Origin of the sequence: Lysinibacillus sp. NPDC086135 (assembly GCF_044746345.1) — a bacterium.
Taxonomy (GTDB): domain Bacteria; phylum Bacillota; class Bacilli; order Bacillales_A; family Planococcaceae; genus Lysinibacillus.
The window spans coordinates 110,348-168,018 of sequence record NZ_JBIVCA010000006.1 but is presented as its reverse complement, the minus strand read 5'-3'; the positions used below and the strand labels follow the sequence as shown (position 1 = coordinate 168,018).

General features: G+C 37.0%; 55 protein-coding genes and 2 pseudogenes (1 of these 57 cut by a window edge). 42 read left to right on the top strand and 15 right to left on the bottom strand.

Annotated features, from left to right (window positions below; translation table 11 throughout):
• The 5 genes from ACIPKN_RS10605 to ACIPKN_RS10585 form a co-directional block, all read right to left on the bottom strand.
• A protein-coding gene (locus ACIPKN_RS10605) for a carbohydrate kinase family protein (RefSeq protein ID WP_400935817.1) crosses the window boundary here: on the bottom strand, positions 1 to 492 show its 5' portion. The gene continues 483 nt to the left of window position 1, outside the view; 492 of the gene's 975 nt are visible here — the first part of the coding sequence; its start codon is at positions 490 to 492; its stop codon lies beyond the left edge, outside the window.
• A 247-nt stretch (positions 493 to 739) separates the two neighbouring features.
• Complete coding sequence (locus ACIPKN_RS10600) at positions 740 to 1,654, bottom strand: DMT family transporter (protein WP_400935815.1); 915 nt, start codon at positions 1,652 to 1,654, stop codon at positions 740 to 742.
• Positions 1,655 to 1,908: 254 nt separating this feature from the next.
• Positions 1,909 to 3,159 (bottom strand): glutamate-5-semialdehyde dehydrogenase, encoded by a 1,251-nt coding sequence (locus ACIPKN_RS10595; RefSeq protein WP_400935813.1) that lies wholly within the window; start codon positions 3,157 to 3,159, stop codon positions 1,909 to 1,911.
• Positions 3,160 to 3,171: 12 nt separating this feature from the next.
• Positions 3,172 to 4,266, bottom strand: a complete 1,095-nt coding sequence (gene proB / locus ACIPKN_RS10590; RefSeq protein WP_400935812.1) for a glutamate 5-kinase — start codon at positions 4,264 to 4,266, stop codon at positions 3,172 to 3,174.
• A 487-nt stretch (positions 4,267 to 4,753) separates the two neighbouring features.
• On the bottom strand, positions 4,754 to 5,137 hold the full coding sequence (locus ACIPKN_RS10585) for a sodium:proton antiporter (RefSeq protein WP_142510834.1): 384 nt from the start codon (positions 5,135 to 5,137) through the stop codon (positions 4,754 to 4,756).
• A 289-nt stretch (positions 5,138 to 5,426) separates the two neighbouring features.
• Here ACIPKN_RS10585 and ACIPKN_RS10580 point away from each other — a divergent pair, with 289 nt between their 5' ends.
• Positions 5,427 to 6,050, top strand: a complete 624-nt coding sequence (locus ACIPKN_RS10580) for a LysE family translocator (RefSeq protein WP_400935810.1) — start codon at positions 5,427 to 5,429, stop codon at positions 6,048 to 6,050.
• Positions 6,051 to 6,064: 14 nt separating this feature from the next.
• Positions 6,065 to 6,862 carry a DUF1835 domain-containing protein gene (locus ACIPKN_RS10575; RefSeq protein WP_400935808.1) on the top strand — a complete coding sequence of 266 codons (798 nt, stop codon included), beginning with the start codon at positions 6,065 to 6,067 and terminating at the stop codon, positions 6,860 to 6,862.
• A 159-nt stretch (positions 6,863 to 7,021) separates the two neighbouring features.
• Here the strand turns inward: ACIPKN_RS10575 and ACIPKN_RS10570 are convergent, their stop codons facing one another.
• The gene (locus tag ACIPKN_RS10570; RefSeq protein WP_142510837.1) at positions 7,022 to 7,903 is read right to left on the bottom strand and encodes a LysR family transcriptional regulator; all 882 of its coding nucleotides are present in this window, start codon (positions 7,901 to 7,903) and stop codon (positions 7,022 to 7,024) included.
• Between the two features lie 440 nt (positions 7,904 to 8,343).
• On the opposite strand from ACIPKN_RS10570, the gene ACIPKN_RS10565 reads away from it, so the two are divergent.
• Positions 8,344 to 9,096 (top strand): alpha/beta hydrolase, encoded by a 753-nt coding sequence (locus ACIPKN_RS10565; protein WP_142510838.1) that lies wholly within the window; start codon positions 8,344 to 8,346, stop codon positions 9,094 to 9,096.
• Between the two features lie 254 nt (positions 9,097 to 9,350).
• A complete protein-coding gene (gene brnQ, locus ACIPKN_RS10560) occupies positions 9,351 to 10,697 on the top strand; it encodes a branched-chain amino acid transport system II carrier protein (RefSeq protein ID WP_400935805.1) in 1,347 nt (448 codons plus the stop codon).
• Between the two features lie 62 nt (positions 10,698 to 10,759).
• Here the strand turns inward: brnQ and ACIPKN_RS10555 are convergent, their stop codons facing one another.
• On the bottom strand, positions 10,760 to 11,518 hold the full coding sequence (locus ACIPKN_RS10555; RefSeq protein ID WP_400935803.1) for an SDR family oxidoreductase: 759 nt from the start codon (positions 11,516 to 11,518) through the stop codon (positions 10,760 to 10,762).
• Between the two features lie 196 nt (positions 11,519 to 11,714).
• Here ACIPKN_RS10555 and ACIPKN_RS10550 point away from each other — a divergent pair, with 196 nt between their 5' ends.
• The 13 genes from ACIPKN_RS10550 (at position 11,715) to ACIPKN_RS10490 (ending at position 24,725) form a co-directional block, all read left to right on the top strand.
• Positions 11,715 to 12,284 (top strand): TetR/AcrR family transcriptional regulator, encoded by a 570-nt coding sequence (locus ACIPKN_RS10550; protein WP_400935801.1) that lies wholly within the window; start codon positions 11,715 to 11,717, stop codon positions 12,282 to 12,284.
• Positions 12,285 to 12,714: 430 nt separating this feature from the next.
• A complete protein-coding gene (locus tag ACIPKN_RS10545) occupies positions 12,715 to 13,038 on the top strand; it encodes a PadR family transcriptional regulator (RefSeq protein WP_142507911.1) in 324 nt (107 codons plus the stop codon).
• Positions 13,031 to 13,567, top strand: coding sequence for a DUF2812 domain-containing protein (locus tag ACIPKN_RS10540; RefSeq protein ID WP_400935798.1), 537 nt, complete (start codon positions 13,031 to 13,033; stop codon positions 13,565 to 13,567). The genes ACIPKN_RS10545 and ACIPKN_RS10540 overlap by 8 nt, the downstream gene beginning before the upstream one ends.
• 196 nt (positions 13,568 to 13,763) lie before the next feature.
• Positions 13,764 to 14,294 carry a DUF2812 domain-containing protein gene (locus ACIPKN_RS10535; RefSeq protein WP_400935796.1) on the top strand — a complete coding sequence of 177 codons (531 nt, stop codon included), beginning with the start codon at positions 13,764 to 13,766 and terminating at the stop codon, positions 14,292 to 14,294.
• Positions 14,295 to 14,305: 11 nt separating this feature from the next.
• Entirely contained in the window at positions 14,306 to 15,211 is a 906-nt protein-coding gene (locus ACIPKN_RS10530) for an ABC transporter ATP-binding protein (RefSeq protein WP_400935794.1), read from the top strand.
• Complete coding sequence (locus tag ACIPKN_RS10525) at positions 15,198 to 16,439, top strand: ABC transporter permease (RefSeq protein ID WP_400935792.1); 1,242 nt, start codon at positions 15,198 to 15,200, stop codon at positions 16,437 to 16,439. The genes ACIPKN_RS10530 and ACIPKN_RS10525 overlap by 14 nt, the downstream gene beginning before the upstream one ends.
• Before the next feature lie 501 nt (positions 16,440 to 16,940).
• Positions 16,941 to 18,113: a toxic anion resistance protein gene (locus tag ACIPKN_RS10520; RefSeq protein ID WP_142507907.1), complete on the top strand. Its 1,173-nt coding sequence runs from the start codon at positions 16,941 to 16,943 to the stop codon at positions 18,111 to 18,113.
• A 177-nt stretch (positions 18,114 to 18,290) separates the two neighbouring features.
• Positions 18,291 to 18,815 (top strand): hypothetical protein, encoded by a 525-nt coding sequence (locus ACIPKN_RS10515; RefSeq protein ID WP_255505026.1) that lies wholly within the window; start codon positions 18,291 to 18,293, stop codon positions 18,813 to 18,815.
• Between the two features lie 132 nt (positions 18,816 to 18,947).
• The gene (gene rarD, locus ACIPKN_RS10510; RefSeq protein WP_142507905.1) at positions 18,948 to 19,853 is read left to right on the top strand and encodes an EamA family transporter RarD; all 906 of its coding nucleotides are present in this window, start codon (positions 18,948 to 18,950) and stop codon (positions 19,851 to 19,853) included.
• 117 nt (positions 19,854 to 19,970) lie between these two features.
• Complete coding sequence (locus ACIPKN_RS10505) at positions 19,971 to 21,185, top strand: ISL3 family transposase (protein ID WP_400935789.1); 1,215 nt, start codon at positions 19,971 to 19,973, stop codon at positions 21,183 to 21,185.
• A gap of 213 nt (positions 21,186 to 21,398) precedes the next feature.
• Positions 21,399 to 21,566: a hypothetical protein gene (locus ACIPKN_RS10500; RefSeq protein WP_400935787.1), complete on the top strand. Its 168-nt coding sequence runs from the start codon at positions 21,399 to 21,401 to the stop codon at positions 21,564 to 21,566.
• Between the two features lie 151 nt (positions 21,567 to 21,717).
• A complete protein-coding gene (locus tag ACIPKN_RS10495) occupies positions 21,718 to 21,975 on the top strand; it encodes a hypothetical protein (RefSeq protein WP_400935785.1) in 258 nt (85 codons plus the stop codon).
• Between the two features lie 845 nt (positions 21,976 to 22,820).
• Positions 22,821 to 24,725: an endonuclease MutS2 gene (locus ACIPKN_RS10490; protein WP_400935783.1), complete on the top strand. Its 1,905-nt coding sequence runs from the start codon at positions 22,821 to 22,823 to the stop codon at positions 24,723 to 24,725.
• Positions 24,726 to 24,774: 49 nt separating this feature from the next.
• Here the strand turns inward: ACIPKN_RS10490 and ACIPKN_RS10485 are convergent, their stop codons facing one another.
• Entirely contained in the window at positions 24,775 to 26,028 is a 1,254-nt protein-coding gene (locus tag ACIPKN_RS10485) for a helix-turn-helix domain-containing protein (protein WP_400935781.1), read from the bottom strand.
• Between the two features lie 137 nt (positions 26,029 to 26,165).
• Between ACIPKN_RS10485 and ACIPKN_RS10480 the strand changes: the two genes are divergently transcribed.
• The gene (locus tag ACIPKN_RS10480; RefSeq protein ID WP_400935779.1) at positions 26,166 to 27,455 is read left to right on the top strand and encodes an MFS transporter; all 1,290 of its coding nucleotides are present in this window, start codon (positions 26,166 to 26,168) and stop codon (positions 27,453 to 27,455) included.
• Between the two features lie 142 nt (positions 27,456 to 27,597).
• Here the strand turns inward: ACIPKN_RS10480 and ACIPKN_RS10475 are convergent, their stop codons facing one another.
• The 4 genes from ACIPKN_RS10475 to ACIPKN_RS10460 all read right to left on the bottom strand — a co-directional run bounded on the left by ACIPKN_RS10475 (position 27,598) and on the right by ACIPKN_RS10460 (position 31,512).
• Positions 27,598 to 28,314 carry a LutC/YkgG family protein gene (locus tag ACIPKN_RS10475; RefSeq protein ID WP_400935777.1) on the bottom strand — a complete coding sequence of 239 codons (717 nt, stop codon included), beginning with the start codon at positions 28,312 to 28,314 and terminating at the stop codon, positions 27,598 to 27,600.
• Entirely contained in the window at positions 28,314 to 29,741 is a 1,428-nt protein-coding gene (locus ACIPKN_RS10470) for a LutB/LldF family L-lactate oxidation iron-sulfur protein (RefSeq protein ID WP_400935775.1), read from the bottom strand. Before ACIPKN_RS10470 ends, ACIPKN_RS10475 begins: the two co-directional genes overlap by 1 nt.
• Before the next feature lie 15 nt (positions 29,742 to 29,756).
• The gene (locus ACIPKN_RS10465; protein ID WP_400935773.1) at positions 29,757 to 30,473 is read right to left on the bottom strand and encodes a (Fe-S)-binding protein; all 717 of its coding nucleotides are present in this window, start codon (positions 30,471 to 30,473) and stop codon (positions 29,757 to 29,759) included.
• A 310-nt stretch (positions 30,474 to 30,783) separates the two neighbouring features.
• Positions 30,784 to 31,512: a FadR/GntR family transcriptional regulator gene (locus tag ACIPKN_RS10460; RefSeq protein WP_400935771.1), complete on the bottom strand. Its 729-nt coding sequence runs from the start codon at positions 31,510 to 31,512 to the stop codon at positions 30,784 to 30,786.
• A gap of 439 nt (positions 31,513 to 31,951) precedes the next feature.
• Between ACIPKN_RS10460 and ACIPKN_RS10455 the strand changes: the two genes are divergently transcribed.
• From ACIPKN_RS10455 to ACIPKN_RS10445, 3 genes are read left to right on the top strand one after another with little or no spacing between them, the layout of a single operon-like run.
• Positions 31,952 to 32,662 carry a cytochrome c biogenesis CcdA family protein gene (locus tag ACIPKN_RS10455; RefSeq protein ID WP_400935769.1) on the top strand — a complete coding sequence of 237 codons (711 nt, stop codon included), beginning with the start codon at positions 31,952 to 31,954 and terminating at the stop codon, positions 32,660 to 32,662.
• A 35-nt stretch (positions 32,663 to 32,697) separates the two neighbouring features.
• The gene (locus ACIPKN_RS10450) at positions 32,698 to 33,084 is read left to right on the top strand and encodes a response regulator (RefSeq protein ID WP_400935767.1); all 387 of its coding nucleotides are present in this window, start codon (positions 32,698 to 32,700) and stop codon (positions 33,082 to 33,084) included.
• Between the two features lie 22 nt (positions 33,085 to 33,106).
• Positions 33,107 to 33,604: a CcdC family protein gene (locus ACIPKN_RS10445; protein ID WP_400935765.1), complete on the top strand. Its 498-nt coding sequence runs from the start codon at positions 33,107 to 33,109 to the stop codon at positions 33,602 to 33,604.
• Between the two features lie 270 nt (positions 33,605 to 33,874).
• On the opposite strand, the gene ACIPKN_RS10440 is transcribed toward ACIPKN_RS10445, so the two are convergent.
• Positions 33,875 to 34,303 carry a DUF2621 domain-containing protein gene (locus ACIPKN_RS10440; protein WP_400935896.1) on the bottom strand — a complete coding sequence of 143 codons (429 nt, stop codon included), beginning with the start codon at positions 34,301 to 34,303 and terminating at the stop codon, positions 33,875 to 33,877.
• A 118-nt stretch (positions 34,304 to 34,421) separates the two neighbouring features.
• On the opposite strand from ACIPKN_RS10440, the gene ACIPKN_RS10435 reads away from it, so the two are divergent.
• The 5 genes from ACIPKN_RS10435 to ACIPKN_RS10415 all read left to right on the top strand — a co-directional run bounded on the left by ACIPKN_RS10435 (position 34,422) and on the right by ACIPKN_RS10415 (position 36,494).
• Complete coding sequence (locus ACIPKN_RS10435) at positions 34,422 to 34,637, top strand: DUF1659 domain-containing protein (RefSeq protein ID WP_400935763.1); 216 nt, start codon at positions 34,422 to 34,424, stop codon at positions 34,635 to 34,637.
• A gap of 13 nt (positions 34,638 to 34,650) precedes the next feature.
• Complete coding sequence (locus ACIPKN_RS10430) at positions 34,651 to 34,875, top strand: DUF2922 domain-containing protein (protein WP_400935761.1); 225 nt, start codon at positions 34,651 to 34,653, stop codon at positions 34,873 to 34,875.
• An 83-nt stretch (positions 34,876 to 34,958) separates the two neighbouring features.
• On the top strand, positions 34,959 to 35,081 hold the full coding sequence (locus ACIPKN_RS10425) for a YvrJ family protein (protein ID WP_082337366.1): 123 nt from the start codon (positions 34,959 to 34,961) through the stop codon (positions 35,079 to 35,081).
• Between the two features lie 104 nt (positions 35,082 to 35,185).
• The gene (locus tag ACIPKN_RS10420) at positions 35,186 to 35,794 is read left to right on the top strand and encodes an SCO family protein (protein WP_400935759.1); all 609 of its coding nucleotides are present in this window, start codon (positions 35,186 to 35,188) and stop codon (positions 35,792 to 35,794) included.
• Positions 35,795 to 35,957: 163 nt separating this feature from the next.
• A complete protein-coding gene (locus ACIPKN_RS10415) occupies positions 35,958 to 36,494 on the top strand; it encodes a DUF1572 family protein (protein WP_400935757.1) in 537 nt (178 codons plus the stop codon).
• Positions 36,495 to 36,541: 47 nt separating this feature from the next.
• On the opposite strand, the pseudogene ACIPKN_RS10410 reads toward ACIPKN_RS10415, so the two are convergent.
• Positions 36,542 to 37,085: pseudogene (locus tag ACIPKN_RS10410) on the bottom strand (delta-aminolevulinic acid dehydratase).
• Between the two features lie 465 nt (positions 37,086 to 37,550).
• On the opposite strand from ACIPKN_RS10410, the gene ACIPKN_RS10405 reads away from it, so the two are divergent.
• Entirely contained in the window at positions 37,551 to 39,230 is a 1,680-nt protein-coding gene (locus ACIPKN_RS10405) for a methyl-accepting chemotaxis protein (RefSeq protein WP_400935755.1), read from the top strand.
• Positions 39,231 to 39,511: 281 nt separating this feature from the next.
• Entirely contained in the window at positions 39,512 to 41,473 is a 1,962-nt protein-coding gene (locus ACIPKN_RS10400) for a methyl-accepting chemotaxis protein (RefSeq protein WP_400935753.1), read from the top strand.
• Between the two features lie 353 nt (positions 41,474 to 41,826).
• Here ACIPKN_RS10400 and ACIPKN_RS10395 read toward each other — a convergent pair whose 3' ends face one another.
• Positions 41,827 to 43,221, bottom strand: coding sequence for an alanine/glycine:cation symporter family protein (locus ACIPKN_RS10395; RefSeq protein ID WP_400935751.1), 1,395 nt, complete (start codon positions 43,219 to 43,221; stop codon positions 41,827 to 41,829).
• Between the two features lie 567 nt (positions 43,222 to 43,788).
• On the opposite strand from ACIPKN_RS10395, the gene ACIPKN_RS10390 reads away from it, so the two are divergent.
• The 14 genes and pseudogenes from ACIPKN_RS10390 to ACIPKN_RS10325 form a co-directional block, all read left to right on the top strand.
• Positions 43,789 to 44,487, top strand: a complete 699-nt coding sequence (locus ACIPKN_RS10390) for an aspartate/glutamate racemase family protein (RefSeq protein ID WP_400935749.1) — start codon at positions 43,789 to 43,791, stop codon at positions 44,485 to 44,487.
• A gap of 1 nt (position 44,488) precedes the next feature.
• Positions 44,489 to 45,529, top strand: coding sequence for a DmpA family aminopeptidase (locus tag ACIPKN_RS10385; protein WP_400935747.1), 1,041 nt, complete (start codon positions 44,489 to 44,491; stop codon positions 45,527 to 45,529).
• A 499-nt stretch (positions 45,530 to 46,028) separates the two neighbouring features.
• Complete coding sequence (locus ACIPKN_RS10380) at positions 46,029 to 46,721, top strand: M15 family metallopeptidase (RefSeq protein ID WP_400935745.1); 693 nt, start codon at positions 46,029 to 46,031, stop codon at positions 46,719 to 46,721.
• A complete protein-coding gene (locus ACIPKN_RS10375; protein ID WP_400935743.1) occupies positions 46,718 to 47,512 on the top strand; it encodes a M55 family metallopeptidase in 795 nt (264 codons plus the stop codon). Before ACIPKN_RS10380 ends, ACIPKN_RS10375 begins: the two co-directional genes overlap by 4 nt.
• Before the next feature lie 23 nt (positions 47,513 to 47,535).
• A complete protein-coding gene (locus tag ACIPKN_RS10370) occupies positions 47,536 to 48,600 on the top strand; it encodes a dipeptide epimerase (RefSeq protein ID WP_400935741.1) in 1,065 nt (354 codons plus the stop codon).
• Positions 48,601 to 48,744: 144 nt separating this feature from the next.
• On the top strand, positions 48,745 to 50,571 hold the full coding sequence (locus ACIPKN_RS10365; RefSeq protein ID WP_400935739.1) for a peptide ABC transporter substrate-binding protein: 1,827 nt from the start codon (positions 48,745 to 48,747) through the stop codon (positions 50,569 to 50,571).
• Between the two features lie 181 nt (positions 50,572 to 50,752).
• Positions 50,753 to 51,700 carry an ABC transporter permease gene (locus tag ACIPKN_RS10360; RefSeq protein WP_400935737.1) on the top strand — a complete coding sequence of 316 codons (948 nt, stop codon included), beginning with the start codon at positions 50,753 to 50,755 and terminating at the stop codon, positions 51,698 to 51,700.
• Complete coding sequence (locus ACIPKN_RS10355; protein WP_400935735.1) at positions 51,700 to 52,674, top strand: ABC transporter permease; 975 nt, start codon at positions 51,700 to 51,702, stop codon at positions 52,672 to 52,674. Before ACIPKN_RS10360 ends, ACIPKN_RS10355 begins: the two co-directional genes overlap by 1 nt.
• A 13-nt stretch (positions 52,675 to 52,687) precedes the next feature.
• Positions 52,688 to 53,743 carry an ABC transporter ATP-binding protein gene (locus ACIPKN_RS10350; RefSeq protein ID WP_400935733.1) on the top strand — a complete coding sequence of 352 codons (1,056 nt, stop codon included), beginning with the start codon at positions 52,688 to 52,690 and terminating at the stop codon, positions 53,741 to 53,743.
• Positions 53,733 to 54,680, top strand: coding sequence for an ATP-binding cassette domain-containing protein (locus ACIPKN_RS10345; RefSeq protein ID WP_400935731.1), 948 nt, complete (start codon positions 53,733 to 53,735; stop codon positions 54,678 to 54,680). Before ACIPKN_RS10350 ends, ACIPKN_RS10345 begins: the two co-directional genes overlap by 11 nt.
• A complete protein-coding gene (locus tag ACIPKN_RS10340; protein ID WP_400935729.1) occupies positions 54,677 to 55,609 on the top strand; it encodes a S66 peptidase family protein in 933 nt (310 codons plus the stop codon). Before ACIPKN_RS10345 ends, ACIPKN_RS10340 begins: the two co-directional genes overlap by 4 nt.
• A 9-nt stretch (positions 55,610 to 55,618) precedes the next feature.
• A pseudogene (locus tag ACIPKN_RS10335) lies at positions 55,619 to 56,391 on the top strand (serine hydrolase).
• A complete protein-coding gene (locus tag ACIPKN_RS10330; RefSeq protein WP_400935727.1) occupies positions 56,388 to 57,203 on the top strand; it encodes a C40 family peptidase in 816 nt (271 codons plus the stop codon). Before ACIPKN_RS10335 ends, ACIPKN_RS10330 begins: the two are co-directional and overlap by 4 nt.
• A 134-nt stretch (positions 57,204 to 57,337) precedes the next feature.
• The coding region (locus ACIPKN_RS10325) for a hypothetical protein (RefSeq protein ID WP_400935725.1) at positions 57,338 to 57,671 on the top strand (334 nt) is incomplete at its 3' end.

Genomic DNA, 57,671 nt, shown 5'->3' with positions numbered 1-57,671 from the left:
ATCAAATGAAACAAGACTACCTACCTGATGGGCCTGTTCAATCAATGCCATATGTGCTTGTTTCATAGGGCTTTCCACTAAATTAACTGAACAAAAATGAACAATATCATGATCTGTTAATAAATTAGGTGGGAGTTGTTCTTTGTTGTAAAGTAAGTCTGCTGCGTGGCGACGATAAAATAAGAAATCACGACCTCCATCACTTGTCAGGGAAACAAAGGCTAGACTTGTTTCACCCTTAACTGTTTGAACAATATAGTTCGTATCGACATCAGCTTTTTTTAACGTTTCTACGAGAAAATCTCCGAAAGCATCCTGACCTACCTGTGTAATGAGGGCAGCTTGTTGCTCGAGTTTTGCACAAACAGCGGCAACATTGGCAGGAGCCCCACCAGCATTTTTAGTAAATTGCTCAACTGTAGCAAGGGAAGCATTTTGTTCAGTAGGTGTAAAATCAATTAATAATTCACCAATTGCATAAAGTTTACTCACGGGGAAAACTCCTTTAAAATAAAATGTTGCTGTCGCTTCGCTTTCGCACAGAAAAATTGCTACAGGACGTGGGCTTTCCGTCGCTCTGGTAGGTTATCCACGACTTTGGCGGCTCAATCCATCACTTTGACTTTTCTATCCGTCGCTCAGCACGACCGTTCCATCAAGTACTTAGACTGAGTTCCTTATTTCAGTAGATGTTTAGATATCACTTGAAAAGGAACTACACCTTTCCATCTTTTCACCTTTAGAGGTGGGTGGGGTCCGTAGCTGACGCTTCGCTTCCGCTACGAGGCACACGCTTTTTTTTCGGTACGTAAATTGTGTAAAAAATGCTACCAAAAATTAATACAATACCAGCTATTTGCATGAAGCTCGGCATAAAATCAAGCAATAGCATATCAAGCAATATAGCCACAACCGGGTCAACAAATACTAATACTGAAACTAGAATGGTAGAAAGGCTACGAATACTATCAAAAAATAAATAGTAAACAAATCCTGTATGAATAAAGCCCGTTCCTAAAATATATAGCCAGTTTGTTGTCGTTAAGCTCTCAAATAATGAAAAATTAACAAATGGCAATAGTATGATAATTCCGACTGCGGTTTGGATATATGTTAAGGCATAGGAGCTAAGCTTTGTGATTGTTTTACTTGTGAGCATCGTAAACGCGTAAAACAATGCAGACAGTAATGCCCAAATAAAACCTGATTTCATAAATTCAGAGAGTGACATAAAATTATTTAAACCAATAATGAGCATACTGCCGATAAAGCAGGTTACTGTTGCTAGCAATGCTTGAATAGTCATCTTTTCTTTTAAAAACAATGCGCCAAATATTAATACGAATATAGGTGCTAAATTATAGATTGAAATGGCAATGGAAATTGACATTTCTTCAAAGGCTTTAAATAAAAATACCCAGTTTAAGACAATAAAGACACCGCATAGAAGTGTACGTAATATTTCTTTTTTATCCCATATCTCTGTTTTATGACCACCTGTGATCAGCCACATTCCTCCTAAAAAGAGGGTGGCGCAAATACATCTAACAAATACTAGCTCGGTAGCAGGTACGCCAGTATGAATGGTAAAAAATCCAATAGAGCCAAAAAGGGCCATTGATACAGTTAGTTTGATAATCGCTGAAATGTTCATCCAAAACCTTCTTTCTATAAATTATTATAATTCTTGTCGCTTGTAAAAGGGGGAAACTTAACGTTTCGCTCCGTTTTCAAAGTTTTTCGCTTAGGTAGAGTTAGTAACTGCTCGGCTAATAGAAGAATCTTCGCAGTTACAGTTTCAAACTGCCTCATCTTGGAGAAGAATTCGCCCCTAGTCCTCTACAAATCTTAAGGAAAGAAGGCCGACAGGTGACATACGCTGTCGACTCTTCATTAATAGTTCTACAATTATTCCCGGATTTGGCCGTTACCGTGAATGAAATACTTTGTTGATGTTAATGCTGGTAAACCCATTGGACCACGAGCGTGTAATTTTTGCGTACTAATACCGATTTCTGCACCGTAGCCAAATTCAAAACCGTCTGTGAAGCGAGTGGAGGCATTGTGATAAACAGCTGCAGCATCCACGCTATTTAAGAACGTATCTGCTACTAACTGATCCTCAGTCATGATGGCTTCAGAGTGGTTCGTGCCGTATTTATTAATGTGTTCGATTGCTTCATAAACGTTTTCCACAATTTTAACGCTGATCTTTAAATCTAAATATTCAGTTGCATAGTCTTCCGCTGTTGCTAGTTGAGCGAATTCAAGAGCTTGACAAACAGTTTCATCACCAATAATTGTCACACCTGCTTGATGCATAGCACTTAGTAGCTGTGTGCCGTGCTCCTTAAACCAATCAGGATGAATAAGTAAGCTTTCCGCTGTATTACAAACCGATGGGCGTTGCGTTTTCGCATTGATACAAATTTTTTCTGTTTTTATGTAATCGGCCGAATGGTCCACATAAATATGACAGTTGCCAGCACCTGTCTCTAGTACTGGTACAGTGGCTTCATTTACTACTAAATCAATAAGTGCTTTTCCGCCACGAGGAATTAATACATCTAAGTATTCTTTTAAATGGAATAATTCTTTGACAGTTTCACGATTCGTATCCTCGATTAATTGTATAGCGTCCACAGGGATAGACGTTTTGCTAAGTGCACGATGTATACTTGCCACAAGTGCTACATTAGAAAATTTGGCAGAAGAGCTACCACGTAAAATGACTGCATTACCTGTTTTCAATGATAATGTTGCCGCATCCACTGTCACATTAGGTCGCGCCTCGTAAATCATCCCGATAACGCCAATTGGCACTTGACGCTTTTCAATCAATAGTCCATTATCTTTTTCTATTCTCTCTAGAAGACTACCTACTGGATCATTTAATTCAATAAGTAACTGAATAGCACTTGACATAGCTTCCACTCGTTCTTTGTTTAGCATGATGCGATCAAGTGTAGAAGCAGGCATTCCTTGTTTCTGACCATGAGCTAAATCCCTTGCATTTTCAGCAATGATAGTGTCTTGGTCAATGATTAATTGCTCAGCAATTTTTGTGAGAGCCTCATTTTTTTCGCAAGTTGTTTTAATATTTAAAATATAGCTGGCAGCTTTTGCAAGCTTTCCTTTTTGTTGAACTTCACTTGTCATGTGAATTCCTCCTTAATTTGTTTGAATTTTTAGCCATTTATCTCGGTGTATGACCTCGATAGGATAATTTGCTAACTCATCTGTACGTTTTCCCATCGCATATGCTAACTCCAGAGAAGAATATAAGACCTCACCACGACCAAGCAGTCCCTTGTCACTGTGGACCTCGACAACGTCTCCATTTTCGAAGTCGCCTTCGACACGGTATACACCAGCGGGTAACAAGCTTTTCCCATTTGCCAATAAGGCATGCTCAGCACCGCTATCTATAAAAATTTTACCAGATACTTCCGTGAGTGCAATCCACTGTTTATTATTTGTTAAAACAGCAAGCGCATCATGCTCAACATACGTACCATCACCATGTCCTTCCAAGATGTCGACAAGCTTTTTAGCACCGTGCCCAGTTCCAATAAACACTTTGACACCTGCATTTAAAGCTGCTCGAGCTGCCAGTAATTTGGATTCCATACCACCTGTACCGACCTTCGAGCCTGCACCGTCTGCAAAACCAAGCATCTCATCAGATACCTCTGTTAAACGATCGATCCGTTTGGCATGTGGGTTTTTATTTGGATTGGCGTTATACAAACCATTGATGTCTGTTAAGATAATGAGCTGATCGGCATGAACAAGACCACTTACTAGTGCCGATAACATGTCGTTATCTCCAAAGGTTAATTCGCTAACAGATACCGTATCGTTTTCGTTAACGATTGGTAGTATAGAGCGCTCAAATAATTCTTCAAATGTAGCATAGGCATTTTTATAGCGCTCCTTTTTTGAAAAATCAGTACGTGTTAATAAAATTTGAGCAGGTACAATATCATAAATGCTAAATAGAGCATTGTAAATTTGAATAAGTAAACTTTGCCCAACTGCCGCCGCAGCCTGCTTTCCTTTTACTGTGACGGGACGAGAAGGGTACCCTAGCTGTTTAAAGCCTGCTGCAACTGCACCTGATGAAACAAGTAATACTTCATGACCGTCTTTTTTTAATTCAGCTATCGCTTGAACATGGTCCATTAAACGTATTTTATCAATTTCACCTTTTGCATTTGTTAAGGAGCTACTCCCAATTTTGACGACGATTCTTTTTCTTTCCATTACAATACCTCCAATTCGCCATTACATTTGCAATATGATTTAAACTTTAGCAGCTGCTAAGATTCGCTAAAAATAAAAAAACCTTTTCATCCTAATAAATTAGGACGAAAAGGTTTGCTTTCCGTGGTACCACCTACATTGAACGTCATTGACATTCCACTTTACTCATAACGCTTGAGACTGCGCCTAGTTTAGCTAGGACGTATTACGAAGTAGGTTCTTTAGTCTTTCTTGTGCAATGCCTTACAGCCGATGGGCATCGCTCTCTGATCAAGTAGTTTCTAGGTACTAGTCTTCGCCGCTTTTATTTTTATAATTGAATATCTTTTTTGAATGATATCTCATTCCTCAAAAAGTAATTGAATAAAGAATGCACTACTTTAACAAGTCTGTCAAGCTGATTAGGAATGTTAATAAAAAGTTTCGAATAAATAAGTAGGTAATACTGAACAATCGAGGGTACGTTGAGAGGGAAGTACAACTTTGTTTAATTGTACCACCAGATTGCGACTAATAGTGGGAGCATCGCTATAACAATTACGAAAAAGCTCCATAATAATTGCTTTCCTGAAGACATATTTTTAGGTTTTATACTCATTTGTTCATATAGTTCGTTGATGGCACGTTGTTCTTTAGCATAAAGCATAGTTTGAAATTCATCGTAATCTTGAATATAACTTGAGGGAGGGCGAGGGCTAAAACGTAAACTTCGAATATCATCAGTAATCTCTTTTTCACCCATAAAATAAGTAATAACTGGCGCTAACCCTGAATTTTGTGTAGCTTGTACTTCGATATCATGTGTTTTCATTTTATAATAGACATTTCCTTGCTCGTCTTCATATTGCTTTACAATATCACTTACTGCCATCGACAAACACCTCTTTCTCCAAAACAATACGACCTTTACGTTATGATAATATTCATTATAATGTATGAAAAGAGAAAAGTGTTGCTTAAGCAAGCATAATTGGTTAGATGTTTTTTGCGAAAATTTAGAAAAAAGGGAATCGTCGTGTAGTATAATGGAAATAAAACCACATTATAATGGTTATTTTCTAAAAGTAATTATTTATTATCGAAAGTTGGGTGTGACATTTTGTTAAAACATATGTTAGGTTGATGAGCCTATTTAAAAGTAATGGAAAGAAGGGGTAGTATTGACGTTTTCAACGTTATTGGCGTTTTTAGGAGCAGCAATTATTTTAACATTTATGCCTGGACCAGATAATTTATTTGTTCTTGCGCAAAGTATTACACAGGATAAAAAGGCTGGTATAGCGACATCACTTGGTCTTTGTACAGGTTTGCTCGTTCATATAGGAGCGGCTGTTCTAGGAATCTCAGCGATTATTTATCAATCAACAGTTATTTTTTCTATTGTTAAGTTTGCAGGAGCAGCGTATTTATTGTATTTAGCTTGGCAATCGTTTCGCGCGAAAGGTGATCCATTCACGCTGGAACAGCAAAATGAACAAGCCTATATGACATTATATCGAAAAGGCATTTTAATGAATATTTTAAATCCAAAAGTTTCTTTATTTTTCTTAGCACTATTGCCACAGTTTGTAAATCCTTCTAATGGCCATGTAAGTTTACAGATGTTAATTTTGGGTTTTGTATTTTTAGTACAAGCGCTTTTGCTATTTTCATTATTTAGCATTTTTGCCGGTAAAGTAAGGGAGGTGATTATTGGTAAACCTGCAATTGCTAAACGATTAAATATGATTCAAGGCGTACTTTTCACTTTTATTGGGATACAAATAGCGCTGAGTAAACAGTAAAATGGGGGATATTTATGGCAATTTTACATATAACGTTTAGCTTATCTACACAAGGTTCGATAAAGCATGCAATACGACAGCATCATTTACAACGAGATGAATCAGTGCTTAGTGTCAATGAGATTTTCTCGATTGGTCCACTAAGCAGCGCAGAAGAACGAAAACACTGGTTAGAAACCTATATCTTTAGGGACAATGAAGAACGTAAGTTGTACGAGGATCTTCAACAGGCATGGAAGAAAAAAATTGCAGGTTTACCGTGCGATGTCGATGTCTGGGTTTGGTATAGCCAAAGTACTCATGAAGAGATTGGGTTACGTCTTATTATGAGCGAATTGATTAATAAATATAGTATGGTATATGGGATTGATGTTACAGAGGGCCTAAAGCGTGTACAGCCAAACTTGAGGATTCGTCAATCAGGTGAACTTTCAGCAGATTTGCTCATGAAACTCCGTTCTGAGGCAAAGCGCTTTTCTATTGATGAGTGTCAGCAACTTGCAAAGGAATGGGAAGAGCTGAAACAAAACCATAGTACACTGCGAATTTGGCAAGATGGAATTGTACATGTAGCGGAAGACGCATTGGATCCAATTATTATGGGATGTGCGGAAAGAGCCCATGCCGAACTAAATGAAGAATGGCTTATACCGATGCGTATCATCGGTGAAACACTTGGAGCAATTGATGACTATTTAAGTGAAGAGTTTGTAGAGAAACGCCTAATGACCCTTGCAAAACAGGGGCTTTTTGAGCTTAATGGAGATACAACAGATATGTATTCGTATCAATTAAAATATGTAGTGAAATAAAGTAGCATCTTTGCGGTAACCACCTTTCATTTGGAGAAGGTGGTTTATTGTTGTTCAAGAAAATTGAAAATTATCTTTATGGAACGCTCTTCGTAAAAAAAGCGAGTAACCATTGTTACTCACTTGGGCACAATTTTTATGAATGATAGTGGCTTGCCATTACTTTTCTTCGTAAAAATCGAATACAAATTGTTGAAATTGCCTTGCTGAAGGTGGAAGATATCGATTTTCAATCCAAGCCATACCTATTATCCGTTCACAAACCATATCCTCTACACGAATTTTAGCTAATTTATTCGGATTCAAGTCTTCATCCACAGGTAGCAACGAGACGCCAAGCCCAGCACCTACAAAACCAGCAACTGTTGATACCTCATCACCTTCAAAAGTAATCTTCGGTTTGATACCTGCAGCATTTAATAATTTATCAGCTGTACGGCGCATTGCGTAACCCTTTTTCATCAGAACAAAATTCTCATGTTCAAGTTCCTTCATTTTAATGCTTGTCCGGTTCGCGAAGGGATGGTCGATCGGCACCATAATAAAAAGCTCATCACGCCACAGCTCCTTCCAGCAAACAGGCGGCTCCGTGTCAATCGATGCAAGTAAACAAAGGTCTAACTCTCCCGCGAGTAATTGCTTAAGCTGGGAATGTGAGTAATTTTGTGTAAAGTGAAAGCGTATATGCGGATGGTTCTGACGGAAAGCGCGAATCAAATCAGGTACGATGCTAGTCCCTAGTGTATGTAAAAAACCGAGTGATACATCTCCTAGCTCTGGATTATTGAGCTCCTGTAATTCTAGAACGGCTTTTTCATATTCCTTACGCATGCGTTGGACACGATACAAAAAAAGCTCGCCATATCGGTTGAGCATAATCGAACGTCCTTGACGGTCGAACAAGGGTACTCCTAATTCCTCTTCAAGCTTTGAAATCGAACGACTTAATGCTGGTTGAGAGATCGCTAATGTTTCAGCTGCACGAGTCATATGCTCAAGCTTTGCTACTGTGACAAAGTATTCCAATTGTTGCCATTCCATTATTTCACCTCTATTCTCGTTATTTTTGAGTTAACAGCATTATAACGGTAAAAGAGTAGGAAGTATAGGCACATAAAGTGAAACTTTAATGAGTGGGATTTTTCCCACTCATTATTAATCTTCACTAATCGGGCTTTTATGGGCAGTTCATCCCTCACCTAATTTCTTTGAATTCACAGAATTTTGACTTCGTTTTTGATACAGATAAATTATTGCCCGTTAATGCTGGAAAAAAAGATTTTAAAAACTTTGCACTTAAAAATGAAATGTGAAAAAAAAAGTAACAAAAAGCGTTATATAACAGTCATTAACCTCACATCGTTAATGCATGAAACACATTAATATGATAAAAACTATAAATTGTACATTATGAATAAAGGGTGTTAAGATAGACACATAAATTACACAATTACAAATTTCCGTGAAGGGGATACTATAAAATGAATTTAACTAAGCCACAACCTCTAACTATTGAGGGAGGCAAAAAAGCCGTACTATTATTGCATGGATTCACAGGTAGCACAAAAGATGTGAAAAAGCTAGGAGAATTTTTATCAAAACGTGGTTATACGGTTCATGCACCGATTTATAGTGGGCATGGTGTAGAACCAGAAGCGTTACTTGAAACAAGACCAGAAGACTGGTGGAACGATGTTGTGGAAGGTTATAACTTCTTAAAAAGTAAAGGCTATGAGGAAATTGCTGTAGCAGGGATTTCACTTGGCGGTGTATTTTCTTTAAAAGTAGCGGAGACGTTTCCAGTTAAAGCAGTTGTTGCAATGTGTGCACCTATAACACGCGACAATTCTAAAGGTTTATTTACTCGACTTTATCATTACGCTCGTTTATATAAACATTTTGAAAATAAATCAAAAGATCAAATTATTTCTGAATTACATGAACTACGTATTACACCAAAGGATTCATTAGACGGTGTTACACGTTTAACTACAGAAACACGCGATGAATTATCTACAATTAAAGCACCTACATTAATACTGCAAGGTTCATTAGATGATGATCTTTATCAAGAAAGTGCACCATTCATTTTAGACACTGTAGAAACTGATGATAAAGAGATTATTTGGTATGAAAATTCTGGTCATATTATTACATTAGATAAAGAACGTGAAAAAGTGTATGAGGACGTATACAAGTTTTTAGATCACATAGATTGGTCTGTAGCAAACTAAGGAGCTGTCAGCAGACAGCTCTTTTCGTTTTCTCTATTTCCCCCCGAAAGAAGTCCTCACTTCCAAACGCGAAGGTGTGTGACAGCACCAGTGAAAGTGGGAGATGAATTTCGGTTAGGTGTAGCCTAGTTTAAAAAGAAAAAACAACTATTGTTTTTTAAATAAATGCTATGTTAATATAGTGGAATTGTAATGAGAAATCTCTTCATATAAATTGTTTACAATGGTTAAATACATCTAAGGAGTACATCAAAATGCAACAGAAAATACCTTTTTCAACATATGCAGTCATTGGCACAATGCTTTTCGGACTGTATTTTGGAGCAGGGAATCTTATTTTTCCAATTCAGCTTGGACAATTAGCTGGGACCAACTTTTGGTTTGGCTTAATTGGATTTTTAGTAACAGCTATCGGTTTACCGTTTCTAGGTATTTTAGCTATCGGTTTATCAGGTAGTGACGGTTTGCGTGACTTAGCGAGCCGTGTCCACCCGTTATTCGGTGTCATCTTTTCGTTAGCTCTCTATTTAACGATCGGTCCTTTTTTTGCGATTCCACGTACAGCGACAGTTCCGTTTGTTGTTGGCTTTGAACCGTATATACAAGCGGAGCACACAACACTTTTACTTGCTTTATTTAGTTTCGTATTTTTTGCCATCGTTTTTTATTTCTCATTGAATCCAGCGAAAATTATGGATTATATCGGAAAATATTTAACACCAGCATTTTTGATTGTGTTATTTATTTTAATTATTATTAGTATTGTAAAACCGATGGGCCATTTCCAGCAGCCAATCGGAGATTATATTGATTCGGCATTTATGACAGGCTTTAAAGAAGGCTATAACACAATGGATGCTTTAGCCTCATTAGCTTTTGGTATTGTTGTAATTAACGCGATTAAAAGCGCAGGAATATCAGATAGAAAGGAAATTGCTAAAGCAACGTGGAAATCTGGTATTTTCGCCATGGCATTAATGACGTTAATATACGGTTTAATAACGTATATGGGGGCATCGAGTATTGATGCTGTTGGTACATTTGATAACGGTGGCTTAATATTTGCCGCAGTGGCAGATCACTATTTTGGATCATACGGGGCTATTTTATTAGCAGTTATAATTGTCCTTGCTTGTTTAAAGACAAGTATTGGCTTAATCACATCTTGTAGTGAGTTTTTCCACGAAGTGTTCCCGAAATTAAGCTATAAATGGTTTGTTTTTTTATTGTGCGTTGTGTCATTTACAATCGCCAACTTCGGATTAACGAATATTATTAAGTTTGCCATTCCAGTGCTGATGTTCTTATACCCGCTAGCAATTGTCTTAATTGTCCTTGCATTATGCTCATCACTATTTAAAAATAAACAAACGGTATATGCGATTGCTATGATTTTTACAATTTTTATTAGTGTAATTGATGGTTATAAAGCGTTAGTGGGTAGTATTCCTGCAGCGAAATTGGGTATTTTTGATGCGATTGAAAAAGCTTATTCCAACTTTTTACCTTTTTACGACATGGGCTTAGGATGGATATTACCAGCGTTAATTGGTGCTTTTATAGGATGCTTATTCCCAGCAAGAAGAGCGGGAAAAATTTAAATAAAAATGATCAAAAGCACGCACAATGGATTTCATGTGCGTGCTTTTTCGTATGTTGAAGCTTAGTAAGCTGTCCAGCCACCATCTACAGTAATTACTTGTCCGTTGACAAAACTTGCTTCATCTGAGCCAAGGAATATAGAGAGCTGAGCAATTTCCTCAGGTTGTCCCGCACGTGGGTTTATAGCTAAACCTAGTGCTTGACGAGCTACACCTGTTTGACTCACATTTGTCATGGAAGAAGCAATGTTTGTGATCACTGCACCTGGAGCGATACCATTACAGCGAATATTTTTATCTGCATACATAAATGCTGTATTTTTTGTTAGACCAACAACAGCATGCTTAGAAGCAGTGTAGGCAGCCCCAGCACGAGCGCCATATAAACCACCAGCAGAGATATTGTTTACAAAAACTCCATGTCCTTGAGCAAGGAAAATCTCTGTTGCCATACGCATCGAACGCATTACGGCAGTTGTATTCACCGCGAATACTTTGTCCCAACGTTCATCAGAAACTTCACCGACTGGCTCCATGCCATCCATAATACCAGCATTATTCACTAGAATATCTAATTTGCCATAAGCATTTTTTGTTTCATCAAATAAGCGTTGTAAGTCTTCTGTTGATGCAACATTTGTTTGAATAGCGATCGCTGAGCCACCAGTTGCTTGGATACTTTCAACAACTGCTTGTGCACCTTCTAAATTTAAGTCGGAAACTACGACCTTTGCTCCTTCTTTGGCATAACCTTCTGCAATTGCTTTACCCATACCTGACGCTGCACCTGTTACGATAGCTACTTTATCTTCTAATCTCATCTCAAAAACCTCCTATAATTTATGTTCTTTCACCAGCGTTTGTTCCAGTGATTTCGAGGATATAAAATGTTAAATATTGAACATGTGTTCATTAAAATAATATAATGATTTTGTAAGCGATTTCAATGCGCAAAATACTAAGAACTGTTCAGTAATCAACACATCTAAAAAATCTGTTTAGTAAGGGGAAGAAAATTTGAGTGCTAACGATTTAAGAGTTGTCAAAACGAAGCAAGCATTACATAATGCTTTACTAACGTTATTGAGTGAGAAGCCTTTAGAAAACATTACAATCGCAGAAATTTGTCGGGTGGCAAAGGTAAATAGGGGTACCTTCTACTTGCACTATGAGCAAAAGGAAGGCCTATTTGAGGAATACTTTCAGGAAATTATGAGGGATTTGAATAATTCCTATGAAGAACCGTATCGTGTAGTAACAACATTGGATAAAAACCAAATAGATCCAAATACTATTCGTATTTTTCATCATATTGAGCGCTTTAAAATGTTCTATCGTATTGTTTTTTCCAAGAATGTGCCGCTGACATACTATTACATGTTATTTGATGGAATTTTTGCTCTGCTAAAAAGAGATATCGCACTCCATAATAATGTACATGATGAGATATCCATTGAGTATTATAGTGCGTATCAAGCAAACGCAATTATTGGCCTAATCATTCAATGGTATCGTCAAGATTTTGTGGATAGCGTAAGTACCTTAAATAAACAACTTGCCGGTATTTTGCGAATTGGTGAACAGTGATGAAGAGTTGATTAGAAGTGTAGAACAAAATAGGCGAATATCACTCATTTGTCAAAACTATTACGAATTAAGGTGTCATATTAATGTACAGCTCTCCTGCAAAATGAGAGGGTGATTTCCGTTCCGACTGAGCGCTTTGTTGCTGTCGCTTCGCTTTCGCACAGATAAAACATTTGTTGCTGTCGCTTCGCTTTCGCACAGAGCAAAGCTTCCTGGGGGCGTCCGATGAGCCGCTTGGGGCAACAGATGTTTTTTGTGCGAAAGCGTAGTGTAACGTAGCGGCAAAAGCTTCCGAAGGCAATTATGCCGAGGTATAATTGAATAACTTTTTATGGAAAAAATAGCGTTGACAACTATATCGTCAGCTGATATATTTTAATTATATCAGCTGACGATATATTGTTGGACGATATAAAAAAGGGGGGGTTGTATGACGCAAGAACATCCGCCATTAACAGAAGGCGTTTATTATATTTTATTAGCTTTATTTGATGCAAGACATGGTTACGGCATCATGCAATTGGTAGAGGAAATGAGTGATGGTCGTGTTCGGCTTGGAGCGGGGACGATTTATGGAGCTATCAAAACTTTACTCGAGCGAGGATGGATTGAGGCGCTAGAAGGTGATGGACGAAAAAAGGAGTACATCATTACAGAGAGTGGAAAAAAAGTCGTTGAATACGAAATTTTGAGATTAAGGGAACTTTTTGACAACGGCATCCGTATAACGAAGGAGGATGGAACAAATGGATAAATATCGATTGGCCGTTAACCCGTATGATATTGAGAAATGGGTTAACGATATGGCAAGCCAAGGTTGGCATTTAAAAAAGTTCGCTTGGATACGTTTTTCATTCGAACGTGGAGAACCAGGTAGCTATATTTATCGGCATGATGAATTAGAGCGATATGGTGCCTCATATGAAGACGAATACTTTGAATTTCTGAGGTCCTCAGGAATTGAACAGGTAGATCGTTCTGGCAATCTCGTCTTCTTTAGGAAACTAGCAAATGATGGACCTTTTGAACTTTACTCTGATAAGAAAAATAAAATTAATAAGCTGTCCCAAAGAATTTCCGTGCTACTATCGCTTATCCTTCTTAATTTGGCTATAGGACTAATTGGTCTGAGTGGGATTTTTTCAACACACGCAATAGACTGGATGAAATTATCAATGAATATCACTAATATTCTTGTAGTCGTGTTTTTTTCTATTCCATTATTAAAACTTGTTCGTGTGCGCAATAAATTGAAGAAGGATTTGGATTTGTTTACAGATTAATATAGTAGGAGACTGTTCAATTTTGCATTAATGCCAATTAGAAAGCTACATAAGTATGGGATTTCGTATTTGCCTCATAATTATTTTCTGGGAAATCAGAAAAAACAATCAATAGTTATAAAACTATTATCAAGGCGCATATTTAACCAGGGGTTCGCATCAGTTTTATACGATTAAAGATTGGAGGTGGGACTTTATGAAAAAAAGAGTGTATCGTTTTTTTCTTGATTATGAAAAGGAAGAAGCATGGGTAAATGATATGGCGGAACAAGGTTGGCATCTAAAGCGTACAACGGTGGGATACTTTAATTTTGAAAAAGGGGAACCTGGTCAATATATTTATCGCAATGAACTAGTCAAAGGCAAAAACCAGGAATACTATGACTTTTTAGACACGATGAATATTGAGTTTGTTTCAAAATTTGGAGTATGGGCTTATTACCGTAAAAAGAAATCAGAAGGTCCATTTGAATTATTTTCAGATAGTTCTTCGAAAATAAAGTATTTAAAATCAATAAGCCGTCTTTTTATATCCGTAGCATTTCTTAATTTATTAATTGGATTTATCAATCTTTATATTGGACTTGGTGAATCAACGGAAAGATTCGTAAATACGGGATTATCATTCTTGAATTTTGTAGTCGTAATAATTATGTGTATGCAAATTTTGAAGGTTGAAAGACGTAAAAAAGGACTACAACAGGAATTACATATATTTGAAGCGTAGGAGGGAAAAGGATGACATTACAATTAGAACATGTCACGAAGAAATACAAAGACTTCACAGCAGTCGACAACTTAAATTTCACCATTGAAAAAGGGGAGATTTTTGGGCTGATTGGACAAAACGGAGCCGGTAAAACAACGACGTTCCGAATGATTCTAGATTTACAGGAGACGACGGCGGGTACGATTACGTGGGATGGCAAACCTGTTAATGCCATCAACCGTGATGTACTTGGCTATTTACCAGAGGAACGAGGCATTTTTCCGACGATGAAGGTAGAGGATCAGCTTTACTTTTTTGGCGAGCTACGTGGCATGAAGAAGTCGGTGTTAAAGAAGGAGATTGATTATTGGATTAACCGATTTGAGCTCGAAGAAAGACGCAAAGATAAGGCTGAAACTTTGTCAAAAGGGAACCAGCAAAAAGTACAACTGATTGCTAGCTTTATTCATAAACCGCAGTTCTTAATACTAGACGAACCATTCAGTGGACTTGATCCTGTGAATAAAGATTTACTGAAAGATGCAATATTGCATTTAAAAGAACAGGGCACAACGATTTTGTTCTCTAGTCACCAGATGGATAATGTAGAGGAGCTATGCGATCATCTTTGTCTATTAAAACGAGGAGTCTCTCTGTTTTCAGGCAGTCTACTAGATTTAAAGAAACAATACGGAAAAACTAGATTGGCAGTACGTACAGAATGGTCGACAACTCAATTGTTGACGCTTGAGGGAGTCAAAGATGTTCGAGTAGAGAAAGAGCAAACTGTGCTCACTCTAGAGGATGAGAGCTATGCACAAAGCATTTTCGAGAAGCTTTCCAATGGTAAATATATAGAAAAATTCAGCTTAGATTATTTATCGTTAGATGAGATCTTTAAAGATAAGGTAGGTGGCAACGTTGTCGAAGTTTAATTTATTAATGAAACAGCTTTACACATCAAAAATAAAATCAAAATCCTTTGTTGTAATGACATGCATTTATATACTTGGGATGTCTGTTGCAGTTTTTTGGTCAGATATTAAAGAACTTTTTACGGGTGATGATCAAGCGCAACAAATTGCAATCGTCAATGAAACGACAGCTGATTTAAGTGGTCTCTTTGTATCGAATGGCGATATGGAATTTATACAAAATGAATCGAATATAACGGAACTAGAGAAAAAGGTCAAAGACGAAAAGCTAGATGCAATCGTTAAAATAACAGATCAAGATGGACAGCTACATGCTGAAATTGCCACTTTCACTCCATTGAAATTAAATGATCAAGGGGCGATAAATTCGATTCTTCAACTTGCTGGTCAAAATTATGCTGTACAACAGTTATCATTAACGCCAGACCAAGCAGCTCAAATTATGGATGCCAAAACGATTATTACTGATAAAAACTTAAATACAGAGTCTACAGGTGGTAAAAGCGAAGAAGAAAAACAATCAGGACAATTTGTATCTTATGCAGTTGGTATTTTAATTTATTTCTTTATATCTACATTCCTATCTATGATTACAACGGAAATTGCGACTGAAAAAGGTTCACGTGCAATGGAAATGCTACTAGTAAGTGTAAAACCAGCTACCCATTTTAAAGCAAAAATTGCTGGTGTACTATTACTCGCATTAACACAGATGAGTATGATTATAGTTGTCTTCCTAATCTATGCGAAATTTGCGAAGAACGGTGTTATTTGGGATATGGCAGCTAGTATCGTTAGTGAATTATCGATTGGTTATGTGATATATGCCGTGCTATTCTTACTATTAACAATTATTCTTTATTTAATTGTAGGCGCATTATTCGGTTCTTTAGTGTCTAAAGTTGAAGAAGCAGGTCAAGTATTAATGCCAGCCATGATGATTACATTAATTGGTTTCTATGTTATGTTATCGGGAATGGGGAATCCGGATACTCTTATCATTAAGATATTCTCTTATATTCCATTTACATCAGGAATGATTATGCCGATGCGTATCGGGGCTACTGATATTGGCGTAATGGTACCACTTCTATCGTTAGGTATTTTAATAGCGACAATTATTGTTGCTTATTTATTCAGTATTTCATTCTATAAACGCAGCGTGCTAACATATAGTTCAGGTGGCGTTATTAAGAAAATTAAAACTGTCCTAAAAGTGACTACATGATGATGAAAGCAGCTACATTAAGTAGCTGCTTTTTTCATCGTTATGGCGCACAATCAGAGCAGGAATCAACCCTAGGTCATGGGGATAAAGCCGAAATATACTAGTGTTAGAAAACTATGTAAAGTATTTCGTGGATAAAGTCGAATTTCCAAATGAAACAAGCTATAATTTATAGAATAGGGTGAAGTTTTGTTATTCAAGAATGATTGAAGCATTAAAAAAATCACCTAGTCAACGCCTAGCAACACAAGAGGAGAGAGAACAGTTCTTTGTGAAACTTGAGCAGCAGCTACCTATGCGTGATGAGTTGGGCAAAAATCTTAAATAATCGTGAGCAATTAAAGCTTTTTGTCAATAGTTCTAATATATCTCATTAGCTTTCAACTAGAGCATCATGAGGGTTCAGTGACTCTTGTTTTGTAAAACTTGACTAAAATGAAACTTTTTCAGCTTGGAATCGTATGTAAATAAAAGAGATAAATCGCAGGGGGTAAAATTTTTATGTCTGAATTCGACAACGACCTATTAAAATCAAAGGATCCATTTGCATCAGAAAATCCATTACTACAGCCTAATCCATTATTGCAGGTAGAGCAAGAGCCAAAAAAACCAGTACTTGTTTCTGAGCAAGAGCTATCACAAATTGCTCAAAATCAACTTGCTTTAAAGCAAGATCCTGAGGTTCATGCATTAGCACAAAAAATTGATGTGAAAGACCAAATTGCTATGCTAGAGCTTGGAAAAGAAACTGCGAATGGTATTTCTACTTTTTCAGATAAAATGCTAGCAACGATGAAAACAAGCAAGCTTGAGGAATCAAGTGTATTATTAAATAATTTAAATAGAATTATGGATAAATTTGATCCCCAAGATTTTGCGGAGGATAAAAAAGGTGGCTTCCTTACTAAGCTGTTTAGTAAAGGAAAGGAACAATTAGAAAAGTTTCTATCCAAATATGACAGCATGAACAAGGAAGTGGATGTCATTTTCCGCGAGGTTCAAAAATACGAAGGTGAAATGAAACGTAATACCATTGATCTTGAAAATTTATATGATCAAAACTTAAATTACTTCCAAACTTTAAGTAAATTTATTGCGGCAATTGAAGTGAAAACAGATGAAGTACGTTCATCCTTACCAGCACTTGAACAAAAATCACAAACTGGTGATCAGTTAGCGGCAATGGAATATGAAACGATGGTACGTGCCGTTGATTTACTAGAACAACGTCGTTATGATTTAGAAATGGCGCAACAAGTTTCATTCCAATCTGCTCCACAAATTCGATTAATGCAGCAAGGGAATAACCATTTAATTGCTAAAATTAACTCTGCGTTTGTGACGACAATTCCTATATTTAAGCAAGGACTTATCCATGCGGTGACGTTAAAACGCCAAAAGCTTATTTCAGATTCAATGAGTGAATTAGACCGTCGTACGAATGAAATGCTTGTACGAAATGCAGAAAATATTAGTAAAAATAGTGTTAATATCGCGCGTGCGGCTGGTAGCCCAAGCATTAAAATCGAAACAATTGAAACGACATGGCAAACAATTATGTCTGGTATTCAAGAAACGAAGCAAATTCAAGCAGAAACAGCAAGAAATCGAGAGGAAGGCCGTAAACGTATTGAACGTCTGCAGCTTGAATATGAAAAACTGAAAAAAATGTAATCGTAAAGCTTCTTGCATATTACCTTGCAAGAAGCTTTTTTTGACAAAATAGAAATTCCTCATTATGATAAGATAAATGAGAATGATTATCAAAGAAGAAGGAAGAGGAAATATGCTAAACAATGCAATTCGATTACATAAAATAATCAATCATGGGGTTAAAAGAGGATGAGCAAAATGAATCCTACTTCATTATCATGTGAACGTTTAAAGGATGGAGCACTAGCAATCAATACGACAGAAAACCTAATGCTCGTGTTAAAAAGTCGCTACCATGAATTAATGCATATAGAAGAGCTGTACAATGCCATGAATATAGATTTAGATGAAAAGCACACTATTTTAGAGCAAGAGAGAAAAGTATTAAAGAAGAAAAATATTGAGCTTGTGGAAGACATGCAAAAAATAAAGCAGCGAAACGCCGTCTTACAAAAAAAGCTAACAGAATATAATTGTGTCGTAAATGAGCTAAAGGAGATTCGCCGACAAAATACAGAGCTATTAATTGAATTAAGTAAATATACTGCTCTGTCAAAGGAATCCCTGTCAGGTCCATTAAAATCTATGATTCGCGATATGCGAGAGCAGGGAGTTGGTATTAAAGAAATCCACATTCGCATAAAACGACAAATTAATCCTGATATTAGCTATAGTACGGTGCGCAAATATATTTCTGAGCTTGAATCTGAAATGAAAGAGTAACTTTGTTAATGTCAATTTATTAAAACTTGGCATTTACAGTTCCCAATCAAAGTCCTATAATTAGTCTATTCTTTAAAAGGTAATATTACGAAATGCCGTATAGATTTATATGGAGTAGGAGTGTTAGAGGCAATGTCAAATGAGAAAAAAGGGGTTTTGGCTGCATTTTTAGCCTATGCTTTTTGGGGTGCATTTCCGCTTTATTGGAAATTGCTTGAGCATGTCCCGAGTATGGAAATTTTATTATCGCGTGTCATTTGGTCCTTTGTCTTTACAGTACTAGCAGTAATAGTATTTGGAATGCGCAAAGATCTTATCGCAGACTTAAAATATTTGTGGTCACACCAAAAGCATTTTTGGCAGCTTGCAGGAGCTTCATTTGTTATTTCAATGAACTGGTATTTATATATTTGGGCAGTTACCCATAACCACTTAATTGAAACGAGCTTAGGCTATTATATTAATCCTTTACTGTCAGTTATTTTTGGGGTTATTTTCTTTAAAGAAGCACTTAGTCGTGCGCAATGGGCAGCTACCGGAATTGCCTTTATCGCAGTAATTATTTTAACGATTAATTATGGGTCAATCCCATGGGTAGCACTTCTTATTGCTTTATCCTTCGCCATTTACGGTGTACTGAAAAAGAAAATTAAGCTTGATGCGACAAGAGGTCTAGCCATCGAAACGTTATTTATTTTACCGTTTGCTTTAGGCTACTATATTTACCTTTTTACAACGAATCAAGCCTCATTTTTACATGTTGATGTGAAAACAGACATCCTCATGATTGTCAGTGGAATCGTGACAGCAGTGCCATTAATTTTATTTGCAAAAAGTGCACAAAATATTCCACTGTATTTATTAGGCTTTATTCAATACATATCGCCAACAATAGTATTAATTTTAGGAATTGTGCTTTATAAAGAACCGTTTAGTCAAATAGAGCTATTAGCATTTAGCATTATTTGGGCAGCGTTACTATTATTTTCAGGCTCGAAAATCATTGAAACGAGAAGGGCTCATCAGAAATCTGCTTAAAAAAGGGTTCTATAATATTTGTTGGGGTAATCACACAATTTTATGCATAAAAAAGCACAGTATCACCATTTCTTATATACTTGAATTGTCGAGAAACAAGTAATAGAAAGGTGAACTGTGCATATGAATTTTAACACGAATATTCCGGGATTAAAAGATGTAGAGATTACGAAAGTAGAAGAAGTAGGCGATCGAATCGCATTGTATGTACAATTGCCTAAATGTACGCAACAATGTCCAGTTTGTAAAAAAGAAACTTCGAAGGTTCACGATTATCGTATACAAAAGATCAATCATTTAAAGTGGTTTGAACGTTTAACTATTCTTTTCTATAAACGTCGTCGTTATGTTTGTAAATGTGGAAAGCGTTTCTCCGAAAAATCCCCTTTCGTAGATAAATATCAACGGTATTCTAAGGAATGGAATCAAGTAGTAAATATACGTGCTATTAAAGCCAAAACATTTAAAGAAGCTGCAGAAGTACTAGGCACATCAACCACGACGGTCATTCGCCGTTTTAAAAAGGTAGCGAATAAACAATTAGTAGAGGGTGTACGTTTACCAAAAGTGATTGCGATTGATGAGTATAAAGGCGATACAGATGCAGGTACGTATCAGCTAATAATTGCGAATGCGGAAACGCGCGAACCGATCGATATTTTACCGAATCGTAAAAAAGAAACAATAAAAAATTACTTAAGTCAGCATGGAGCCGATGTTGAAATAGTGGTTATGGATATGAATCCAAGTTTTAAAGCAGCTGTTCGTCAAGCGCTAGGTCGACCTGTTATTGTGGCAGACCGCTTTCATTTTAGCCGTTATATTTATTGGGCAATGGATGAAGTGCGCCGACAAGTACAAAAAGAATGGGATAAATACAATCGCACAAAGTGTAAACGTATGCGTCATGTATTTTATAAACGTGCATCTAAATTATCACCGAAACAACAATGGTACTTACAGCGCTATACAGAAATGTCTGAAACATTGAAAGTAGCTCATGAATTAAAGGAAGCCTATTGTGAATGGTTTGATTGGGCAAAGACAAAGAATGATGTCGTAGAAGTGAAAAAGCGATTACTAGCTTTTTACCGTAAGGTAGAAGAGGCAAAATTACCAGCTTTCTTAAAAGCAATTCAAACATTGAAAAACTGGCAAGTAGAAATTTTAAATAGCTTTAGTTTTGGTTATTCCAATGGCTTCTTAGAAGGCATTAATAATAAAACAAAAGTGATGAAACGGAATGCATATGGCTTTCGACGCTTCGATCACTTTCGAGCAAAAATCTTATTAAATTTAAAGTATAAAGAAATCGGAGTTCATCTGGGTTAAGGTGCTGAAAGAGTACAGCACCCCAACATTTGACTTAGAACCTAAAAAAGGACTTGTAGAAATTTTCTACAGGTCCTTTTTTCATGGATTAATATATTTTGGGGATTTTAAGAGGATCCTGCCAAACATTGCCATATAACGATGAAATATTTGTATGGTAATATATTTTTGGTATTTTAAACTAGGAAATCATACAAATAAAGGGAGATTAAAATGAATCACCCATATAAAAAGTATGAAACCACAGAATTATGGCACATTATTTCCGAAGCTATAGGAGAACTAGTAGCTAATCAAGATATAGAAGAAATGACAAGTAGAGAATATATAGTTGGTTATCTTTGTGCAAAACTAAATAAAGATGGCGCACAGAACGGATAGTTATATAGAAAAGAAATATTCAATGACGGCTTTAGTTATATTGCTGGGAAAGATACAGGGGGTATTCTAAATAAAAAATTTACCAAAAGATAAAGCATCAAGAGCGTATAATCGCATTGTCAAAAAAGCTAATCTATATGATGTTTTTTTTATGAAAAATAAAGCGATTAATATTATGACGAAGGCTTTGAAACTACCATTTACTCCTAGGGAAATATCAAGTGCCTATATTTATATTGGGCTATTATACTCAGAATTAAAAATGTATAAAGAGGCTTCCCATAATTTTCATAAAGGAATGACTATCGTAGAGTGTGAAGAATTTCAATACAGCCCTCATTTTAAAAAAATAATAAAAGTTTTTATTAAGAATGGTGACTTGGAAAAAAGCAACTTTCTGGCTAGATAATTTAAATAATAGAATATGGTACGATAAAAAATTTAAAAAATTAGGTCATATTAGTTCTTATGTAAAGAAGGAAAAAATTTTTTGTATTAAAAGTAGAGCGGTAAAAAAGCTTAGGTAGGATAGTAGTACATAAAGATGAAGGCTTTGGTCAAGTGGGTCTATTATGGAGCACTTTGGTTAGATAAATTAGCTTATTAGGTTACTAAAATAATAATTTACCTATTGCTTGGAACAGTTTGCTTAATTGTTGGTTTGTCCATTTATAGTTAATCAGATTTCTTTTATTGTTAGACAAAAATATGCAACTTTACTTTTTTGTCAACATATAGTAATATAACGTCAATCAATTAGATAACAATGATGAATATTATAAATTAATGAGAGGTGCTTTTGATGAGTGCGGTAGGTTCTAAATAGGAACAACTTAATGAAATAAATGTAATGACGACAGGGGATTTATGTCATAAAAGTGACCCCTTATTTAGTCATGGATTTATTTCGATACCTATGAAGATACCTACAATACTTTATAAAGCGTGTAATGCTCTAAAAATACTTCTTTTAATAGCGGTTAGAGGAACTCCGTATAAAAACGCTGCGGCCTGTGGCAACGAAGGAGTGACCAACATCGTGTTTGGCCTAAAGCCTCCAAACGCAATTATGCCGAGGCATAATTGATTGAAGTTTTTTTCGCGATGCTTGTTTACACATGCCTTGTAATGTAAAAGCTGTGGGATCCCCACAGCTTTTTTCTCTTTTTTAATTGAATAAAAAATCATTGCTATCTATTGAGTAGGTATCTTCATGAATGATTATGGAAAAATCATAGTGAGGAGACATTAACAATGAATCATACTACTTTTGAGAAGTTACAATACAATGAATTGAAGGAAATCGTTAAATCATACTGTGTCAGTGGATTAGGTAAACAGTTATTAGATAAATTAACGCCGAGCCCAATTTTGACAGTTGTAAAAAATCGATTGAATGAAACGACAGAGGCACGAGCCATTTTAGATGCAGAAGGTCATGTCCCGTTTTTAGGGGTAACGAATATTGACAATACTATCAAAAAGCTTGAAAAGGGGATTATTTTAGACCCTAGTGAATTGGTTAGCATCTCAGATTTTTTAAGAGGGTGCAGAAAAATTAAAAAATTTATGCTGGAAAAGGAATTTTTTGCGCCAGTACTTGCATCCTATGCTAATTCGATGGCTGAATTTAAAAGTGTGGAAGAGGAGATTAATTTTGCGATTAAAGCCAATCGTGTTGATTCAGCTGCTAGTAGAGAATTAAAGCGTATCCGCAATCATATCGAGACAACAGAGGAAAAAATTAAAGACCGACTAACTAAATTTTTAAATAATAGTGCTAATAAAACATATATCCAGGAATTTTTTATCAGTAAAAAGGATGATCGATACACGATTCCCATTAAGGCTTCCTATAAAAATCATGTGCAAGGAACAATTGTAGAAATTTCATCTAAAGGTGCAACGGTCTTTATGGAGCCTAGTATAGTAGCAAAATTAAATGTGGAATTGGCTACTTTGAAAGCAGAGGAAGCGGTGGAGGAATATCAGATTTTGGCGACTTTATCTGGGCTCCTGATGGAAAATATTCGTGAAATCAATATCAACATGGAGTTAATTAGCCAATATGATATGGTGTTTGCCAAAGCCAAGTTTAGCAAGCACATTGGAGGAGCTGAACCGAGCTTAAATGATGTTGGCTATATTAAGCTCGTTAATTGTAAGCATCCATTGTTAACAGGTAAGGCGGTGCCACTTCATTTTGAAATTGGTAAAGACTATCGCAGCTTGATCATTACAGGACCGAATGCAGGTGGTAAAACCGTTGTTCTCAAAACGATTGGCTTGTTAACATTGGCTACAATGTCAGGCTTCCATATTGTTGCAGATAAAGGTACTGAAATAGCTGTGTTTGATCACATTTTTGTAGACATTGGTGACAATCAAAGTATTGAAAATGCACTTAGTACGTTTTCTTCCCATATGAAAAATCTTTCGGATATTATGAGAGCATCCAATAATAATACTCTATTGTTATTTGATGAAATAGGGAGTGGGACGGAACCAAATGAAGGAGCAGCATTGGCGATTTCGATTTTAGAGGAGTTCTATCATATGGGCTGCATGACAGTAGCAACTACCCATTATGGAGAAATTAAGCGTTTCTCTGAAATGCATAGTGATTTTATGAATGCGGCTATGCGTTTTAATAGTGAAACTTTAGAACCGTTATATCAATTAGTCATCGGAACATCTGGAGAAAGTAATGCGCTATGGATTTCTAAGAAAATGAATATACGTGAAACCGTATTACAAAGAGCGAAGAGCTATATTGACAATAAGGATTATCATCTAAAACAAGTAAATGACAGTAAAATCAGGAAGCCTAAGATTGAGCAAGAGAGAACCAAAGCAAAGTATGATTTTAAAAAGGGAGATCGTGTAAAGCTGTTAGATCATGCTGACGTTGGAATCGTTTATCAAGAAATGGATAATTTCTATAATGTTGTCGTGTTCTATGAGGGAGAATTCGTAAAGATAAATGTTAAACGACTGGTATTAGAGCTACCGGCAACAGAATTATACCCAGAAGGATATGATTTAGAGACATTGTTTGTAGATTATAAAGAACGCAAGCTTCAGCATGATATAGAGCGTGGTTCGAAAAAAGCTCTTCGCAACATTCAGAAGGAAATGAAGAAAGATAAATCGAGCTAAAAGTCAAAAAGGGATTGCCATAAATTTTAAAATGTGCAATCCCTTTTATTTATTGAACCGAATTAATTTGTGCTTTAATTGAATAATAAGTTTCTTCGATTTTTTGTTTATAGGGTAGATCAATTAAATCCTGAGAATCGATATAGGCCATTTTGGCGATTTCGTAGGCAGTTGTTAACTCACCGAAATGTGCATAGCAAAGTGCTTTATAGGAAAAGGACTCATTTAAGCCTAATATATCAAATGGATGTTGGATGAATGAAGGGAGCTTTGTAAAATGTTCAAAAGCTTCCTTTGCTTCTTCATAACGACCTAGTAAATATAAGGATTTCCCCTTTTCAGAATAATATAGGTTTTCATCAAATTTAACCGATCCCAAATCCATAAGTGGACGAAAGCGCTCTATTTCTTCTAGTGCCTTTTCATAATCATGAGTGAAATTGTTATAGTAATGTGCTCGTAATGTGAAAATAAAAGCATCTACATCCACTTGTTCCGCAAAAACTCGATACTGTTCTAGCTTCTTGATCAAATGTTCTGCATGCTCAAAATCATTGTCAATCATGGCACAAAACGCTGCAATACGGTACATATCATCAATATAAGAGTAAAATTGATTTTTATGTGCATTGGCAATTGTCTCTTTAACGAGTTGTTTACCTGCTTCATGTTCCCCTATTGCTAATTGAAAAACACTAATAAAATAAGCCATTTTTCCAGCATCTCGTGAATCTAATTGATAATTTTCTTGTTCAGCTTCTTCTTTAGCTTGTAAGATACAGGAATAAGCCATTTTATAGTTTCGATCTTCCGTGAATATCGCGGACTGTAATCTATAAGTTTCAAACCAATGACTTAGTAAATTAATTTCTTTAAACATAAAGCGTGCTTGTTGAAGCGGTGATTCCCATGTCGTTAATCCCGCTTGATATTGAGCTACTGCATATATATAAAGTAAACGACCAGCTTCATAGCTAAGAGGAAGCTCTTCTACATAAGGCTTAATCATCTCTTTGATTTGTTGCAAATTTTCTGTATTATTACCTAGCTCTACTTCTGCATATAATATTTCCACCTGTTCTAAAAGGTGACGTATCGTAGAAGGGGCTATTTCTTCAAGTAATTCACTTGCTTTTACATGTAAACGCTCTGCAATATATTCTAGACTTTCCATCGAAGGCTTGGCCTTATCATTTTCAATTTGACTTAACATACCTTTTGTTAGACGATCACCAGCAAGTGCCTCTAATGTTAATTTTCGTTCCTTCCTTAATTTGCGAATTCGTGTGCCTAAAGAGTCCACTGCCTCGCCTCCTTTTAAAATATGTCCTTTGTTTAATTATATTAAACTTTTTGTTGCGTGGGAAGAGGGAGGTGTGTTATATTTTGTTTAATTAAATTAAACTTTTTAAAATAATTAAAAATATGGAGGGGTTTTAGATGAATGAAGCGCAAAAGTATAAAAAGGCGACGTACCATTTATGGACATTCACAACCAGTAAAATGATCTCGTTGTTAGGGTCACATGTATTGTCATTTGGGATAGGTTTATATATTTTGGCACTGACAGGGTCAGCGATGAGTTTTGCTACTACTATGATATGTTCCATTTTGCCTCGTGCATTAGTCGCGCCTCTGGCAGGGTATGTAGCTGATAATTATTCAAAGAAACGCACGATTTTATTAGCACAAGCAGGTACGATATTGACCGTTTCAGGGCTACTACTCTATACAGAAATGGTCGGTTTGTCGGTTTATGCTATTTATATAGCAACTGTATTTAATACAATATGCTCAGCCTTTTCAGGTGTAACATTTTCTTCCTCAATCGCTACACTAGTAAATCCAGAACGCCTACAGAAAGCAATGTCATTCAATCAAATGTCAGTGTCATTAGCAGCAATTGGTGGGCCAGTAATCGGTGGAATGATGTATGGATTTTTCTCTATGAAAGCCTTTTTGCTTGTACATATGGTGGCCTATGTAATTGCTTTTTGCTTAGAAGCGACAATGAATTTTACTCTCTATAGTACAAGAGAACCTACTGTAGAAAAGGAAAAGATATGGGCTGGGCTTGCTAGTGGCTTTCGTTATATTAAGCAACAAAAAGTTGTTAAAACAATCATGTGGATTTCATTATGGATTAATTTGTTTTTCTCTGCCATCGTTGTAGGGGGGACCTATATTATTATTGAATTACTAAAAGTAAAATCAACGCATTTTGGTTTTATAGAGGCTTCGGGTGCAGTTGGTATGCTTGTAGCTTCCCTCGTTTTCGCAACACGTAAAGAGGTTAAGGCGCCACTACGTTTTTCTAAAATTAGCTTATTGCTGTTGGCTAGTAGTTTAGGACTGGCGGTTGTTCCATTAATAACGAATTTATCCTATCTAGCTATAGTAATCTTTTATATTGTAATCTACTTTATTTTCGCTATTTTTGAGATGGGGATCAACATGCCAATTATGGTTTATATGCAAAAGTTAATTTCAGAAGAATATCGTGGACGCGTATTGGGATTAATGGAAACAATGGCGATGTCAATGATGCCGATTGGTATGATCGTATACGGCATCTTGTACGATACATTCCCAGCAACGGTTATTTTACTTATCACGAGTGTCATTATCGTGATGATATCACTAGTTATGCTACGAACATCTGTTTTAAAAGAAGCACATCCAGAGTTTTATGAACAAAAGAAGATAGTAACTGAAAGTGTAGCAAATTAATGTAACAGAGAAATGCGCAGTTTAATCGGTGATTAGTGAAAGTTTATTAGCGATTAACTATCCATCAACGAGATACTATTGCAACTGCAACAGATAAAACCAGGCATTTCTTCAATGTTGAAGTATGCCTGGTTGATCGGTTTTACTGATCTTCAATCACAATATAAGTGGCTTTAATTGGTCCATGTACACCAACGATCAGAATCATTTCGATATCCGCAGAATTACTTGGTCCTGTTATAAAGTTGATGCAAGAGGCAATTTGCTCGCCACGTCCGACTTTTTCATGAATAAAGCGGGCTGCTTGCGTCATGCGTGGAACAATAGTACTTTTAGGAATTAAAATAATAGACTTCTCTGGTAAAAAGCTAACGGATCTACCTTTATCCTTATCACTAAAAAGTACTGCAGTTCCCGATTCTGCTAATGTAATTTCACTTATCGTAATGCCAATGTTAGCTTTTTTAGCTTGTCGAATATTTTCCTGTGGCTGCTCAGAATTCCATTCGTACAGTTGAATCTTTTCTTGAGGCCATTGCTCAGTCATTAATGTTCCTAGGCCATAGTTTTGGAAACGCTCATCTTTCCATGTTATAACAGATTGACCTCCATAATTTTCAACTATTTTTTGTAAATCTGCAGGAAGATTAGCTGTATTTGTAATGACAATATCCGTATGAATATTTTTGCATTGTTCAACTAAAACCTCTAGTAACTCATCTTGTGTAGCATCATGTAGGACACGATCTTGAGGGTTATATTGCCATGTAGGCCGTACGATTTCTGTTTTTGGTGCACGTCCAAGCTGTCTTGCAATTTTCGTTAAAAATACATCTCTATTTTCAATTGTACCTGTCATTATTCATCGCCTCCTTTTTGTCGGTGTTTAAACCAGTCACGGAAATTATCTTTATTGGGGGCTGGAAAATCCCTTGCTTCCGTCCATGCTTTTAGTGGACCTGGGCCATTAGAAATTTTCTGATCTCTTGTAAATGGAGCCATCACTGGTGAAGCCATTTTTGTCGCCATTTTATATAGGGCAGGGGAGGAAGCACCTAGACCAAAGGCCTTCATTAATAACTTTTCCGATACAGGTGCCTTTCCTTCGTTTTCGACAATTACTTGACGATGTCTATGAATAAGCTGATGTAATGGTATTTTGACAGGACAAGCATCTGTGCAGGCACCGCATAATGTGGAGGCATATGGCAACTCTTTAAAATCCTCATAGCCACCTAATAATGGTGAAAGAACGACACCTACTGGCCCAGAATAAATAGATCCATAAGCATGACCGCCAACATGTCGATAAACAGGACATGCGTTAACACAAGCTGCACAGCGTATACATTGTAAAATAGGCTGGAATTCACTGCCTAAAATATCAGCACGTCCATTATCAACAATGACTAAATGGAATTCCTCTGGTCCATCTGTGTCACCTTCATCTTTGATTCCCGTTAATGTGGTAATATAGCTTGTTAGCTTTTGCCCAACCGCGCTTCTTGTTAATAAGCTTACTAGTACTTCCATCTCTTCAAATGTAGGCACAATTCTTTCCATTCCCATTACCGTAATTTGTGTTTTCGGCAAGGCTGTTACTAAATCTGCGTTTCCTTCATTTGTCACGAGTGTAATCGAGCCGCTCTCCGCAATAGCAAAGTTACAGCCTGTAATGCCAATGTCTGCTGTTAAATAATCATTTCTTAATTTTTCACGTACATATAGAGCTAGTTCTTCAGGCTTTTCGGTTTTCTCATAACCTTGTTTTTCTTTAAAAATGTCACGAATCTGTTCCTTATTTTTATGCAAAGCTGGAGCAATGATATGAGAGGGTGGCTCATGATCATCTACTTGTAAAATGTACTCTCCAAGATCAGTTTCAATGACCTCACACCCGAGCTTTTCTAAAGCGGCGTTTAAATCAATTTCCTCCGTCACCATAGATTTTGATTTTACAATTTTAGCAGCATTCTTCTTTTTCGCGATACTTTCAATATAGTTTGTCGCTTCTTTCGCTGTTTGCGCAAAGTAAACATGTCCACCTCTTTTAGAGACGTTTTCACTTAGCTGATATAAGTAATAATCTAAGTTCGCCAGCACATGCTTTCGAATTTCTTCGCCGTGAGAGCGCCATTCCTCCCAATGTCCGAGCTCATCAGCTTGTTGTAGCCGACGTGTTTGTAAGCGCTCCTGTGCGCTTGATACAGCTCCGCGCATAAACATATTTTCTAATTCTTTCGTTACACGATGATTAAAGCGTTCATCACTTGTTTTCATGGACATTTCTTTTACCCCCTCTTAGTGACAATTTAATACTTCCGCAATATGCATGACTTTAATAGGCTTACCTTGTCGATTAATTCGACCACCAATATTGATTAAGCAGCCAGCATCTGCACCGATTAAAATGTCTGCCCCCGTTTCTTCAACATTTTGTACTTTCTCATTGACCATTTCTCCAGAAATATTGCCCATTTTTACTGAAAATGTTCCGCCAAACCCACAGCATCTTTCTTTTCCTGGGAGTTCTACATACTGTAAGCCTTTTACTTGATTTAATAGTTTAAACGGTGCATCTGTAACACCGAGTAGACGTGTCATATGACAGGAGGTATGATAAGTAGCCTTGCCCTCTAAATGTGCTCCTACATCCTCGACCCTTAATATATCTACAATAAACTCAGTAAATTCATATGTTTTATCTGCCAATGCTTGCGCTTTTGGCTCCCAAACTGGATCTCCCTTAAACACCTTTGGGTATTCCTTAAACATATAAGCGCAGGAACCAGAAGGGGAGACAACAAATTGGGCATGTTCAAAGGTGGTAATCATTTTTTTCATAGCATTTTTAGAGTCTTTTACGTAGCCACTATTATAGGCAGGTTGTCCACAGCAAATTTGATTTTCAGGAAAATCTAGGTCACAGCCGAGCCTTTCTAGAACTTCCACAACAGCTTTTCCTACATCACCTTGAAACATATCAACTAAACAAGTCGCAAAAAGTGTTACTTTCATGAAAATCGCTCCTTTTTGTCTCTATTATTCACTAAATAACTAATCAACAGGTCATCTGATGACTTAGTGAATAAATATATTGTTTTTATAATACTACAACTGTTCAGATGAATAAAAGGTGTTTATTATTAATTTTCGAAAAATTCGAAGAAACTGGGACAAACTAAAATGGTTCCTTCGTAAGACCGAATAATCTCTAAATTAACAAAACACGATAACTAGAAAAACCGAACTATTCCGAAACACTTCATGGGCGTTTCATTGGATAGTTCGGTATTTTTGTTGGCTGAAACGCTTTTGTCTCATCTTCTTATTTCATAGATTTAGTTGTTTCAAAATATTGCATTAAGACCTTTTCCACATTACTTAAATGTGAAGCCATAGCATGTTTTGCAAGCTCTTCATTTTGCTGTTTAATCGCGAGGAAGATTTGCATATGTTCATCATACAGCTTTTCGCTCGTAATTTTTTTAGAGTACAACCAAATTCGACGTGTCTCTTTCATCGTTGCGATCATTAAAGCTGAAACCTGGTCCAATATAGTTGTAAGTAGGGGGTTTTGAGACGCTGCAGAAATGGCCGCGTGAAATTGAAAATCCACTTTTTCTCCTAGCTCTTCATCTCCTTGTACTCGTTTCATCTCATCCAAAATTTGCATCATTGACTGTATGTCTTCTTCTGTTCGATGAATAGCTGCGCTAGCTGCAGTGCCTACTTCGATAATTTTACGTACTTCTAACAAATGTGAGATATCTTGCTTATTTGTTAAAATGGCGGTTGATAAGGGGAAATCGAGTTGATTGGATTGATTACTTTTAACAAATGTACCTGAGCCTTGTTTAATTTCAATAAGCCCCATCGCTTTTAAAGCGGAAAGAGCTTCCCGAATGGCAGATCTGCTTACTTGTAATTGTTCAGCAAGTTGTTCTACTGAATCAAGTCGGTCACCAGGCTTCAGTTCGCCAGTTCTAATTTTTTCATAGAGGATTTCAGATACTTCTTCATATATTTTTTTTGGTTTAATTTTTCTTAATTCCAAGGACTACACCTCATTTATCGCTATCAATTGCTCTATTGTTTTTTAATTATACATGAAGAAAGTTAATTTACGAACTATTAACAGTAAATAAAAAAGGGTACTACAACTCTGCAAGCGGCAGGTAACGGCGGCTTTACAACAGCCCAGCAAAAGCTCTGTTGCTAGTGTCTTTTGATATGCTCAAAGAGACAAAATTTGAAGTGTAGAATTATGGCGAATTTTGTTGACAGATAATATAAGGGGAGCGCATAATGCAAAAGTACATTAGCAAATACACGTTGATTTAATAAGGTCTGAAAATTAAATTTGTATGATAATATGATGGAACTTCACTTTTTCAACACCTTTTTGCCATGAAACGTTCACAAACAGGAAGGGCGCAATTTACAGTGATTTTTGGTACGATGGAAACAGTAACTGTAAGGAGCGAGTGAAAAATATGGAAACTGATATTAACGTATTTTTAGCTTTAGGTGCAGGGTTTTTAAGCTTTATTTCACCATGTACCCTACCGCTGTATCCAGCATTTTTATCATACATAACAGGTATGTCGTTAGACGAGCTAAAATCGGAACGAGGTATGATGCAAAAGCGTGCAGTTTTGCATACCCTCTTCTTTTTACTAGGATTTTCAATTATCTTTATTATGATTGGACTAGGAACATCATTAGCCGCCAAGTTCTTCCTTAATTATCACACATTATTACGTCAGGTTGGTGCCATCTTAATCGTTGTATTTGGTTTAATGATTGTGGGATTACTACAAATTGACTTTTTAATGAAGGATCGAAAATTCCAATTTAAAAACCGACCTTCTGGTTATTTGGGATCAGTATTAATCGGAATAGCATTTGCGGCTGGTTGGACGCCTTGTACAGGTCCAATTTTAGCATCGATTATTACATTAGCTGGTGCAAATCCAAGCGCAGGCATTAGCTATATGTTAGCTTATTATTTAGGCTTTGCGATTCCGTTTTTCGTGTTATCTTTCTTTATAGCACGTATGACTTGGATTCGTACACATAGCCAAAAAATTGTGAAAATCGGCGGTTATATTATGATTGTCGTTGGTGTAATGTTATTCTTCGACGGTTTAACGTATTTAACACGCATTTTACAGCCTATTTTTGGTGGATTTACAGGCTTCTAATCTGCTAAACTAAAGAAGCCATACTGTACTATAACGTGGAGGGAGATGAACATGTGCCTACAGTTTTAGTAGTGGATGATACGCTCTTTATGCGTGTTGCAATCAGTAATATGTTTTCTGAATGGGGTTATGAGGTAGTCGGCAATGCAGGAAATGGTAAAGAAGCTGTGGCGATGTATCGTGAGTTACAACCAGATCTAGTAACGATGGATGTAACGATGCCCGTTATGACAGGTATAGAAGCAGTAAAAGAAATCATCCCCGAATTTCCAGATGCAAAAATAATTATGATTACAGCTTTAGGACAACAGAAGTTAATCGTGGAAGCAATTGAAAGTGGCGCAAAGGATTTTATGACAAAACCTTTCGAGCCAGAAAGATTAAAGGCTGTAGTTGATCAATTACTTGGACAAAATTGTTAATGACATTGGAGGAGGAAATTTTATGTTTGACAATATCCCTTCTCAATATTATGTAATAGGTTCAACCATAATGGCCATTTTTATGGGTACCTTTGTCATGGTTATTCGTATGCGAGCATCTAAGAAACCGACAAATGAGAAGAAAATTATCATTCCACCTATTGCAATGTCTTCAGGTGCGTTAATGTTTTTATTTGAACAATTTCGAGTACCACCTATGCAAATCCTTGAAGCGACAGCAGTCGGAATGGTGTTCTCAACAATCTTAATTGCCACTTCTAAATTTGAAGTAAAAGGCCAAGATATTTATTTAAAGCGTTCAAAAGCATTCGTTTTTATATTAATCGGACTATTAGTATTCCGTGTAATTGCAAAAATGATATTAAGTAGCTCCATTGACGTTGGTGAGTTAGCAGGAATGTTTTGGATTTTAGCGTTCGCTATGTTACTTCCTTGGCGAATCGCAATGCTTATTCAATTTATTAAAATCAAAAAAACAATTCCGCTAAAGAATATTTAATGGGAGACTACACTAGAGATTTCATCTAGTGTAGTTTTTTTGTTGCGCGCAGTTTGGCTGATGGATAGAGCAATTCGAGCGATTGAGAGGCTTGGCAAAGCGACAGAAAGCGTCGTTCGAATGACGAAAAGAAAGACAAAGGCGACGGAAAAAAAGTGAGGGTAAGAACTCAGAGTGATGGATTGACTCCCCCTGTACTAGCAGAGAATATATGATGAAACTTATCTAAGGTCAGTAAAAACGCTGCACAAATCATTGTGCAGCGTACCATTAATCAAACAAATGTTCATATGGAGCGATGTCAATTTGCATTTCATCTAACTTTTTACGTAAAAATTTATGGTCGCGCTTTGGCGTTGCTTGGATATAGCCACGAATAATTAAATCTTGGTCAATGGCAGGTGCTTTTTCTTCTATAGCTAGTTCGCCAATTTTCCCTGCAATTTTTTCCTTTGCTACTTGTCGAAATAGCTCAGGTACAGGGCTTACAAGTTCATATAAAAGCTCCTTCTCAGGTTGTCCCCATAAATGAATCGTTTTATCTAAATAATACTCTTGCCAATCTAAATCAGATTTACCGTCCTGTTTCGGTAATGCCTTTAAAAATTTGCGGAACATGAAAAATCCGCCTATCGCCATAAACGAAATAAGCACAACTACCCAAAATAGGATAAACCATAAAAACCAACCAGTTAACAAATCGTTCACCTCTTTGCCTTCTCTTACTCTATTATAAAAGCTTGCAGAAAAAAATCCATCCTAAATGTCCCTTTTTTAGCAATAAGTCAGTATATATTGTGTAAAGGAGGTGACGCTCATGGCAAAAGTCAATTTCATAGGTGCTACATTGCGCTTGAAGTATATCACTGGACAGAATGCACAAAACGAGCCCGTGTTTACAATTAAATCGTACCGCAATTTAAACGGCTCGCATACAGCAGAGGATTTAGTAGACGTAGCAAAGGCCATTGCAAGTCTATCTTCACACGCACTAGATAGCATTGTAAAACAAGAAACTACAGACTTATCCTAAGGGGGAGAAAGCAATGACACAAGTTTTAGAGCTGCAATTCGAGACAGCAGCAGGGAAAACGACAACGATTGCGATTGATACACCGAAGCCAAATTTAACAGCGGAGGAAATTCAACAGGTCATGCAAACGATTATCGTTAAAAATGTTTTTGATAGACAAGCTAGTGCTTTGGTGGCAATGACTGGGGCTCGCATCGTTGATCGACAAGTAAGAGAATTTGAATTAGGGATCGAATAGTCATGAAATGGTCTTTGCGGAATTTTCTGCAAGGACCATTTTAGCAATAGAATTTATTATAAGCTTAGTAAAGGAGGGGCCACATGGAACAGTGGTTAAACATGATATCGGATATCGGTTTTCCTATCTTAGTGTCGTTTTATTTACTACATCGAGTAGAAGTTAAATTAGATGCAATTCATGATGCACTTGTTTCCTTAAAGTGAAATCGATTTCACAAAGATGTACGAAAGCTGTCACTTGAGTGTCCTTGCCAATATTTACATCGTACGATAGGATGGGGATAGTGTTAGTAGGGAGCGTGTTAAAGATGAGAAATAAAATAATTGGGCTTGTTCTACTTTTTGCATTAGCTGCAGTGCTGAGTGCGTGTGGAAATACAAAATTTAAAGCAGATTATAGCTTGGAGTTACCGGATTTTGAACATATCAATCAACGCGGAGAAAAAGTTTCTTTAGAGAGTTTAAAAGGGAAACCATGGATTGGTATGTATATTTTCACAAATTGTACATCAATTTGTCCACCAATGACCTTTAATATGACGCAAGTTCAAGAAAAGCTGAAGAAAAAAGGTGTGGAAGATTATAATATTGTTGCGTTTTCAATTGATCCTGATGTAGATAAGCCTGAAATATTAGCTAATTATTTAGGCAAATATAATGTTTCGGATGAATCAAAATGGAATCTTCTTACTGGATATTCACAAAAATATATCGAGCAGTTCGCTATAAAATCAACTAAAATATGGGTGAAAGATGATCCTAAGAGCGATCAAGTGATACACGGAAATCAATTTTTCTTAGTAGATAAAGATGGCAAAATCGTAAAAATGTATTCTGGATTTGCAGATAATGCCGAGGATGTCCCTATTGACACAATTGCATCAGATATAGAAACATATATTGATGAAAATTTATAATGGATAGAAGGAAACCGTCTCAATAGTATGAAGAGACGGTTTTTTTGGTTAAATTTAAACCTTTATAACTTTAGCCTCGTTTATAGTGTAGAATGAGGGAAAGATTTTGTTTGATATAAAATATTTATAGCAGCTAATGGACATACAAAGGGGGCGTTCATGAATGAGCATGGGGCAGACTTACTTAAACGTTGTTCAGAAAAGGTTTAAAAGTGTGAAAGAACAAGGTGATAAAACACTCTTACATTTGGATAATGAACAACTGCATTGGGCTTTTAATGAAGAATCCAATAGTATTGCCGTTATCGTAAAACATGTTAGCGGTAATATGATATCGAGATGGACTGACTTTCTAACGACAGATGGTGAGAAAGAAACGAGAAATCGTGACGATGAATTTAACGATAGCCTTCAGACAAAAGAAGAGATTATGATGGTATGGGAAAAGGGCTGGCAAGTATTTTTAGATGCTTTACTAGGATTAAGGGAAACTGATTTACAAAGGTTTGTAACGATAAGAGGAGAACGGCATTCCGTGATAGACGCTATCGAAAGACAAATGTCCCACTATTCACAACATGTCGGTCAAATCGTTTACATTGCTAAACAACTAAAGGGCTCTGATTGGCAAACATTAAGTATTCCAAAGGGGCAATCTCAGATTTTTACAGAGTCTATGGTAAAAAAACATCAACGATAATTAAGAAAATCGTAGCATAGGCTACGATTTTTTTTCGGATTTATCTTCTATGCAAAATTAAGCTGATACTTTGAAGTTTCCTCGTCAATCGATTTTGCGAGTTCTATGGCTTCCTGCTGTGTTCGCTTATTGGCGATGATTTCGTACATAAATCTTATAAGAAACATTAAATTTGCATTCCCATCTATATAATCATTCGGGCCTAAATATGAATGGCAACCACTTTTTAAAAATGCATTTGCTAGCTGTTTTTCACCTAGAGTACAGCCAGAGGCAATAACTTTAATTTACAATAATTCGAGATCTCTTGAGGACCGAAAAGTTCACCTCTAGGTTTATTTAACTCATAAATTTCTGGGCCTAGCTCTGGCATGCAAAAGCGTCCTTCATCCCGTGAAAGTTTAAAATTAAATAATCTATTTGATCATTCAAATCTTCTCCTGATAAAACATCAATAAAATCATTTGGTCTTCCTATTAAATGAAGTGTTACTCGAACACCAAATGACTCAAGTACTGAGCGTAATGCAAGAGATTCGATATCACAATTAGAGCCTACTACTAAACTCACATACAAATCTGGCTTACTCATTTTCTATTATTATAGTATACCTAAAATTAGGTATTTGGACCAATTAGATAACAGAAGCGTAGTGAATGTTTTTTCTTAAAACCGGTAGAATAGGATATTTTCAAAAATATTGATCAGTTCCATAACGAGGGGGTGACTTCCGTTACGACTGGTAGCTTTGTGCTGACGCTTCGCTTTCGCGCAGAAAAAACGTTTGTTGCTGACGCGCAGAGCAAAGCATCCTGGGGGCGCCCGATGAAATGGTAATTCAAATTTTAGTGGGTGCTAAAAAACCCCCATAAATAGAGGCGTGCTTTGAAGCTGCTGTTTAGAATTTAGAGAAGTCAAGACATTTGGTGATATGTTTTATTTTTGTAAAATTTTTGTGTTAATTTATGATAAAAGACGCACTTATTATAGGGAGATAGGTAAATTTAGTCTATACTTTAAGTGGATTAACGTTTAGAGGGGAATAGAGGGAGTCGTATGAAATCAACGGTAGAACGAAAACTGCAATTTTCTTTTGGTATAGTTTTAGTCTTTCTTTTACTAATTACTAGTATTGCCATATATTTTTTAAATGATAATAAACAAACACTTGTGGAAATCGAAAAAAAGACGGAATTAATCAATTTGTATAATGATATTTCCTTCCAAACGGTTCGGGCAAACGCCGCTATTCGGGGGTATATATTATATGGTAAAGAAGACATGCTCAATAATCATCTCGAAATAAGAGATACTTTACATAAATCTATTCATCGTCTTGAAGAACTCGGACATAAAAATAAGAACTTTGAACAGTTTTTAAGGCAGTTAGAGGAATGGGAAAAGCCAATAGATGAACAAATTGTACCGCTTTTTCAAAGTGGGGAAAAACTGCAAGCACAGCAGTTGGCATTACCGATTTTAGGGAAAGGCTCTCTAAAGCTTGTTGAGTTTGGAAAAACGATGGCAACGGCCCAGCAGGACGAAATGCAGGCGCGTATAGAGGCTACAAAGCAAAAAGGCGACAACAGTGGCAAAGAAATTGCCATATTAGCAATTGTTTCCTTGCTTATAAGCATTATTATTGCGACAGCTTTTGGTCGTAGAGTCGCTAAAAATATTCAACAAACTGTAGTAGAAATGGACAAATTCTCAAATGGCAATTTACAAACGCACCTGCAATTTAAAACAAAAGATGAGTTTGTGCAGCTGGCAGCTTCGTTTAATTCGATGTCAGAAAAGCTTAGTCATACTATGAAGCATGTCGCTAATTCATCTGAGCAAGTAGCAGCAACTTCCGAGCAGCTCACAGCGAGTAGTATGGAAGTGACACAGGCAACAGAAGTTGTCTCAGAATCGATTCAAGATATTGCCCATGGTATTGAAGAACAGGATACATTGACAGGTGATGTACGTAACTTATCCTCCCACATTTTGAAAAAAATGAATGACATATCAACGAGTATTGATCATGTGAACGATGCAACAGTAGAAACTAAAAATATGGCTAGCATAGGACGTTCCTCAGTTCGTAATGTCATTGAACAGATGAATGAAATTGCGGAAAATACAGCAGAGCTAAGTACACGTGTTAAAGACTTAGATGAAAATACTGCAGCAATCGTCTCAGCAGTCAATGTTATTAAAAATATAGCTACCCAAACAAATCTATTGGCTATCAACGCCTCTATAGAAGCAGCACGAAGCGGTGAGCATGGCAAGGGTTTTGCCGTAGTGGCAGAAGAGGTGCGAAAGCTAGCAGATGAATCGAATTTAGCAGCAGTAGATATTGAAAAGGTTGTTGTGCAAATTACTGAGGATACAAGAATAATCGAGGAAGACATGATCAATAGTAATGATTCTGTAAAAGTCGGTCGTGAAAAAGTAAATGTGGCAAGAGATAATTTCATGCAAATTGACAATGCCATTAATGATATGCAAGCACAAACCGAATCAGTTACAGCAGCTATTCGAATGATCCATCAAGATATCGAAAAACTTGTAAAAGAAATCGACTACATTAGCGAAGTATCTATGAAATCAAGTAGCAATGTTCAAAGTGTTGCGGCATCCTCTGAGGAACAAAATGCAGCAATGGAAGAAGTAGCAGCAGCCTCTACACATTTGGCAAAAATGGCGGTTGACCTACAAGAATCGATTCAAGCATTTAAATACTAACAACAATAGCCCCTATGTAGCATAGTTAAAACGTGATACATAGGGGTTTTGTGTTTCACTACATATTGAAGTTGTGTCAAGAATAGAAGAATTTATGTTAAGAAAATCAAAAAAATGAAAAAAGGGGTTTGAATTTAAGTATTTCGTCCGATAAAAGCATAGGAAGAAAATTTAATCGATAAGAGAAGGGAAGGTTGCGAACCGAGGCGGTTTTCTTTTTTGAAACTTAATCGGATAAAACATATTTTAAAAACTTGTGAAAACAAAAGGAGAGCTATTGCATGAAACGATTATTTGGAAGCTTTAAGGGTAAGCTCTACACATTATTTGCTCTTATCTTACTAATCCCAGTTATTTCTGTAGGAAGCTTATCGTATCTTTCAGCAAAAAATTCGATAAAAGAAGAAATACTTTTTAGTGCGAATGAAAGTGTAAATATTTTAAATACGTTAATTGATAAAACAATTAGCGAAAAAGAAAACGACATCAATGTGTTTAGCGAGGAAATAGATTCTTCTATGTATAAACAGCAGGGATCTGCAGTATATACAAAATTTCAACAATATATAAAGCTACATCCGGATGTTCTGAGCATTTATCTTGGATCAAATGAGGGCTCATTATTTCTAGAACCAAAATCGAATAGCGCTGATTATAATCTTTTGGAACGAGACTGGTATAAAAAGGCTACAGCATTAAAGGGAGAAGTTTTAATTACGAAACCTTATATTGATGCTGGTACTGGAGATATGGTCGTAACCATTGCTCGTCAGGTAAAAGATCAGTCTGGGGTAGTTGCTATTGATATAAAATTGACAAATCTTCAAAAAATATCTAGTTCCATTAGTATTGGAAAAAATGGATATCCTTCTATTTTTGATGAAGATAAATTGGTTATTTCACATCCGACTATTGAACCGGGTAGCGAAATAAAAGAAAGCTTCATGGACAAAATGTACGACAGCAAATCGGGCACGTATGATTATGTCTTTGACGGTGATGACCGAACTCTGTTCTTTACAACGAATGAACTGACAAATTGGAAAATCACAGGGACAATTTTTGCGAAGGAAATTGACCAATCAGCATCATCTATTTTGTATAAAACGTTTCTTGTACTAATCGCTGCAATTGTAATCAGTGGGATTGTATTCTTCTTTGTCATGAAGGCAATTATAAAACCGATTAAAGCGCTCAAGGATAGTGCAGTAACCATCAGTAATGGTGATTTAACTGAAAAAGTGACGGTAAAATCTCATGACGAGATTGGACAGCTAGGGCAAGCCTTTAACGATATGCAAGACAGTTTAAGAACTCTTATTCAAAAAATTGAACAAAATGCCGAAGAGGTAGCTTCGTCGGCAGAAGAGTTAACAGCCAATGCTAACCAAACGAGCATTGCTACAGAAAAAGTGGCCATTTCGATTCAAGATGTTGCGACGAGCGCTGATACGCAAACGACGAGTGCCAATAAGAATGCAGAATCGTTACAGGAGCTTTCGAAGGCTATTCTTCATATCGCGGAGATCTCTTCTACCGTGACGGATCTCTCACAGCATGCAACGCTACAGGCAGATGAAGGTGGAAAGGCAGTTCGAGATACAAAAGATCAAATGCACTCTATTCATTTATCAGTGACCGATTCAAATACGAAAATTCAAACATTACATGAACGTTCTAAGCAAATTACGTCTATTTTAGATGTTATTACAAGCATTGCAGATCAAACGAACTTACTGGCTCTTAATGCAGCAATTGAGGCAGCAAGAGCAGGAGAGCATGGAAAAGGCTTTGCAGTCGTTGCTGATGAAGTTAGAAAGTTGGCGGAGCAATCACAGAAATCTGCACAACAAATTTTCGAGTTAATCCATGGCATCCAGTTAGAAACCGAACAATCCGTAAACATCATGGCAAAAGTTACAGAGGATGTTCAAAACGGACTACATGTATCAGACGAAGCTATCACGAAGTTCCAAGTGATTAAGTCGAGTATGGATAAAATTACTCCTAAAATGGAAGAGGTATCTTCTGCATCTGAACAAATGTCAGCAAGTGTACAAGAGGTGACAGCTGTTACGGAGGATTTAGCATTCTCTGCACAAGGAAATGCAACTGCTTCAGAGGACGTTGCAGCGTCTACAGAGGAACAATTAGCTTCAATGGAAGAAATTAATGCTTCTGCACAAGCTCTTGCGCATATGGCAGATGAGCTAAAGCAGCTAATTAGTCAATTTAAATATTAACTTCTTTCAGCAAATTGGCTTTTGTAACGTAAGTGAAACGACAGTTACAAAAGTCTTCCACCTAAATATGTGGTGAGATGAATGCGGGGGTGTCCAAACACCCGCTGAAATAAAGGAACTCAGGCTAAAACTTCACATCCTGTGAAAATGCCTGAGTGACCAACCTCGGTGCTGTTGCCGCTGCTGCTTCGCTTTTGCACAAAACACGTTGCTGCCGCTGCGATAGCACTACGCTTTCGCGCAAAAAACATTTGCAGGCGATTGTGGACGGCATTATACCGAGACATAATTGATTAGTATCAGACATAACAAAAAACGCCATTCCTCAAAAGAGGAATGGCGTTTGTCAATAATTATCGATCTTCTTCCCAGCAATCAGTATTTTTCAATGTTGGGATTGATTTTGCATAAAATACAGGGTTTTTGCCGTTTTTCTTTTGCTTTGTAAAGTCGTCTAACACGAGGAAGGCAATTTTACCAAGTAATATAATGATTGTAATATTGATTATAGCCATTAGTCCCATGAACAGATCGGCTAAGTTCCAAACAAGCTGTACCTGTGCAAGAGAACCAAACATCACCATAACAAGAACTAAAATACGGTAGCCAAACATCCAGCCTTTATGCGCATTCATAAACTCAATATTAGATTCACCGTAATAGTAATTTCCTACGATGGAGCTAAAGGCAAAGAAAATAATAGCAATAGCGATAAAGTAAGGAGCCCATGAACCTACATGTACAGCTAAGGAATTTTGTGTAAGAATAATTCCATCGCTTTCACCTGTATTATATAGACCCGCTAAAATAATGATAAACGCTGTTGCAGAACAAATCATAATTGTATCAAAGAATACACCTAAGCTTTGCACTAATCCTTGCTTTGCAGGGTGTGACGTATTTGCTGTAGCTGCGGCATTAGGTACACTACCCATACCGGCTTCATTTGAAAATAAACCACGGCGTACGCCCTGCATAATAGCAGTTCCGATTGCTCCACCAGCTGCTTCTTGAAGACCAAACGCTTCTGTGAAAATCAGCTTGAAAACGGCAGGTATTTCAGACAGATTTGTCACAACAACAAAAAGGGCTACAGCTAAATAGAAAACTGCCATCACGGGTACAAGTACTTGCGTAACTTTTACAATTCTATGTACGCCACCAAAAATAATCATGGCCGTTAACACAACTAACATAATACCAATGATATAAGGTTTAATATGGAATGCCTCACCAACAGAAGTGGCAATCGTATTCGATTGTACAGCATTAAAAATAAAGCCAAAGCTTAACGTTAAAAGAATACTAAAAATGATCCCTAATTTTCGTTGGCCTAATGCTTTTTCCATATAATAGGCTGGTCCACCACGGAACATATCGCCATCCTTTACTTTGTACACCTGTGCAAGCGTACTTTCAATAAAGGCAGTCGCCATTCCTAAAACGGCGATAATCCACATCCAAAATACTGCTCCTGGTCCACCTACTCCGATTGCTAATGCAACGCCTGTAATATTCCCAGTACCTACACGCGATGCTGCGCTAATCGTAAAGGCTTGGAACGGAGAAACGCCTGAGTCTCCTTCTCTTTTTTCCACTATTAAACGAAACATTTCAGGGAAAAGTCGAATTTGAACAAACTTTGTGCCAAAGGAAAAATATAACCCTGCAGCTAATAATAGTGTGATAATGAAATATGTCCATAAAATACTATTAGTCTCATTTACAATATTTGATATCCATTCCATTTTGTTTACCTCCAATCTCAATACGCTTCAGTTTACACTGTTTTTTTGTAATATATCCACTTTTTGAAAATACTGAATTTTAGAAAACGATTTTATTACTAAATATTTTTCCAATAGTTGAAATATCTAGTTCAAATGCAAGTACAGCGAAGGACTTACTTATACTTAGAAGATTATGGTGATGAACCATTTGTCGAAACTTTACAGCGAGAAAATAATATAATGATGCAAAAGAAAAATGCATGTTGTAATAAAAGGAGGTTACGTATGGCATTTTATTTTTTTATATTGGCATTTTCTGTTGATGGATATGGTGATTAGGATAGTTGCAAGAATTGTCACTTTTTTATTCCCTAAGTTTCCATCTACCGTTGTATTAATCATTAGTGATTTAATTGACTTTGTGTATTTACTTTTTTATTAGTATAAATGTTGTTGTTGCTTCTATACCCATCTTATTAATTAGATAGTGGCTATTTTGAAAAGAGAGGTTTGAAAACTTTTTGAAAATTTCCTCATTTAGTATAGAATGATTAGTATAATGGTAAAATTAAAGGAGGATTATGCGTGAAAACAATTGGTATGATTGGCGGTATGAGCTGGGAGTCTTCTGCAGAGTATTATCGTCTGATGAATGAAGAGGTAAAGCAACAATTAGGAGGCTTGCATTCAGCAAAATGTATTTTATATAGTGTAGATTTTCAAGAAATTGAGCATTATCAAGCTGAGGGAGCGTGGGAAAAGGCCGGGCAAGTTCTTGCAGAGGCAGCGCAATCTCTGGAGAGTGCAGGGGCAGATTTTATTGTTATTTGTACAAATACAATGCACAAGGTTATTGATATCATAACGGCAAAGATCACCATTCCAATTTTACATATAGCTGATGCGACAGCAAATCAAATAGAAAAAGCTAGTTTACAGAAAGTGGCCCTTCTTGGAACAAAGTACACGATGGAGCAAGATTTCTATCGAGCTAGAATAGAGGGATTTGAAATTGAAGTGCTTGTTCCGCTTGCTGAGGAGCGCGCTGAGGTTAATCGTATCATCTATGAAGAATTATGCTTGGGTCGAATTGAACAAGCGTCGAAGGACTATTATTTACAGGTGATAGAGAATCTTGTGCAAGCAGGCGCACAAGGAATTATATTAGGCTGTACAGAGATTGGATTACTTATTAAACAAGAAGATGTGAACGTACCTATTTTTGATACAACAGTTTTACATGCACAGGCTGCTGTAAATTTGGCGATTCATAAGGAGGACTAATATGCCAAAAGTACGAGAAATGGGAATCGTCATTGGCACATTATCTACTGGTGAGAAAAATTGTATTACTGATGTAGCTGGCGTGCGTGTAGGGCATGTAACACTTGATGAGAAAATGAATCAAGACGGCGCGCATGCTTGTACAGGAGTAACTGCGATTTTACCGCATGAAGGCAATTTATTTCAGCAAAAGGTTACTGCTGCAAGCTATGTGTTAAACGGTTTTGGAAAAACGACAGGGCTCGTGCAGGTAAATGAGCTTGGGGTTATTGAATCACCAATTATGTTAACGAATACATTTGGCGTTCCAGCTGTAACACAGGGAACGCTGCAATTTATGCTAGATATGAATAGTGAAATAGGTCTTTCAACAGGAACTATTAATATCGTTGTTGGGGAATGTAACGATAGTTATTTAAATTCTATTCGGGAAAGTCCCATTACACCTGAGCATGCTTTGGAAGCGATTCGCAAGGCATCAACTGAAACTGTAGAGGAAGGGGCAGTTGGTGCTGGAAAAGGAATGATGTGCTTTGGCTATAAAGGTGGGATTGGCTCATCTTCTCGAATTGTGATACATGGGTCAACGAACTATATGGTAGGCTGTATGGTCCTCAGTAATTTCGGGCAAAGCTCTGAGTTTTTAGCACACCAATATGTTGCTACTAACGGTCATAGCGAATCGATATTGTCTCCAACAGATGGCTCCATTATCATCGTACTTGCCACAGATGCCCCGCTTAGTAATCGTCAACTGACACGTGTCATTAAACGCTGTGGCATTGGTCTTGGACGTACAGGCAGTCACTTTTCACATGGCAGTGGAGATATAGTCATTGGCTTTACAACAGCACATCGTATCGCTCATCAATCAGATCAGCTCGTCGAAACACATATACAACTACGTGAGGATCATCCTATTATGAATCAATTATTTGCAGCAGCTGCAGAAGCAACCGAGGAAGCCATTTTAAATTCACTTTCACAGGCACAGACTACAATAGGTCGAAATGGACATAAAGTTGAAGCTTATCAATTTTAACTTTATATTCAGCAAGAAGGTTTAATAATAAAATTATTCAATGTCATATTCGTTCTTCAGTAAATGAAACGTCATCTTAGTGCGTGAAATAAAATAAAAATACATTTAGTTCGCCTGTTTAGTAGAAATATCTAGAAGAGCTTACCTCCATTTTGATCAATATCAAAATGGAGGTTTTTTATAACCGAATAAGTCTGAGTTTAATTCGCCATTTTTTATTATCTTTCGGTAATCTTCTATCCCATTTGTGAATAAAATTCCTAATAGGTGAAGAAACGTTGACGTTCGACTTCTTGCATAAATCAATTGATGAATGTTGTTTGAAACGCAGAGAATAGCTAGTACTCTGTAATATTTCTGTTTTTATCTAGTCAATAAATATAAGGTATGATACATTCATTAAAAACTGAATTATCCGAAAATTTATCAAAATCTGAAAGTAGAGGTGTGTACTATACATGACGCTATTTTTTATCCCATTGAAGTAAATAAAACTTCAATGAGGGACTCAACGCCAGCAATTCGTGAAAATGGAGAGCCATTCATTCAAATCGGAGAAGAACATTCGAGGATTTTTGTTAATCCCATTTACTATCATCAAAAAATACCAAACAGTTTACAAGCGATTTATGTACGTCAGGGAGTGTATGAGCGATTAACACAAGCGCTATTATTATTGTCTAAAAATTATAGCCTTATTTTATATGATGGCTATCGGCCGTTCCAAGTGCAGCAATTTTTGTTTACGAGTTTTTCAAAGCAAATCGCACAGAGTTTTCCGCATTTTACTGAGCAAGAGATTGAAAGAGAAACGAGAAAGTATGTTGCGTTTCCTAGCATTGAACATGCTCATCTTGCTCCTCATTTAACAGGTGGAGCGATTGATGTGACACTAGGTGATTTAGATGGTAACGCTTTAAATTTAGGTACGGCTTTTGATGAAATAAGTGAAAAGTCTGCGACACGTTATTTTGAACAACATCCAGAGGAAGATTGGGAAGCCTGTGTTCATCGACGTCTTCTATTTAACTGTATGACAATGGTTGGGTTTACGAATTATTCGGAGGAATGGTGGCATTACGATTTAAATAATGTTTCATGGACCGGACGTGTAGGTGCACAAGAAGCTAGTTATGGAGCTGTGGAAGCAAAAATTCAAGACAATAAAGTAAAGGAGTTTCGATTGCTATGAAGGTCTATATTAGTGCAGATATTGAAGGGATTACTGGCACAACAGCTTGGAGTGAGACGGAGCTAAACGCGCCAGATTATCAGTTTTTCCAAAAGCAAATGACAAAGGAAGTAGAAGCCGCTATAGAGGGGGCTATTCTTGGTGGAGCGACAGAAATTTTATTAAAGGATGCTCATGATTCAGCACGTAATCTTGATATTTCTAATCTACCAGTAAATTGCAAGGTTATTCGTGGGTGGACATATGACCCGATGTGTATGGTTGCAGGACTTGATAAGAGCTTTGATCGCGCCATTTTTATTGGCTATCACAGTAAAGGAGGAAGCGCGCGTAACCCTTTAGCACATACGCTTTGTGTTTTTGCTGATGTGAAAATTAATGGTGAATATGCAAGTGAATTTTTAATTAATACGTACGCGGCTGCTTTACATGGTGTTCCCGTTTCGTTTGTCAGTGGAGATGTGGGGTTAACAGAGGAAATTCAATCTATTAATGATAGCATCATCACCTTTGCCACGAAAGAAGGGATAGGAAATGCGACCATTAGCGTGAGTCCACAACTGACGATTAAAGAAACGAAGCGACTTGTTGAGGACTCGATGAAGGTGGCACGTGAAGATTTACAAGTGACATTACCGGAGCACTTTGTAGTGGAAATCATTTATCGTGATCATACACGAGCATATCGAAATTCTTTCTATCCGAATGCTACGTTTAAACCACATAATACAGTGGAATTCGTAACGGATGATTTTTATGAGGTGCTTCGACTTTTACAGTTCTTAACATAAGTAACTTAAAGGTAGGTGAATGGATGAAAATTAAAAATATTGTCGTGGGGAAAGTGGAGGCCCCGCTTATAACACCGTTTAAAACAGCACTGAGAACAGTGCATAACATTCACAATATTGCCGTCTATGTTCACACTGATGATGGGCAAATAGGCATTGGTGAAGCGGCACCGACTGCAGCCATTACTGGTGAAACACTCGGGTCTATTTCGCACGCTATTGAAGAGTATATAAAGCCAGCCATTATTGGGATGGATATTGAAGAATTGACAGAAATCATGGAGCGAATTGACAGCAGTATTTATCAAAACACAAGTGCAAAAGCTGCGGTAGATATGGCGATTTATGATTTATTTGCTAAGCACTATCAAACACCTCTGTATAAATTATTAGGGGGCTTTCGGAAAGAATTAATAACAGATATTACGATAAGTGTAAATGATTCTGAAGAAATGGTGAAGGATAGTATAGCCGCCGTACAGCGCGGTTTTCAAATTTTAAAGATTAAGGTGGGGAAAGATCCGGCAGGTGATGTAGAGCGAGTTGTTGCTATTCGTGATGCAGTTGGACACGCCATAACATTACGGGTTGACGCGAATCAGGGCTGGACACCGAAGCAAGCTGTACAAATTATTGGTGCACTTGAAGATGCTGATGCAAATGTTGAATTGGTTGAGCAGCCTGTTCATTGCCATGATTTAGTAGGGATGCAATTTGTAACGGCCAATACATTGACAAATGTTTTGGCAGATGAAAGTGTTTTTTCTGCAAAAGATGCCTATACAATTATCGAAAAGCGAGCTGCAGATTTGATTAATATTAAGCTCATGAAAACAGGAGGCATTTATCAAGCGCAGAAAATTTGCCACATTGCGGAGGCGAACGACATACCATGCATGATTGGTTGTATGCTAGAGACGAAAATTAGCGTTAGTGCCGCTGCACATTTTGCCGCATCACAGAAAAATATCACGATGGTAGATTTAGACGGTCCTAGTTTATGTTTGAAAGATCCTATTGTTGGTGGACCGATATTTGAAAATGATCGAATTAGGATGACGAATGCAGTTGGGTTAGGATTTTCGTAATAAAGTGTTGCTTTAATCAGGGAGGGGTTCGTCCCCCTACTGACGGCTTAATGGATAGTTAATCTCTCACTTTTTTTGTTCCGCTATAGTGAGATTTTTAACTGTCACTTTATGTAGATAAATAAGATTACTAGGGGGATGCTTATGAGGGAAAGGTATTGGCTGCTTTTCGTGTGTCTTGTTGTAATGATTTGTGCAGCATGTAGTGATGATTCTTCAAGTGAAAAAAAATCAGAGTATCGCGTGGTTTATTCAGGGGAAATAAAAACGTTAAATTACTTAAAGACCTCTGAAACGAATGAGTTTGCTATGGCTGCGAACTTGGTCGATGGATTAATTGAGTATGATAAGTATGGTGTTGTACAACCAAGCATAGCCAAAGAATGGTCATCAAATGACGATGCTACAGTTTGGACGTTCAAGCTACGTGACGATGCAAAATGGGTTACTCATGATGGGAAAGAGTATGCGGATGTTGTTGCTCAAGATTTTGTAGATGGCTTACATTATGTCCTTGATGCAAAAAATGAATCATCAACAGCTTGGATTGCTACGGTCGTAAAAAATGGGGAAGCCTTCTATAACGGTGATATGACAGATTTTACGAAGGTTGGCATAAAGGCAATAGATGAACATACAGTAGAATATACTTTAGAAAAGCCAACACCTTACTTCCTATCTATGTTGAACTATGTCTGTTTCTTCCCTGTTAATGGTAAGTTTATAGCGGAAAAAGGTGATAGTTTCGGTACAACTAATGATAATTTCCTTTATAACGGATCTTATATTTTAGATAAATTTGAACCGCAAAATGAGCGAGTACTTGTGAAAAATGATAAGTATTGGGATAAAAACAATGTTCTGATTGATCGTATTCGTTATAAATACAATAAAGAAGCGGCTACAGTTGAACCTGAATTATTTTTACGAGGAGAAGTCGATTCAGCGATTATTCCAGCTTCTATTATTGATGAGTGGTTTAAAGATGAAAAGAAAAAATCACAAATTCGTCAAACACAAAATAACTTCTATACGTATTTCTATGCATTAAACTTTAACCCGCAATTTGATGCAGAATATGAGCCTGATAATTGGAAGAAAGCGGTCAATAATAAAGATTTCCGAAAATCATTGTTCCATGCATTCGACCGTGAATCTGCAATGCTAACTTTAGAACCTTATAATCCAAAAGATTTGCTTAGCAACACGATTACTCCGAAAAACTTTGTCAATGTGGAGGGGGTTGACTATACACAGTTAGCACCATTAGCTGATAGTACAAATAATGACTCTTTCAACAAAGAGAAGGCTTTGGAATATAAGGAAAAAGCGAAAAAAGCTCTAGAAGGAAAAGTAACTTTCCCAGTAAAAGTATTGATGCCTTATAACGCAGGTGGTCCAGATTGGGCAAATCGTTCACAAGTCGTTGAACAGCAGATTGAAAAACTATTAGGTACTGATTTTGTAGATATTATCATTGAGGCAGGACCATCTACAGGCTTTTTATCAGAGGTTCGTAAACCTGGTAAATTTGCTTTTCTTGAAGCAAACTGGGGTCCAGACTATGCCGACCCATCAACGTATACGGATCCATTCACTGCAGGCGGTACTTATAATAAACCGGAGCTAGCTGAAGGATATACAGAAGCAAACGGAAAATCAAAATATCAAAACTTAGTGGACGAAGCAAATGCGACGATTGATACAGCAAAACGTTATGAATTATTTGCCAAAGCGGAAGCCTTCTTAATTGATGAGGCATTTGTTATCCCTTATTCAGTTGGAGGAAGTGGCTATGTTGCCTCTAAATTAAATCCATTTGAGGCTCAATATTCACCATTTGGTGTGACTGCCGAGAAATTTAAAGGTCAGCGAGTTTTAGACAAACCAATGAGTAACGAGGAGTTTAAAGAAGCTTTAGCAAAATGGGAGCAGGAACGTGCGGAGGCGTTAGATAAAGTAGCGAAATAAAGTAAAACTTCAATTAATGACCAAATATGGATAGTTGAAACGATCGGGCATAGATGATGGAGAAAATAGTAGGATCTTTGCTACATTCAAGAAAAAGTCAAAAGCGGTTCGTATTTATGAAGGAGATACCGAAATAAAAAAGTCGGCATCTCCTTCTGTCTTTCTGAAGAAGGAGGATGAAATGATGCTGAGGTATATAGGTAAACGTTTATTACAATCAGTTTTAACACTATTTATTATCATTACGATTGTTTTTTCATTACTACGTTTAATGCCAGAAGAAGGTTATTTAGGGGCAGCAGCGAATAAAATGTCACCTGCACAACAAGAAGTATATTTAACGAATTTAGGTTTACGTGACTCATTACTTGTACAGTTGGGAAATTTTTACGCTAAGCTGTTTCATGGTGATTTAGGTAAATCCGTTACATATCGGACAGATGTACCAGTCGTCACGATTATTGCAGATAAGATCATGTATTCCTTGTTATTTGGTTTAGGGGCGGTTACGCTATCTTTTCTAATTGGAGTTCCGCTCGGCATATTGATGGCCCAGATGAAGGGACGCTGGCTGGACCGCTTAGGGACAGGCTATATTGTCATTATCGTTGCAGTACCAGCCGCCGTCTATTATTTAGTCATTCAAATGTATATTACAGAAATTTTTCATTTACCAATGCTTTTCGATGAATATAATCCTATTACTTGGATTTTACCACTGATTTCAATGGCGTTAGCACCGACTGCTTCCTATGCTATGTGGATGCGGCGTTACATGGTGGATGAACTAAACAAAGATTATATAAAGCTAGCGAGAGCAAAAGGAGTGAAAGAGCGTACATTAATGTTTCAACATGTATTACGAAACGCTTTTATTCCGATGGCACAGTATTTACCAGCAACTATTCTTTTTACCATTACAGGCTCCATCTACATTGAATCCTTATATTCTATTCCTGGTATGGGGGGCTTACTCGTAGATGCCATTCAGCGACAGGATAATACGATTGTACAAGGCTTAGTGCTTGTGTTCTCTTCACTTGGAATTATCGGATTAATTTTAGGTGATATTGCAATGGCCGTTGTTGATCCGCGCATTAAATTGGGGAAAGGGGAGAGTGTACGTTAATGGGGATGTATTCAGAAGAAATAAACAATATCTCAAACAAATCACGTGAATCATTGTTCGATTTTGCGGAAGTAGATGAACGTCAAGCTGAAGAAACAGCCTATTCTAATTATTCCTATTGGCGTTCAACATGGAAATCCTTCTTAAAAAATCGCATCGCTGTCTTTTTATTAGTTGGCGTGCTAATTATCGTAGCTTTTACCATTTTACAACCGTATTTACCAGTACAAAAATCACCCACTGAAATATATTTAGATGAGCAGACAGGTCTCCAAGCACGTAATGTTGCACCAAACGCTGAATTTTGGTTTGGGACAAATTCCATTGGGCAGGATTTATGGTCACGTATTTGGGCAGGAACAAGGACCTCGTTATTTATTGGCTGTGTGGTTGCTTTAGTAGAGGCTATCGTCGGTATTACGATCGGTACACTTTGGGGTTTTTCGCGGAAATTAGAGGTGCCCATTACACAGCTTTACAATGTCGCTGATAACATACCAACAACGATTGTACTAATTTTAATGTCCTATATTTTACGACCAAGTATTTCAACTATTATTATTGCTATGTGTATTACGGGCTGGGTAGAAATGGCAAGATTTATACGCAATCAAATTGTTATTTTGCGTGATCGTGAGTATAATTTAGCCTCAAAATGTTTAGGAACACCTGATTATCGAATTATTTTAAAAAACCTATTACCCTATCTTATTTCAGTCATTATGTTACGAATGAGTCTAGCGATACCATTTGCTATAGGCTCAGAAGTGTTTTTAACATATATCGGATTAGGATTACCGATTAGTGAGCCGTCTTTAGGAAATTTAATCAATGAAGGACGAGTACTCATGATGTCTCCAGAATTAAGATATCAGCTTATTTTCCCAAGTATTGTATTAAGCGTCATTACGATTGCATTTTATATTATAGGAAATTCATTTGCAGATGCAGCAGATCCGAAAAATCACGTATAAGGGGATGTAGGAAGTGACACAAACTCAAACACGTATTTTAACTATTCAAAACCTAGTTATTAAATTTACACTTCGTGGCAGAGTGCTAACGGCCATTCGTAATATTTCCCTTGATTTATACAAAGGTGAAAGTCTAGCAATCGTTGGGGAATCAGGTTCAGGAAAATCTGTTCTAATGAAATCAATCATGGGCTTGCTCGATAAAAATGGCTACATCGATCAGGGGGAAATTATCTACAATGAACGGGATTTAGCACAGTTTAAAACTGAGCGGGAGTGGCTAAGCATTCGTGGAAAAGAAGTGGCTATGGTTACACAGGACCCAATGACATCATTAAATCCACTGAAAACGATTGGCAAGCAAATTGAGGAATGTGTTTTTTTACATCAGAATTTAAAGGGCAAGGCAGCATACGAAGAAACTTTAAAATTGTTAAAAGATGTTGGCATTCACGATGTGGAAAAGCGTTATAAGCAATATCCTCACGAATTTTCAGGCGGCATGCGTCAACGAATTGTAATAGCTATTGCGCTAGCGTGTAAGCCTAAGATCTTAATATGTGATGAGCCAACAACTGCATTAGACGTAACAATCCAAGCACAAATTTTGCAGCTTTTAAAAAATCTTCAACAAAAATATGGGCTAACGACCGTTTATATAACGCATGATTTAGGTGTTGTAGCGAAGGTTGCTGACCGTATTGCAGTGATGTATGCAGGTGATGTCATCGAAATAGGGAAGACGCATGAAATTTTCTTTAATAGCAAGCATCCTTATACATGGGCACTCATTTCTTCTTTACCACAACTAGGCTCAAAAGGGGAGCAGCTTTATTCTATCAAAGGCACTCCACCAAATCTATTTCAAGAAATTAAAGGAGATGCCTTTGCTCCTCGCAATGAATATGCGTTAAAGATTGATTTTGTGGAACGTCCACCATTTTTTCAGGTGAGTGACACACATTATGCTCGTACGTGGCTATTAGATCCACTCGCACCGAAAGTAGTGCCTCCTGAAGCGCTCCAAGCCTTTTTCAAAGAAGGGAGACGATATGCGCATGAGTCGTAAAGAAGTAGTAGTTGAGGTGAAAAATTTAAAGGTTGTTTTTGGGAAAGGCAAAAATAAATTTATAGCGATTGATGATGTCAGCTTCGATATTTTAAAAGGTGAAACATTTGGTTTAGTGGGTGAATCAGGCTCTGGAAAAACAACAATCGGCAGAGCTATTATGCGTATCAATGAAGTCACTGAAGGACAAATACTGTATCACGGTAAGAAACTAAATGGCAAAATATCGAAAGAGTGGGATCGAGAAATTACACAGAAAATCCAAATGATTTTTCAAGATCCTATGGCATCGCTAAATGAACGCGCAAAGGTAGACTATATTATTTCAGAGGGACTTATGAATACAAAAAACTTTAAAAATGAGGCTGATCGTCAACAGAAGGTACGCAATGCCTTATTAAATGTAGGATTATTACCGGAGTTTTCAAGTCGCTTCCCACATGAATTTTCAGGAGGGCAGCGTCAGCGGATCGGCATTGCGCGTGCACTAGTAATGGAGCCAGAGTTTATTATTGCGGACGAACCAATTTCAGCATTAGACGTATCCATTCGTGCACAAGTATTAAATTTACTAGCCAACCTACAGCAGCAAAATGATTTAACCTATTTTTTCATAGCGCATGACTTATCTGTAGTCCGATTTATTACGGATCGAACTGCTGTTATTTATAAAGGTAAAATTGTTGAACTAGCTGAGACGGAAAAGCTGTTTGCTAATCCTCTTCATCCTTATACAAAGGCATTATTATCGGCAGTACCGGAGCCAAATCCCTATAAGGAGCGAGATAAAGTCGTAGAAATCTATGATCCATCACAGCATAACTATGACATTCAGCCACCGTCATTTACCGAAATAGAAGAAGGTCATTTTGTCTTGGCTAATGAAGAGGAATTGGAAAGATACCGAACTTCACTAAAAATGGAGGTAAGCAAATGATTCGTCCAAAGGCATTGAAAAAAGGTGACACAATTGGTCTAATAAGTGCTTCGGGTGCAACCCCACCTGAAAAATTTCTCCCTGCCGTTCAAAGTATTGAAAAGCTAGGTTTTAAGGTTGTCGCTGGAGAAACATGTCGGGCGAGGCATGGCTACTTAGCAGGCTCTGATGAATTAAGAGCATCTGAAGTAAATCAAATGTTTAGGGACGCTAATATTGACGGCATTTTCTGCATACGTGGAGGTTACGGGGCGACGAAAATTTTACCGCTTCTAGATTTCGATATGATAAAAGGCAACCCAAAAGTATTTGCTGGCTATAGCGATGTAACAGCATTACATATCGCTTTTAACCAACACTGTGGCTTTGTTACGTATCATACACCAATGCCCTCTACAGAATTTATTCGGCCAGAGATGGATCAGTATACGTGGAAGTCCTTTTTCGAAAGTGTGACAGCAACAGAACGTACGGACTACTGTCTTGAAAATCCACCTGGGCGTACAATGACGACGTTTGTAGCCGGCAAAGCGACAGGGCAACTTATTGGTGGGAACTTAACGTTAGTGACGGCATCTCTTGGGACACCTTATGAAATTGATACAAGGGGTAAAATCTTATTTTTAGAGGATATAGATGAAAGTGAGCAACGTGTGGATCGGATGCTTACACAGCTAAAATTGGCAGGCAAACTAGATGAGGTGGCCGGTATCTTATTAGGAGCTTGGACAAATTGTGGTCCTGAAAATCCAAAATATCCCGAACGCAGCCTATCACTACAAACAATTTTTCAAGAAATTTTAGGTCCACTTCATAAACCTATTATAAAGGACATTACATGCGGTCACTGTTTACCAACGATGTCACTACCATTAGGTCGAACGATCACAATGGACACGGAGAATCAGTTGATAAAAGTCATAGAGTAGGTGTGAATTATGAAGCATATGATTACACAGATTCTTCAAAAAGCTCCCTATAAAGTGCATATGTTTGTGAAAGATTGTAAGACGGAGCATTTTTTCATTAGCGAAAAACTAGAATACCCATTTTCCAGTGCAAGTTTAATTAAGGTGCCTATATTGCTTGCTGTTCTAAATTATGTAGAAAGCAACAACCTATCAATAGAGCAAGAGATAAAGATAGCACCAGAAGAATGGGTTGATTTTAGTGTTATTAGTGAACAGCGTTTAGAGCAAAGTACTATCTATGAGCTTTTAGTATGGATGATTATTACGAGTGATAATACAGCAACAAATATATTAATCGATTTTCTAGGGATGGATATTTTCGTCAAATTGGGCTGCTGCAAACTACCATTCAACGAAAGATGATGGATTTCGAAAGACTAGCAAAAGGCTTTGATAATACAACGACGGCAAAAGATATGGCACTGCTATTTTCAAGAATTTATCGTCGGGACTTGTTATCGTCAGCTTCTAGTGAGGTAACGATAGGTATTTTAAGTCGTCAACGTGTACACGAATCACTAAAACGTTATTTAGTAGATGATGTGAAATTTGCTCATAAAACAGGTGGTCTTAATACGGTAGATCATGATGTTGGGATTGTATACAACAGCTCTGGGGATTATCTTATTGGCGTTTTCGTCACTGAGGTTACTAACAATGATCAAGCAAGGCAGCTAATTGGTCGAATATCCAAAGTTGTTTATGATTATTTGGTGAAGCGAAAGGAGATGATAGAGTGAATGCCATTGTGACGTCAATGATTGCAAATTTACATGCAAAGCCAGAAGCAGTCTCAGAATTAGTGGATGAGCTACTATATGGAATGGTTGTCCGAATTATGGAAGTAGTGGATAAGAACTGGTTCCGCATACAAACTACTTATCGCTATGAAGGTTATTGCCAGAAGGATAACTTCCTAGTGGATGATGCCCAAACGGACATCTGGCTACAAGAAGCGAATCATTTTATTAGCCAAAGCTTCGCCGATGTTTTGCAGGAGCCTCGAATTCAGAGTACGAAAAAGATGACACTCGTTAAAGGCTCAATCATCTGTTCGACGGCTATTGGCGAGCTAGATTCTGAATGGGCAGCAGTGCAATTAGTGACAGGTGAGATTGGTTATGTACGTAGGCAATGGTTACAAGAAAAAATTCCAGAAAACAGCTTATCTGAGCAACAATTACGGGAAAATGTTGTTCAAACGGCGCTTAGCTATTTAGCAACACCCTATCGCTGGGGAGGAAAATCGCCATTAGGTATTGATTGCTCAGGTCTCTGTTCTATGGCATATATGCTAAACGGCGTATATATTTATCGCGATGCCAAAATCGTTGAAGGTTTTCCTATTAAGGAAATATCTCTAGAGCACATACAAAAGGGAGACTTATTATATTTCCCAGGACATATTGCACTATATATAGGCGACAACCTTTACGTACATTCTTCGCTTGCTGGGAACGAGGTTAATTTAAACAGTCTAGACGAACAGCATCAACAATATCGGAAAGATTTGGCGACATCTATTACCGCTGTTGGCAGCTTATTTAAATAAAAAGTGTAGGGAAGCTTGACGTGGCTTCTCTTTTTTCAATCTTTGAGATGACTCGGGAAATTATTGATAGAGATAACCACCTATTTGCATTATGCTATAATGAAATCAAAATTTAGAGGATTGGGGGATAGGAATTGAATCTAGAGTTAAAAGAGTTGTTACGTTCCGTTTTAAAAGAAGAATTAACACCAATGCATAAGAAACTTGATGGAATTGACCGACGTTTTGAGACTATTGATCAAAGATTTGATGGAATTGACCAACGGCTAGATGGAATGGACGCTCGCATTGAAAATATGGATCATCAATTAGTCGGAATGAACAAACGTTTTGACGGAATTGAACTGCGCTTAGATAAAATTGAAAATGATGTGCATGAACTTAAGAGTGATGTACACGTACTTAAGGATGATGTGCATGAACTTAAGAGTGATGTACACATACTTAAGGATGATGTGCATGAACTTA

What these genes read in the sequence shown, in the direction of transcription:
- ACIPKN_RS10600 (WP_400935815.1), bottom strand. Translation starts at nt 1,654, where the DNA reads ATGAACATTTCAGCGATTATCAAACTAACTGTATCAATGGCCCTTTTT.
- ACIPKN_RS10595 (WP_400935813.1), bottom strand. Translation starts at nt 3,159, where the DNA reads ATGACAAGTGAAGTTCAACAAAAAGGAAAGCTTGCAAAAGCTGCCAGC.
- proB (WP_400935812.1), bottom strand. Translation starts at nt 4,266, where the DNA reads ATGGAAAGAAAAAGAATCGTCGTCAAAATTGGGAGTAGCTCCTTAACA.
- ACIPKN_RS10585 (WP_142510834.1), bottom strand. Translation starts at nt 5,137, where the DNA reads ATGGCAGTAAGTGATATTGTAAAGCAATATGAAGACGAGCAAGGAAAT.
- ACIPKN_RS10575 (WP_400935808.1), top strand. Translation starts at nt 6,065, where the DNA reads ATGGCAATTTTACATATAACGTTTAGCTTATCTACACAAGGTTCGATA.
- ACIPKN_RS10570 (WP_142510837.1), bottom strand. Translation starts at nt 7,903, where the DNA reads ATGGAATGGCAACAATTGGAATACTTTGTCACAGTAGCAAAGCTTGAG.
- ACIPKN_RS10565 (WP_142510838.1), top strand. Translation starts at nt 8,344, where the DNA reads ATGAATTTAACTAAGCCACAACCTCTAACTATTGAGGGAGGCAAAAAA.
- brnQ (WP_400935805.1), top strand. Translation starts at nt 9,351, where the DNA reads ATGCAACAGAAAATACCTTTTTCAACATATGCAGTCATTGGCACAATG.
- ACIPKN_RS10555 (WP_400935803.1), bottom strand. Translation starts at nt 11,518, where the DNA reads ATGAGATTAGAAGATAAAGTAGCTATCGTAACAGGTGCAGCGTCAGGT.
- ACIPKN_RS10545 (WP_142507911.1), top strand. Translation starts at nt 12,715, where the DNA reads ATGACGCAAGAACATCCGCCATTAACAGAAGGCGTTTATTATATTTTA.
- ACIPKN_RS10540 (WP_400935798.1), top strand. Translation starts at nt 13,031, where the DNA reads ATGGATAAATATCGATTGGCCGTTAACCCGTATGATATTGAGAAATGG.
- ACIPKN_RS10535 (WP_400935796.1), top strand. Translation starts at nt 13,764, where the DNA reads ATGAAAAAAAGAGTGTATCGTTTTTTTCTTGATTATGAAAAGGAAGAA.
- ACIPKN_RS10530 (WP_400935794.1), top strand. Translation starts at nt 14,306, where the DNA reads ATGACATTACAATTAGAACATGTCACGAAGAAATACAAAGACTTCACA.
- ACIPKN_RS10520 (WP_142507907.1), top strand. Translation starts at nt 16,941, where the DNA reads ATGTCTGAATTCGACAACGACCTATTAAAATCAAAGGATCCATTTGCA.
- ACIPKN_RS10515 (WP_255505026.1), top strand. Translation starts at nt 18,291, where the DNA reads ATGAATCCTACTTCATTATCATGTGAACGTTTAAAGGATGGAGCACTA.
- rarD (WP_142507905.1), top strand. Translation starts at nt 18,948, where the DNA reads ATGTCAAATGAGAAAAAAGGGGTTTTGGCTGCATTTTTAGCCTATGCT.
- ACIPKN_RS10500 (WP_400935787.1), top strand. Translation starts at nt 21,399, where the DNA reads ATGAATCACCCATATAAAAAGTATGAAACCACAGAATTATGGCACATT.
- ACIPKN_RS10495 (WP_400935785.1), top strand. Translation starts at nt 21,718, where the DNA reads ATGAAAAATAAAGCGATTAATATTATGACGAAGGCTTTGAAACTACCA.
- ACIPKN_RS10490 (WP_400935783.1), top strand. Translation starts at nt 22,821, where the DNA reads ATGAATCATACTACTTTTGAGAAGTTACAATACAATGAATTGAAGGAA.
- ACIPKN_RS10480 (WP_400935779.1), top strand. Translation starts at nt 26,166, where the DNA reads ATGAATGAAGCGCAAAAGTATAAAAAGGCGACGTACCATTTATGGACA.
- ACIPKN_RS10475 (WP_400935777.1), bottom strand. Translation starts at nt 28,314, where the DNA reads ATGACAGGTACAATTGAAAATAGAGATGTATTTTTAACGAAAATTGCA.
- ACIPKN_RS10470 (WP_400935775.1), bottom strand. Translation starts at nt 29,741, where the DNA reads ATGTCCATGAAAACAAGTGATGAACGCTTTAATCATCGTGTAACGAAA.
- ACIPKN_RS10465 (WP_400935773.1), bottom strand. Translation starts at nt 30,473, where the DNA reads ATGAAAGTAACACTTTTTGCGACTTGTTTAGTTGATATGTTTCAAGGT.
- ACIPKN_RS10455 (WP_400935769.1), top strand. Translation starts at nt 31,952, where the DNA reads ATGGAAACTGATATTAACGTATTTTTAGCTTTAGGTGCAGGGTTTTTA.
- ACIPKN_RS10445 (WP_400935765.1), top strand. Translation starts at nt 33,107, where the DNA reads ATGTTTGACAATATCCCTTCTCAATATTATGTAATAGGTTCAACCATA.
- ACIPKN_RS10435 (WP_400935763.1), top strand. Translation starts at nt 34,422, where the DNA reads ATGGCAAAAGTCAATTTCATAGGTGCTACATTGCGCTTGAAGTATATC.
- ACIPKN_RS10430 (WP_400935761.1), top strand. Translation starts at nt 34,651, where the DNA reads ATGACACAAGTTTTAGAGCTGCAATTCGAGACAGCAGCAGGGAAAACG.
- ACIPKN_RS10425 (WP_082337366.1), top strand. Translation starts at nt 34,959, where the DNA reads ATGGAACAGTGGTTAAACATGATATCGGATATCGGTTTTCCTATCTTA.
- ACIPKN_RS10420 (WP_400935759.1), top strand. Translation starts at nt 35,186, where the DNA reads ATGAGAAATAAAATAATTGGGCTTGTTCTACTTTTTGCATTAGCTGCA.
- ACIPKN_RS10415 (WP_400935757.1), top strand. Translation starts at nt 35,958, where the DNA reads ATGAGCATGGGGCAGACTTACTTAAACGTTGTTCAGAAAAGGTTTAAA.
- ACIPKN_RS10405 (WP_400935755.1), top strand. Translation starts at nt 37,551, where the DNA reads ATGAAATCAACGGTAGAACGAAAACTGCAATTTTCTTTTGGTATAGTT.
- ACIPKN_RS10400 (WP_400935753.1), top strand. Translation starts at nt 39,512, where the DNA reads ATGAAACGATTATTTGGAAGCTTTAAGGGTAAGCTCTACACATTATTT.
- ACIPKN_RS10395 (WP_400935751.1), bottom strand. Translation starts at nt 43,221, where the DNA reads ATGGAATGGATATCAAATATTGTAAATGAGACTAATAGTATTTTATGG.
- ACIPKN_RS10385 (WP_400935747.1), top strand. Translation starts at nt 44,489, where the DNA reads ATGCCAAAAGTACGAGAAATGGGAATCGTCATTGGCACATTATCTACT.
- ACIPKN_RS10380 (WP_400935745.1), top strand. Translation starts at nt 46,029, where the DNA reads ATGAGGGACTCAACGCCAGCAATTCGTGAAAATGGAGAGCCATTCATT.
- ACIPKN_RS10375 (WP_400935743.1), top strand. Translation starts at nt 46,718, where the DNA reads ATGAAGGTCTATATTAGTGCAGATATTGAAGGGATTACTGGCACAACA.
- ACIPKN_RS10370 (WP_400935741.1), top strand. Translation starts at nt 47,536, where the DNA reads ATGAAAATTAAAAATATTGTCGTGGGGAAAGTGGAGGCCCCGCTTATA.
- ACIPKN_RS10365 (WP_400935739.1), top strand. Translation starts at nt 48,745, where the DNA reads ATGAGGGAAAGGTATTGGCTGCTTTTCGTGTGTCTTGTTGTAATGATT.
- ACIPKN_RS10360 (WP_400935737.1), top strand. Translation starts at nt 50,753, where the DNA reads ATGATGCTGAGGTATATAGGTAAACGTTTATTACAATCAGTTTTAACA.
- ACIPKN_RS10355 (WP_400935735.1), top strand. Translation starts at nt 51,700, where the DNA reads ATGGGGATGTATTCAGAAGAAATAAACAATATCTCAAACAAATCACGT.
- ACIPKN_RS10345 (WP_400935731.1), top strand. Translation starts at nt 53,733, where the DNA reads ATGAGTCGTAAAGAAGTAGTAGTTGAGGTGAAAAATTTAAAGGTTGTT.
- ACIPKN_RS10340 (WP_400935729.1), top strand. Translation starts at nt 54,677, where the DNA reads ATGATTCGTCCAAAGGCATTGAAAAAAGGTGACACAATTGGTCTAATA.